General features: G+C 72.0%; 43 protein-coding genes and 1 pseudogene (2 of these 44 running past the window's edge). 18 read left to right on the forward strand and 26 right to left on the reverse strand.

Going from position 1 to position 57671, the window contains the following annotated elements; all coding sequences use genetic code 11:
* A protein-coding gene (gene sthA / locus AC3ETA_RS30000) for a Si-specific NAD(P)(+) transhydrogenase (protein WP_432196013.1) crosses the window boundary here: on the reverse strand, positions 1-1261 show its 5' portion. Its footprint begins 143 nt before the window's first position; only the first 1261 of its 1404 coding nucleotides appear in the window; its start codon is at positions 1259-1261; its stop codon lies off the left edge, out of view.
* A 167-nt stretch (positions 1262-1428) separates the two neighbouring features.
* Here sthA and AC3ETA_RS30005 point away from each other — a divergent pair, with 167 nt between their 5' ends.
* Positions 1429-2577 (forward strand): sulfite oxidase, encoded by a 1149-nt coding sequence (locus AC3ETA_RS30005; RefSeq protein WP_432196014.1) that lies wholly within the window; start codon positions 1429-1431, stop codon positions 2575-2577.
* A 102-nt stretch (positions 2578-2679) separates the two neighbouring features.
* Here AC3ETA_RS30005 and AC3ETA_RS30010 read toward each other — a convergent pair whose 3' ends face one another.
* The gene (locus AC3ETA_RS30010) at positions 2680-2886 is read right to left on the reverse strand and encodes a hypothetical protein (protein WP_030949045.1); all 207 of its coding nucleotides are present in this window, start codon (positions 2884-2886) and stop codon (positions 2680-2682) included.
* 127 nt (positions 2887-3013) lie between these two features.
* Positions 3014-4219: a beta-1,3-glucanase family protein gene (locus AC3ETA_RS30015; RefSeq protein ID WP_432196015.1), complete on the reverse strand. Its 1206-nt coding sequence runs from the start codon at positions 4217-4219 to the stop codon at positions 3014-3016.
* A gap of 502 nt (positions 4220-4721) precedes the next feature.
* Here AC3ETA_RS30015 and AC3ETA_RS30020 point away from each other — a divergent pair.
* Together AC3ETA_RS30020 and AC3ETA_RS30025 are read left to right on the forward strand one after the other, a co-directional pair.
* Positions 4722-5645: a GNAT family N-acetyltransferase gene (locus AC3ETA_RS30020; RefSeq protein ID WP_432196016.1), complete on the forward strand. Its 924-nt coding sequence runs from the start codon at positions 4722-4724 to the stop codon at positions 5643-5645.
* Between the two features lie 103 nt (positions 5646-5748).
* Positions 5749-6078: a hypothetical protein gene (locus tag AC3ETA_RS30025; protein WP_432196061.1), complete on the forward strand. Its 330-nt coding sequence runs from the start codon at positions 5749-5751 to the stop codon at positions 6076-6078.
* A gap of 12 nt (positions 6079-6090) precedes the next feature.
* On the opposite strand, the gene AC3ETA_RS30030 is transcribed toward AC3ETA_RS30025, so the two are convergent.
* A complete protein-coding gene (locus AC3ETA_RS30030; RefSeq protein ID WP_432196017.1) occupies positions 6091-6996 on the reverse strand; it encodes an AraC family transcriptional regulator in 906 nt (301 codons plus the stop codon).
* A gap of 146 nt (positions 6997-7142) precedes the next feature.
* On the opposite strand from AC3ETA_RS30030, the gene AC3ETA_RS30035 reads away from it, so the two are divergent.
* Positions 7143-7904, forward strand: coding sequence for an SDR family NAD(P)-dependent oxidoreductase (locus AC3ETA_RS30035; protein WP_432196018.1), 762 nt, complete (start codon positions 7143-7145; stop codon positions 7902-7904).
* A 385-nt stretch (positions 7905-8289) separates the two neighbouring features.
* Here the strand turns inward: AC3ETA_RS30035 and AC3ETA_RS30040 are convergent, their stop codons facing one another.
* The gene (locus AC3ETA_RS30040) at positions 8290-9174 is read right to left on the reverse strand and encodes a Gfo/Idh/MocA family protein (protein WP_432196019.1); all 885 of its coding nucleotides are present in this window, start codon (positions 9172-9174) and stop codon (positions 8290-8292) included.
* A 305-nt stretch (positions 9175-9479) separates the two neighbouring features.
* Between AC3ETA_RS30040 and AC3ETA_RS30045 the strand changes: the two genes are divergently transcribed.
* The 5 genes from AC3ETA_RS30045 (at position 9480) to AC3ETA_RS30065 (ending at position 15830) form a co-directional block, all read left to right on the forward strand.
* A complete protein-coding gene (locus AC3ETA_RS30045) occupies positions 9480-10337 on the forward strand; it encodes an aldo/keto reductase (protein ID WP_432196020.1) in 858 nt (285 codons plus the stop codon).
* A 117-nt stretch (positions 10338-10454) separates the two neighbouring features.
* Complete coding sequence (locus tag AC3ETA_RS30050; protein ID WP_432196021.1) at positions 10455-12221, forward strand: ABC transporter ATP-binding protein; 1767 nt, start codon at positions 10455-10457, stop codon at positions 12219-12221.
* A 651-nt stretch (positions 12222-12872) separates the two neighbouring features.
* Positions 12873-14138 (forward strand): glycosyltransferase, encoded by a 1266-nt coding sequence (locus AC3ETA_RS30055; protein ID WP_432196022.1) that lies wholly within the window; start codon positions 12873-12875, stop codon positions 14136-14138.
* Complete coding sequence (locus tag AC3ETA_RS30060) at positions 14135-14956, forward strand: transferase (protein ID WP_432196023.1); 822 nt, start codon at positions 14135-14137, stop codon at positions 14954-14956. The genes AC3ETA_RS30055 and AC3ETA_RS30060 overlap by 4 nt, the downstream gene beginning before the upstream one ends.
* A 25-nt stretch (positions 14957-14981) precedes the next feature.
* Positions 14982-15830, forward strand: a complete 849-nt coding sequence (locus AC3ETA_RS30065) for an NmrA family NAD(P)-binding protein (RefSeq protein WP_432196024.1) — start codon at positions 14982-14984, stop codon at positions 15828-15830.
* On the opposite strand, the gene AC3ETA_RS30070 is transcribed toward AC3ETA_RS30065, so the two are convergent.
* Complete coding sequence (locus tag AC3ETA_RS30070; protein ID WP_432196025.1) at positions 15827-16468, reverse strand: TetR/AcrR family transcriptional regulator; 642 nt, start codon at positions 16466-16468, stop codon at positions 15827-15829. The two genes, AC3ETA_RS30065 and AC3ETA_RS30070, sit on opposite strands and share 4 nt — an antisense overlap.
* A gap of 143 nt (positions 16469-16611) precedes the next feature.
* Positions 16612-17262 carry a TetR/AcrR family transcriptional regulator gene (locus AC3ETA_RS30075; RefSeq protein WP_432196026.1) on the reverse strand — a complete coding sequence of 217 codons (651 nt, stop codon included), beginning with the start codon at positions 17260-17262 and terminating at the stop codon, positions 16612-16614.
* A 135-nt stretch (positions 17263-17397) separates the two neighbouring features.
* Here AC3ETA_RS30075 and AC3ETA_RS30080 point away from each other — a divergent pair, with 135 nt between their 5' ends.
* From AC3ETA_RS30080 to AC3ETA_RS30105, 6 genes are all read left to right on the forward strand, one after another.
* Complete coding sequence (locus tag AC3ETA_RS30080) at positions 17398-18525, forward strand: VOC family protein (RefSeq protein WP_432196027.1); 1128 nt, start codon at positions 17398-17400, stop codon at positions 18523-18525.
* Positions 18522-19484, forward strand: a complete 963-nt coding sequence (locus tag AC3ETA_RS30085) for a fumarylacetoacetate hydrolase family protein (protein ID WP_432196028.1) — start codon at positions 18522-18524, stop codon at positions 19482-19484. The genes AC3ETA_RS30080 and AC3ETA_RS30085 overlap by 4 nt, the downstream gene beginning before the upstream one ends.
* Positions 19481-21382: an acyl-CoA synthetase gene (locus AC3ETA_RS30090; RefSeq protein ID WP_432196029.1), complete on the forward strand. Its 1902-nt coding sequence runs from the start codon at positions 19481-19483 to the stop codon at positions 21380-21382. The genes AC3ETA_RS30085 and AC3ETA_RS30090 overlap by 4 nt, the downstream gene beginning before the upstream one ends.
* A 347-nt stretch (positions 21383-21729) precedes the next feature.
* On the forward strand, positions 21730-22986 hold the full coding sequence (locus AC3ETA_RS30095) for an MFS transporter (protein ID WP_432196030.1): 1257 nt from the start codon (positions 21730-21732) through the stop codon (positions 22984-22986).
* Positions 22986-26273 (forward strand): type I polyketide synthase, encoded by a 3288-nt coding sequence (locus AC3ETA_RS30100; protein WP_432196031.1) that lies wholly within the window; start codon positions 22986-22988, stop codon positions 26271-26273. The genes AC3ETA_RS30095 and AC3ETA_RS30100 overlap by 1 nt, the downstream gene beginning before the upstream one ends.
* Positions 26270-33574 carry a MupA/Atu3671 family FMN-dependent luciferase-like monooxygenase gene (locus AC3ETA_RS30105; RefSeq protein WP_432196032.1) on the forward strand — a complete coding sequence of 2435 codons (7305 nt, stop codon included), beginning with the start codon at positions 26270-26272 and terminating at the stop codon, positions 33572-33574. The genes AC3ETA_RS30100 and AC3ETA_RS30105 overlap by 4 nt, the downstream gene beginning before the upstream one ends.
* Before the next feature lie 69 nt (positions 33575-33643).
* Here the strand turns inward: AC3ETA_RS30105 and AC3ETA_RS30110 are convergent, their stop codons facing one another.
* Both AC3ETA_RS30110 and AC3ETA_RS30115 read right to left on the reverse strand, forming a co-directional pair.
* Positions 33644-33994: a hypothetical protein gene (locus AC3ETA_RS30110; protein ID WP_030958996.1), complete on the reverse strand. Its 351-nt coding sequence runs from the start codon at positions 33992-33994 to the stop codon at positions 33644-33646.
* A 73-nt stretch (positions 33995-34067) separates the two neighbouring features.
* Positions 34068-35066 (reverse strand): GlxA family transcriptional regulator, encoded by a 999-nt coding sequence (locus tag AC3ETA_RS30115; protein WP_432196033.1) that lies wholly within the window; start codon positions 35064-35066, stop codon positions 34068-34070.
* 224 nt (positions 35067-35290) lie between these two features.
* Between AC3ETA_RS30115 and AC3ETA_RS30120 the strand changes: the two genes are divergently transcribed.
* Together AC3ETA_RS30120 and AC3ETA_RS30125 are read left to right on the forward strand one after the other, a co-directional pair.
* On the forward strand, positions 35291-35752 hold the full coding sequence (locus AC3ETA_RS30120; RefSeq protein ID WP_269641353.1) for a DUF2269 family protein: 462 nt from the start codon (positions 35291-35293) through the stop codon (positions 35750-35752).
* A gap of 169 nt (positions 35753-35921) precedes the next feature.
* Positions 35922-36137: a hypothetical protein gene (locus AC3ETA_RS30125; protein WP_432196034.1), complete on the forward strand. Its 216-nt coding sequence runs from the start codon at positions 35922-35924 to the stop codon at positions 36135-36137.
* A 6-nt stretch (positions 36138-36143) separates the two neighbouring features.
* On the opposite strand, the gene tgmB is transcribed toward AC3ETA_RS30125, so the two are convergent.
* From tgmB to AC3ETA_RS30175, 10 genes are all read right to left on the reverse strand, one after another.
* Complete coding sequence (gene tgmB, locus AC3ETA_RS30130; protein ID WP_432196035.1) at positions 36144-37118, reverse strand: ATP-grasp ribosomal peptide maturase; 975 nt, start codon at positions 37116-37118, stop codon at positions 36144-36146.
* 16 nt (positions 37119-37134) lie between these two features.
* On the reverse strand, positions 37135-37326 hold the full coding sequence (gene tgmA / locus AC3ETA_RS30135; RefSeq protein ID WP_030967846.1) for a putative ATP-grasp-modified RiPP: 192 nt from the start codon (positions 37324-37326) through the stop codon (positions 37135-37137).
* A 117-nt stretch (positions 37327-37443) separates the two neighbouring features.
* The gene (locus AC3ETA_RS30140) at positions 37444-37740 is read right to left on the reverse strand and encodes a DUF1232 domain-containing protein (RefSeq protein WP_432196036.1); all 297 of its coding nucleotides are present in this window, start codon (positions 37738-37740) and stop codon (positions 37444-37446) included.
* A gap of 269 nt (positions 37741-38009) precedes the next feature.
* Positions 38010-39173, reverse strand: coding sequence for a hypothetical protein (locus tag AC3ETA_RS30145; protein WP_432196037.1), 1164 nt, complete (start codon positions 39171-39173; stop codon positions 38010-38012).
* 218 nt (positions 39174-39391) lie between these two features.
* Positions 39392-39886, reverse strand: coding sequence for a lamin tail domain-containing protein (locus tag AC3ETA_RS30150; protein WP_432196038.1), 495 nt, complete (start codon positions 39884-39886; stop codon positions 39392-39394).
* Positions 39887-39988: 102 nt separating this feature from the next.
* On the reverse strand, positions 39989-40954 hold the full coding sequence (locus AC3ETA_RS30155) for a DUF1152 domain-containing protein (RefSeq protein WP_432196039.1): 966 nt from the start codon (positions 40952-40954) through the stop codon (positions 39989-39991).
* Positions 40955-41054: 100 nt separating this feature from the next.
* Positions 41055-42419 (reverse strand): FAD-dependent oxidoreductase, encoded by a 1365-nt coding sequence (locus AC3ETA_RS30160; protein WP_432196040.1) that lies wholly within the window; start codon positions 42417-42419, stop codon positions 41055-41057.
* Between the two features lie 265 nt (positions 42420-42684).
* Positions 42685-43392, reverse strand: coding sequence for a chitosanase (locus tag AC3ETA_RS30165; protein WP_432196041.1), 708 nt, complete (start codon positions 43390-43392; stop codon positions 42685-42687).
* A gap of 257 nt (positions 43393-43649) precedes the next feature.
* Positions 43650-46346, reverse strand: coding sequence for a SpoIIE family protein phosphatase (locus tag AC3ETA_RS30170; protein ID WP_432196042.1), 2697 nt, complete (start codon positions 46344-46346; stop codon positions 43650-43652).
* Positions 46347-46624: 278 nt separating this feature from the next.
* Entirely contained in the window at positions 46625-49150 is a 2526-nt protein-coding gene (locus AC3ETA_RS30175; RefSeq protein ID WP_432196043.1) for a SpoIIE family protein phosphatase, read from the reverse strand.
* A 341-nt stretch (positions 49151-49491) separates the two neighbouring features.
* On the opposite strand from AC3ETA_RS30175, the gene AC3ETA_RS30180 reads away from it, so the two are divergent.
* Positions 49492-51174: a tetratricopeptide repeat protein gene (locus tag AC3ETA_RS30180; protein WP_432196044.1), complete on the forward strand. Its 1683-nt coding sequence runs from the start codon at positions 49492-49494 to the stop codon at positions 51172-51174.
* A gap of 12 nt (positions 51175-51186) precedes the next feature.
* On the opposite strand, the gene AC3ETA_RS30185 is transcribed toward AC3ETA_RS30180, so the two are convergent.
* From AC3ETA_RS30185 to AC3ETA_RS30215, 7 genes and pseudogenes are all read right to left on the reverse strand, one after another.
* Entirely contained in the window at positions 51187-53055 is a 1869-nt protein-coding gene (locus AC3ETA_RS30185; protein ID WP_432196045.1) for an ATP-binding SpoIIE family protein phosphatase, read from the reverse strand.
* Between the two features lie 64 nt (positions 53056-53119).
* Positions 53120-53821 (reverse strand): class I SAM-dependent DNA methyltransferase, encoded by a 702-nt coding sequence (locus tag AC3ETA_RS30190; RefSeq protein ID WP_432196046.1) that lies wholly within the window; start codon positions 53819-53821, stop codon positions 53120-53122.
* Positions 53822-53947: 126 nt separating this feature from the next.
* A complete protein-coding gene (locus AC3ETA_RS30195; RefSeq protein WP_432196062.1) occupies positions 53948-54532 on the reverse strand; it encodes an MFS transporter in 585 nt (194 codons plus the stop codon).
* 184 nt (positions 54533-54716) lie between these two features.
* A pseudogene (locus tag AC3ETA_RS30200) lies at positions 54717-54999 on the reverse strand (MarR family transcriptional regulator); the annotation flags it as partial.
* Between the two features lie 134 nt (positions 55000-55133).
* Complete coding sequence (locus AC3ETA_RS30205) at positions 55134-56606, reverse strand: FAD-binding protein (protein ID WP_432196047.1); 1473 nt, start codon at positions 56604-56606, stop codon at positions 55134-55136.
* Between the two features lie 99 nt (positions 56607-56705).
* The gene (locus AC3ETA_RS30210) at positions 56706-57011 is read right to left on the reverse strand and encodes a hypothetical protein (protein ID WP_432196048.1); all 306 of its coding nucleotides are present in this window, start codon (positions 57009-57011) and stop codon (positions 56706-56708) included.
* 112 nt (positions 57012-57123) lie between these two features.
* Positions 57124-57671, reverse strand: partial view of an ABC transporter ATP-binding protein gene (locus AC3ETA_RS30215; RefSeq protein WP_432196049.1) — the final stretch only. The gene runs 1267 nt beyond the window's last position; 548 of the gene's 1815 nt are visible here — the last part of the coding sequence; the start codon falls outside the window, past its right edge — the gene reads right to left on this strand; the stop codon is at positions 57124-57126.

Genomic DNA, 57671 nt, shown 5'->3' on the forward strand with positions numbered 1-57671 from the left:
CGATGTGGATGAGCTCCGTCGCGCCGGTGCCGAAGCAGTGCACGCCGAGCAGCGTGCGGTCCTCGGGGGAGACCAGCAGTTTCAGCATGCCGTGGGAGTCGCCGATGATCTGCCCGCGGGCCAGTTCGCGATAGCGGGAGATGCCGACCTCGAACGGCACCCGGTCCTCGGTGAGCTGGTCCTCGGTCCGCCCGACGAAGCTGATCTCCGGGATGGTGTAGATCCCGATCGGCTGGAGGTTGTGCATGCGGCCGACGGGCTCACCGCAGGCGTGGTATGCCGCCGAACGCCCCTGCTCCATCGATGTCGCGGCCAGCGCCGGGAAGCCGATGACGTCGCCGACGGCGTAGATGTGGGGCACCTCGGTGCGGTAGTGCTCGTCGACGGTGATCCGGCCGCGCCGGTCCGCGGTCAGCCCGGCCTTGTCCAGGTCCAGCTCGTCGGTGAGGCCCTGCCGGCCCGCCGAGTACATCACCGCGTCGGCGGGGATCTTCTTGCCGCTCTCCAGGACGGTCAGCGTCCCGCGGGCATGCCGCTCGACGGCGGCGACCGTCTCCCCGAACCGGAACGTCACGGCGAGGTCCCGCAGGTGGTACTTGAGCGACTCGATCACCTCGACGTCGCACATGTCGAGCATCCCGGCGCGCTTCTCCACCACGGTGACCTTGCTGCCGAGCGCGGCGAACATCGAGGCGTACTCCATGCCGATGACCCCGGCGCCCACGATCACCATGGAGCGCGGCACCCGCTCCAGCGCCAGCACGTTGTCCGAGTCCATGATCGTCCGGCCGTCGAACTCGACGCTGTCGGGCCGGGCGGGCCGGGTGCCGGTGGCGATGACGATGTGCTCGGAGCTCAGCAGCCGCTCATGGCCGGTGACCTCGCGCAGGGCGATGGTGTGCGGGTCGACGAAGCGTCCCGTCCCGGCGTACAGGGAGACGTGGTTGCGGGAGAGCTGGCTGCGGATGACGTCCACCTCGCGGCCGACCACGTGCTGGGTGCGCGCGGTGAGGTCGGTGACGGTGATGTCGTCCTTGAGCCGGTAGCTCTGGCCGTACAGGTCGCGCTGGGTGAGACCGGTCAGGTACAGCACCGCCTCGCGCAGGGTCTTGGAGGGGATGGTCCCGGTGTGGATGGAGACACCGCCGACCATGTCGGGGCGGTCGACCACGGCGACGCGGCGGCCCAGCTTGGCCGCGGCTATGGCGGCCTTCTGGCCACCGGGGCCGGATCCGATGACGAGCATGTCGAAGTCGGGCACCCTCCGGAGTCTGTCAGCCGCGCGACCCCTTTCGAAAGGGTGAGCCGTGAACCATCGCCCGGGTGAAGTGCCCGGACGGCGACGGAGGTTGTGCCTCCGCCCGGCGCCCGCCCGAATCGTCCCGCTTCACCGGCGCGATCTCGGGCGTGTGGGTCGATAATGCGGGTATGGGTCACCGACTCGCCGACGCGAGCACGCCGGCCCGGCTGGCCGCCCCGGACGAGGGCATCGGCCGGGACGAACTGGCGCTCGCGACCCGCAACCACGGCCTGCCCCTCGAAGCCCTGCGGCACGACATCACGCCGCCGGGCCTGCACTACGTCCTGACCCACTACGACATCCCGTACGTCCCCGACGGCACCCCCTGGCCCCTGACCCTGGACGGCCGCGTCCGCCGCTCCCTGCGCCTGGACCTCCCCGACCTGCGCGGGTTCCCACAGGTCACCACCCGCGTCACGCTGGAGTGCGCGGGGAACGGCCGGGCCCTGCTGACCCCGCGGCCGGTCAGCCAGCCCTGGCTCGTGGAGGCCGTCGGAACCGCCGAGTGGACCGGTGTGCCGCTGCGTCTGCTGCTCGCCGAGGCCGGCGTCGGGCCCGGCGCGGTGGACGTGGTCTTCACCGGCGCCGACCACGGGGTCGAGCGCGGCATCGAGCAGGACTACCGGCGCGCCCTGCCCGTCGAGGTGGCCACGGGCGGCGAGCCCGAGGTGCTGGTCGCGTACGCGATGAACGGCGCACCGCTGCCCCCGCAGCACGGCCACCCGCTCCGGCTGATCGTGCCCGGCTGGTACGGCATGGCCCACGTGAAATGGCTGCGCTCGATCACCGTCACCGACGAACCGTTCACGGGGTTCCAGCAGGCCGTGGCCTACCGGCTGCGCCGGGACCCCGAGGACGCGGGCGAGCCGGTGACCCGAATCGCCCCGCGCGCCCTGCTCGTGCCACCCGGATTCCCGGACTTCATGTCCCGGGCCCGCGTGGTCCGGCCCGGCCCGGTGGCGCTGGAGGGTCGTGCCTGGTCCGGACGCGCCCCGGTGACACGCGTCGAGGTCAGCACGGACGGGGGACACACCTGGCGGGACGCCGAGCAGGCCCCGGACGACGGGCAGCGGTGGGCATGGCGCCGCTGGCGGTACGAGTGGACGGCGACCCCGGGTGAGTATGTGCTCAGTGCACGCGCCACCGATGCCGGGGGCCACACCCAGCCACTGGAGCAGCCCTGGAACCGCGGGGGCTTCGTCAACAACCTCGTACAGCGCGTGCCCGTGCTGTGCCTGGACGACGAGGACGGGTCACGGGGCGGTGACGGGGAGTAGCCCGGAGGCAGGCCCGGCGTGCCCCGGGCGGCAGGCGTACGAGGCCGCCCCGGGTGCTGACCTGCACCTCAGGGCGACCCGTGCGGATCGTGGCGGGTACGGCTAGGGCAGCAGCTTGTCGAGGGCGGTCGGTCCCTCCGCCGCCAGCTTGCGCTTGGCCCATTCCAGGTTGCGTGGGGTGAGGTCCTTGCCTGAGGCAAGCACGATGTCCTCGGGGGACACCTCGGTGCCGGTGCGGGCGTGGAGCAGGTCGTCCGGGGTGGTGCGGTCCTCGGACGGCCCGGACGCTTCGGGCTGGGACGTCGGCATCATCTCTGCTCCTCGGATCCGGGGTACTTCGGGCCCGGTGCGGTCATCGGGTCTGCTATCACCATTCAACGCCTGAGCGGACCCTGCATCCGGAGGGCTCGCACATCCGCCCCGCACCGGGCCGCCCTCAGCCCTCGAAGGGCGTGAGCGTCAGCGTGATCCCGGCCGGCGCCGTGTCCTGGATGTACGAGGCGAAGTCGGCCACGTCGTCGAAGGCGAAGCCGTACGCCCTGCCGTCCTCGGTGGCCGCGTGCATCGCCCCGGCGTAGTGGTTGGTCAGGTCGGTCCTGTAGAAGGTGGCCGGGTCGGACGTCGGCTGCTCGGGGTGGCTCAGCAGGGTCGAGTGGTTGAAGCCGGCGCCGAGGACGGCGGCGACGGGGCCGGTCGTGCCGTCGTTGGGGGCGGCGAGGTTGCCGTCGCAGAACAGCACGTCCCGCGTCGACGGCTTGCCGAAGGACACCTGGGCGGGCCCGTCGAAGGCGAACCGGTCACCGCGCACCCGACCGGTGAACCTCCCCGCGTTGGTGGTGACGGTCAGATCCCGCCCCGTGTAGGTGCTCCACACCTCGTCGATGTACGGGGCGAGGTAGTCCTTCGAGAACAGCCCGGCGTCCAGGCCGTGACCCGGGGCGATGATGCGGGTGTCGTCCACGACCAGCCGTGCGAAGGCCTCGGCCTCGCGCACCGCGGCGAACGCGGCCGCACGGCCACCGGCCCTCAGCCTGCCCGTGGTCTGATCCTTCGCGCCGGTCAGCCGGATGCTCATCGGCACGCTGAACATGTCGACCATGGTGGTGTTGCAGAACATCCCCGACGCGTTGTACGTGAACTCGGCGCAGTCGTGCAGCACCGGGTAGTTGGGGTCCGACTCGACCCAGCCCGCCGGGTACTGGAGCGCGGCGTTGCCGTTGCTGTCCGCGACCGCCTTGAACCTCAGCTTCTCGCCGAGCGCCACATAGATACGGCCCGACATGTAGGGGAGCGAGAGCCGGGTCTCGCCGCCGGACAGGGAGATGGCGTAGTCGGTGAAGCCGTCGGAACCGTTGTCCGACAGCGCGATCGGCGCGAGGGCGCCCTCGGGCGTGAGGCGGACCTGCTTGCCGTCCTGGTTGCCGACTACGTACAGGTGCACGTTCGCGTTGTCGAAGGAACCGCTGCCGTTGACGATCGTCAGCGGCAGCGAGCCCGCGGCGGCCTTCGCGTCTCCGCCCGCGGGCGTACCCGCGAGTGCGTACGGTGCCACGGTGGCGGCGACGGGAACGGCCACCGCCGCACCGCCGAGCGCGAACAGGAGCCTGCGACGACCGAGGGGGCGCTGATGACGGGAAGTCATGTGGGGGATCTCCCGGAGTGCTTGTGGGGGTACAGGAGCCGCGGCAGCAACCTGTCAGACGATCTGAGAGCGCACGATCTGAGAGCGCTCTCGAAATGCCCTCGCACCGACACGGGCCGCTACCGATGACCCCCGATGCTACGCACGACGCGTGTGTCGGCCAATGGGTCCGTACCAAGCCCAAATCGAGCTGAGCTGCGGGAACTTGAATGGTCACGGAATGACCACAGCCGTTTAACCCTTGCCTAAGGCTCACTTAAGCCCGGTGGACAGTCCGAGAGCGCTCTCACCCCCGGTGCCTGGTCGGCCGCGAGCGGTGCGGAAATCCCTGGACGGGCCCGTCGAAGATCACGTACTGTGTGGCTCCACGCCCTGAGTCGGACGGAAGGAGGCGAGTGCCGTGCAGTTCACCAATGTCCCGCGCTCCCTTTTCCGTTGTCCCGGCGTGCACATCGCGATCTGACCGGGAGCGCTCCAAGCAGCCTGTATCCCGGAGGAATCCGTGACCGATCTGGTCATCCGTACGCTCTCCGCGAGCGACGCCCATCTTTTCGACGCACACCCCGACCCGCTCGGCGCCCGTGAAGGTCATGTGCGCACCAGGTTCCGGCCCGAGTGGAAGCGAGTGGCCCTGCGCGACGGCCAGGTCGTCGCCCGCGGTGCCTGGTGGGGCGGCCCCGACGACTCGGAGCCCCTCAACATCAACTGGTTCGACGTGGCCGAGGGCGAGGAGGAGGCCGGCGCCGAACTCCTGCGCACCGCCCCCTGGCAGGTCGAGCTCGAGATCAACCTGTCCGGCGGCTGGCGGGACGATCCCGCGCTGAAGGCCGCCGCCGAGACCCGGTTCAGCGCCGCGCGCGCCGCCGGGTACGAACTCCTGGTGGAGCGGTACCTGTACCGCTGGACCCCGGACCTCGGCCTGCCCGAGCGGCCCGGACGTCTGACGTTCAGCGCCGAGCCCGACGACGAGGTCTTCCTCGACGCACTGCGGCGCATCCACTCCGTCACCCTGGACGCGCACGCACTGCGCGACATCGAGGCGGGCGGCATCGACAGGGCCGCCCAGGAAGAACTGGACTTCTTCCACTGGTGCCCGTCCCCACGGGAGTGGTGGCAGGTCGCGCACACGCCGGACGGTGACCTGGCCGGCATCCACATCCCGGCACACAACCCCTCCGGGCCGACCGTCGGCTTCATCGGGGTCGTCCCGGAACACCGCGGCCACGGCTACGCCTACGACCTCCTCGCCGAGTGCACGCACTTCCTCGTCGAGCAGGGCGCGGAGTTCGTCACCGGCGCGACGGACCTGGGCAACTTCCCGATGGCCGCGAACTTCACCAAGGCCGGCTTCCCGGTGGTCAAGGAGCGGATCAACTTCCAGGCAAAGAATTCCGCATGGCCGAGTAGCGGCACCTCAGCACGATGAATGACGGACGGCCCGGACCTGACCGCAGGTCCGGGCCGGCTGTCAGTGCCGGGTGGCATGCTGGCCGACGGCGTGATCGACAGCGGGGAGGGGCGGGGTGGGCATGGGCTTCGGCGGCGCGGTGTGGCACGTGAGCGGTGGCGGCGAACCGGTGGGCGAGATCCTGATCGACGAGGCCGACTTCCCGTGGCTGGCGGGGCGCTTCACTCCCGGTCCGGGGTACGAGGCGGTACGCGACCTGTTCGCCCGTGAACTCGCCCTGCTGGAGCGGGATCAGGAAGAGGAGGCCGAGGCGTGGGAGGCGGCGTACGACGAGATCCGCAGCCGCGTTTTCCTGTCGTCGCCGGACGGTCCCGTCGCCGAGTTCCTGCTGCACATCGAGGGGGACAGAGCGTGGTTCCGGTGGAGCGAGGAGCCGTTCGACGACGAGTGACGCGGCACCCGCTCAGGGCAGGACACCCGCGGGGCTGCGCGCGGTGTCGCGCAGGCGTGTGGCGTCCCTGCTCGGGGGTGCGCCGAACTGGCGGCGGTATTCCCGGCTGAACTGTGACGGGTTGTCGTAGCCCACGCGCTGACCGACCCCGGTGACGTCGCCCGGGTGGGTGGCGAGCAGCAGCCGGGCCTCCTGGAGCCGGATCTGCTTCTGGAACTGGATGGGGCTCATCGCGGTCACCGCCTGGAAGTTGCGGTAGAACGCGGAGACGCTCATACCGGACATCCGGGCCACGTCCTCGACCCGGAAGGGATCCGCGTAGTGCTCGCGGATCCACCGCACGGCCCGCGAGACATGGCTGAGGCTGCTGTCGGCCAGGCCCAGTTGCCGTACGGTCGCCCCCTGCTCGCCGGTGATCACACGCCACAGGATCTCGCGCCTGACCAGCGGTGCGAGGACGGCACGGTCGCGGGGCTCGTCGAGCAGGCGCAGCAGCCGGACCACCGCGTCGAGCAGTGCGGCCGGTGCGTCGGTCACGGCGATCCCCGAGGGCGGACCGCCGCCTGGCCGGGGAGTGGTTCCGGGGCCGGCCTGGAGAAGGAGCTCGGCCACGGCGGACGGGTCCAGCGTGAGTCCGAAGCCCAGCGCGGGGTGCTCGGGGTCGGCCCCGGTGAACTGACCGGTGACCGGAAGGTCGACCGACGCCACCAGATACTGCCCGGGGCCGTACTCGAAGACGCGGTCGCCCAGCGCGAGCCGTTTCGCGCCCTGGGCGATGACCGCGAGCACCATGCCGGTCATCGAGGGCGCCGGCGGATCGGACCGGTCGACCTTCGAGATGAGGACACCGTCGACGGGCGTGGTCCAGTCGGGACGTGCGTGCCGGGCCAGCAGCGTGCGGAGCTCTTCCAGTGGCATACGGCCATTGCAGCACGGTTGCGCCCGACGGTCCTCGAAGGCGAGAGGATCGTGCAAGTGTGAGCGAGCATCGTTCTAACGTTTTCGCAGGTCAGGCGGGTTGAATGGAATCAGTTCACCGGTTCCGTCCACCCAGAGGAGAGACCATGAAGATCGCCATCGTCACCGGCGCCAGCTCCGGCATCGGGCAGAGCGCCGCCGTCGAGATCGCCAGGCGCGGGGTCGGCGTGATCCTGACCTACGGCAACAACGCCCGCGGTGGCCTGGAGACGGTCGCCGCCATCGAGGAGGCGGGCGGCACCGCCGTGGCGCTGCCGCTGGACGTCGGCGCGAGCGACACGTTCGACGCCTTCCGCGACACGGTCGCCCGCGTGCTCAAGGAGACCTGGGGACGCGACTCGTTCGACTACCTGGTCAACAATGCCGGGATCGCGCAGACGGCGCTGATCGAGGACATGACGGAGGACATGTTCGACCGGCTGACGCGGGTCCTGCTCAAGGGACCGTACTTCCTGACGCAGAAGCTGCTGCCGCTGATGGCGGACGGCGGCGCCGTCGTCAACACCAGCAGCAGCTCGGCGCGCACCACCACCGGCCTGGAGCCCGGCTACTCGGCGTACGCCAGCATGAAGGGCGGCCTGGACGTGCTGACCCGGTACATGGCCAAGGAGTTCAGCGGCCGGGGCATCCGGGTCAACGCCGTGTCGCCGGGCGCGACCCGCACCCGACTCGCCGACGACGCCTTCACCCGGTTCCCCGAGGTGATCCCGGGCCTCGCCGCGAAGACTGCGTTCGGCCGGGTCGGCGAACCCGATGACATCGGCGCGATGATCGCCACGCTGGTCTCCGACGAGAGCCGCTGGGTGACCGCCCAGAACATCGAGGTCTCCGGCGGCTACGACCTCTAGAGCCGGTCGGCCGCCGGCCAGCCCCTCCTCAAGCAGCCGGTCGGTCGCGGCGCAGTTCTCGTTGACCGGCCGGTCGGTCGCGGGTCAGCCTTCGTTCGGCCGTCGGTCGGTCACTGGTCAGTCCCACCTCAAGCAACCGATCGGGCGCGGGGCAGCCTCCGTCGAGCAGCCGGTCGGCCACGGGGCAGCCCCTCCTCAAGCAGCCGATCGACCACTGGTCAGTCCCACCTCAAGCAGCCGGTCGGTCGCGGGTCAGCCCTCGTCGTGCAGCCGGTCGGTCGCGGGTCAGCCTTCGTTCGGCCGTCGGTCGGTCACTGGTCAGTCCCACCTCAAGCAACCGATCGGCCGCGGGGCAGCCCTCGTCGTGCAGCTGGTCGGTCGCGGGTCAGGTCTCGTCGAGCAACGTCTCGGCCTCGGCCAGGATTTCGGTGACCCGCAGTGCGAACGCCGCGTCGCACGGGTGCGGTTGCCCCGTGCGAACCGCGGTCAGCAGGGCGTCGGCGGCCCGGGTCAGGGCGGACACCGCGGTCTCGGTGCTCTCCGGCAGCAGCGTGACCCCGGCCGTGCCTCGCAGCTCAACAGCCGCCCCCGAGGCGGCGGGCGGGGCCGTGAGGCTCAGGGCCAGCGTGCTGGACGCCCCGCTGACGTGGTCGAGGACGAGGTGGACGGTGTCGCCGGGACCGTGCGCGGCCGCCGTCACCCGCCGCGCGTCCCCCAGGACCGGCAGCAGCACCGACAGCGCGTGCGGGCCCACGTCCCACAGCGCGCCCTTCTCACGCCGCCACGGCGAGTCCGCGAACGGGCTGTCGTCACCGCTGAACACCGCTCCGAGCCACTGCGCCCGTCCGGTGAACCACCCGTCCGCGCCCGCCTGTTCGGCGATCCACGCCGCGGTCTCCGGCTGGAAACGCGTGGTGAAGAAGACGACCGAGGCGACACCGGACTCGGCCACCGCCTCGACGACCGTCCGTCCCTGCTCCACCGTCGGCGCGAGCGGCTTGTCGAGCAGCAGGTGGCGGCCCGCCCGCGCGGCCCGCGCCGCGAGGTCGGCCTGGATCGCCGGCGGCAGGGCGACGGCCACCGCGTCCACATCGGCGAGCAGCGCGTCGACCTCGTCGTAGGCCCGCACGCCGTAGGCGTCGGCCAGTTCCTTCGTGGGTGCCGTACGACGGCCCCACACTCCGACGAAGTCCAGCTCAGGGTGCCCGCTGAGGGCGGGAGCGTGCGCCATCTGTGCCCACGGGCCGGTGCCTAGCAGTCCGATGCGCATGCCGCCGCCTCTCACTTTGCCGGAAGGTCCGGGACCGATGCCTGTCCGGTCGGTCGAGGGTGAGCGTGCCATATCGACCTGGAGGCCGCGCAAGCGGATACCGGACGGGCGGGGCGATCCCGACCTGGCGCGGATTCAGTGGCGCTGTCGCTGAATCCGTTCACCTTCTTCTATTGGACCTCTCGCGTCCGGACGGCGACGCTGGTGCAGTTCGGGTTCGGTCCGTGCTTCACGGTCCGTTCACCACGGTCCGTTCACCGGACGACAACGTTTTCCGCGCGACAGCCGAGAGAGGTCACGAGCCCATGCACACCCGCCGCATCGGGGATGTCGAGGTCAGCGCGATCGGTCTGGGCGGGATGCCCATGTCCATCGAGGGCCGCCCGGACGAGGCGCGTTCCCTCGCCACGATCCACGCCGCGCTCGACGCCGGCGCCACCCTGATCGACACCGCGGATGCCTATCACCGCGACGCCCACGAGGTCGGTCACAACGAGACCCTGATCGCCAAGGCCCTCGCCTCCCACGACCTGGGCAAGGACGTCCTCGTCGCCACGAAGGGCGGCCATCTGCGCCCCGGCGACGGCAGTTGGACCCTGAACGGCAGCCCGCGCCACCTGAAAGAGGCCTGCGAGGCGTCCCTGCGCCGGCTGGGCGTGGAGGCCATCGGGCTCTACCAGTTCCACCGGCCCGACCCGAGGGTGCCGTACGACGAGTCCGTCGGCGCGATCCGCGACCTGCTCGACGAGGGCAAGATCCTCATGGCCGGGATCTCCAACGCCGGCCCCGAGCGCATCAGGCAGGCGAACGACATCCTCGGCGGGCGGCTGGTCTCCGTGCAGAACCAGTTCTCCCCGGCGTTCCGCTCCAGCGAGCCGGAGCTGCGCCTGTGCGACGAGCTCGGCATCGCGTTCCTGCCGTGGAGCCCGCTCGGCGGCATCTCCCGGGCCGGTGAACTGGGCTCGGTCTACGCCCCGTTCGCACGTGTCGCCGAGGCGCACGGGGTCAGCCCGCAGCAGGTGTGCCTGGCCTGGATGCTCGCCAAGTCGCCGGTCGTCGTCCCCATCCCGGGTTCGAGCCGGCCGGAGACCATCCGGGACTCCCTGGGCGCGGTCGACCTCGTGCTCGGCGCCGAGGAGATCGCGGAACTGGACGCCGTCTGAGGCCACTCCGGGAATCCGTCCCGGATCGCGTGTGTACCACCTCCCGGGACGGGAGATGAGAGCGCTTGCTATGCAGGTGTCCGCAATTCATCCGGAACCTCGGGAAGGACAACGCCTATGGCGTCGTCGCAGGAGAGACCGCTCGACCACCGCTACCGGGACGAACACCCCGTCCGCACGCTCGCCTATCTGTTCCGCGCCGACCGTCACCGCCTGGCGGCGGCGGTCGGCGTGTTCACCGTCAAGCACAGCCCGGTCTGGCTGCTGCCGCTGATCACCGCGTCCATCATCGACACCGTCGTCCAGCACCAGCCGATCAGCCGGCTCTGGCTGAGCACCGGCGTGATCATGTTCATCCTGCTGGTCAACTACCCCCTGCACGTGCTCTACGTACGTCTGCTGTACGGCAGCGTCCGCCGCATGGGCACCAGCCTGCGCTCCGCGCTGTGCACCCGCATGCAGCAGCTGTCCATCGGCTACCACTCCCGTGTCAGCGCCGGTGTGCTGCAGGCCAAGGTCGTGCGCGATGTCGAGACCGTCGAGCAGATGGTGCAGCAGACCGCGGAGACGGGGCTCGGCGCGACCACCGTGCTCGTCGGCGGCCTGGTCATCATCGCCGTACGCACACCGGAGTTCGTGCCCGTCTTCCTCGTCGTCGTGCCCGCCGCCGCGCTGGTCGTCGCCCGCCTGAGGGCCCGGCTGCGCACCCACAACGAGAGCTTCCGCCACGAGGTGGAGACCCTCTCCTCCCGCGTCACGGAGATGACCCGCCTCATCCCGGTCACCCGTGCCCACGGCCTGGAGGGCAAGGCGCTGCGCCGCATGGACGGCACCCTGCACCGGCTGCTGACCTCCGGCATGCGCCTCGACCTCGTCAACGGCCGCTTCGGGTCGCTCGCCTGGGTCGTCCTGAACGTGGTCGGTGTGCTGGTCCTCGCCGGCGCGGCACTGATCTCGTACTACGGCGTCTGGGGCGTCACCGCCGGAGACGTCGTCATGCTGAGCGCGTTCCTGACCACCCTCACCAACTCCACGACCACGCTGGCCGGTCTGGCGCCGGTCATCACCAAGGGCCTGGAGTCCGTCCGCTCCGTCGGTGAGGTCCTCCAGGCCCCCGAGCTGGAGGACAACGAGGGCAAGGCCGAACTCGGTTCGCTGCGCGGCGCCGTGACCTTCGAGGGCGTCGGGTACGCCTACGACACCGGCCGCCCCGCGGTGCGTGACGTCACCCTGTCCGTCTCGCCGGGGGAGACGATCGCCCTCGTGGGCGCGTCCGGCGCGGGCAAGTCCACCGTGCTGAACCTCGTCATCGGCTTCATCCGCCCGACCTCCGGTCGACTGCTGCTCGACGGCACGGACATGAACACCCTCGACCTGCGCACCTACCGCCGGTTCCTGTCGGTCGTGCCGCAGGAGTCGATCCTGTTCGACGGCACGATCCGCGAGAACGTCGCCTACGGCATGGACGACGCCGACGAGGAGACGGTGCGTGCGGCGCTGCGTGACGCCAACGCGCTGGAGTTCGTCGACCGGCTGCCGCAGGGCCTGGACACCCTGGTCGGCGAGCGCGGGGCGCGGCTGTCCGGCGGGCAGCGACAGCGGCTGGCCATCGCGCGGGCGCTGATCCGGGATCCGAGAGTGCTGGTCCTGGACGAGGCGACCTCGGCCCTGGACACCCGGTCGGAGGCTCTGGTCCAGCAGGCCCTGGCCCGGCTCCTGCACGGCCGCACCACCTTCGTGGTAGCCCACCGACTGTCCACCGTGCGCGGCGCGGACCGGATCGTGGTGCTGGGCGACGGCCGAGTCCAGGAGATCGGCACCCACGAGGAACTCCTGCGCCAGGGCGGGGCGTACGCGGCGCTGCACAGCGGCCAGGTCGCCTGACGCACCCGTCCCGCCCGCTCCACCCACGAGATCGCGTGGAACGGGCCGGACGGGCCGGACGGGCCGGACGGGTGAGGCTGCAGCAGGCCGACCACTCGGCCCGGTTCGATCCGACCGGTGCGTGGCGCCCACGCGGTCGCGTTGCCGAACGTCACCTTGTCGGCGCCCTCCTTCGGCTCCACGGGGACGCTCACCGTCCAGTGGTCGTCGGGGCTCCGGGTGTTCTCGACGGTGACCCGCACCGGCTCGGCGTCGCCCACGGCGATGTCCGCCGAGACGATCCGCCGCGACCTGGCGCGGGCCGTGCCGTTCTGGCCACCGGGGCTGCCCGGGTGGACGGACGAGTGGCCGGCGCTGGGCATACGGTCGCCCCACGACCGTACGACCTGCCTCACCGACTTGTGCGTGGCCGGCCGAACGAACTCCGGCTGCCCATGGCCCACTTGGCGGACAGGGAGGCGCGTGTGGAGATCCTCCTCCCGTCCTCGGCGCCGGCCGGCTCGGCGGTCCGGGACGGGGACGGGAGACTGCGGGTGACGCTGCCACGTACGCCCGGCGTTCTGCCGGTGCGTCTGTCCAGAACCTGAGCTGCAAGGCAACGGAGCGGTAACAGCAGGCAACGGAACAGGGTTCGGCACGGTCTAGTCCGCCATGAAGATCTCTTTCCTGCTCCACAACGCCTACGGGATCGGAGGCACGATCACCACCACGTTCAACCTGGCCCAGGCGCTGGCCGACCGGCACGAGGTGGAGATCGTGTCCGTGCTGAGGCACCGCGAACACCCGAACTTCGTCCTGGACCCACGAGTGTCGTTAAGGCCACTGGTCGACCTGAGACAGGAGAAGGAACATCCTCTGCATCTCAGAGCGGCGCGGGTGTTCCCCGCCGCCGAATACCGCTACGGGCAGTACAGCGAACTGACCGACCTGCGGATCGGCGAATGTCTGGCGCAGACCGACGCCGACGTCGTCATCGGCACCCGGCCGGGGCTCAACGTGCACCTCGCGCGCCAGGCGCCGGAGCATGTCGTCCGCATGGGGCAGGAGCACCTCACCCTCGACAACCACTCGCCCAGGCTGCGCACCGCGCTGCGTCGCGCCTACCGGCGGCTCGACGTGCTGACCACGGTCACCGAGGCGGACGCCGCCGCCTACCGGCGCAAGATGCGCCTGCCCGGAGTCCGGGTGGAGGCACTCCCGAACAGCGTCCCCGACCCGGTGCTGCCCCCGGCGGACGGCACCGCGAAGGTGATCGTCGCCGCCGGCCGACTGGTTCCGGTCAAGCGCTACGACCTCCTCATCGAGGCCTTCGCCCCGGTCGCCGCCGCCCACCCGGACTGGCAGCTGCGCATCTACGGCAGGGGCGAGGAACAGGCGCGGCTGCGGCAGCTCATCGAGGACCGCGGCCTGAGTGACCACGCCTTGCTGATGGGAGCGGCGGCCCCCATGGAAGCCGAGTGGGTCAAGGGCTCCATCGGCGCGAGCGCGGCCGACTTCGAACCGTTCGGCATGACCATCGTGGAGGCGATGCGCTGCGGCCTGCCGGTCGTCAGCACCGACTGCCCGTACGGACCCGGCGAGATCATCGAGGACGGCACCGACGGCCGGCTCGTCCCCGTCGGTGACCGTGCGGCGTTGAGCGCGGCACTGCTGGAACTCGTACGCGACGACGAGCGGCGCCGGCGCATGGGGCGCAGGGCACGGGAGAACGCGCGACGGTTCGGCCCGGTCCCGGTCGTGGAGCAGGCCGAGCGCCTGATCGACGAGGCGACGACCGCACGGGGAACCGGGCGACGGGCGGCACCGGAACCCGGCCGAATACAACGCGCCCTGGTCAGCCAGGGCTTCGCCGCACGCGACGCCGCGTACGCCCTGGCGTCCGGCGCGCTGCACACGGTACGGAGGGGAAACCGATGACCACCGGACAAGGCACGACGACCACGGCCGGCCTCCGTACCGACTGCACGGCCGACACGGACGGCCGCCTCACCTTCGCGCTGCGGGCACCGTCGGCCACGAGCCGCCTGCTGCTGCGACTGCGCCCCAAGAAAGGGCAGTCCGAAAAGGACCTCCACACCCTCGACCTGGAACCGGCGGAGGACGGCCGGCCGCGTGCCGTCCTTCAGCCCGAGCTCGCGCTCGCCGAAGGCCGGTGGGACGTCTATCTGATCCCCGAACCCGGCGCGCCGCGGCAGCGACTGCGCCCCGGCCTGCGGGACCTCCGGACCCTCGTCGACGGCAACCTGCGCGACTGGCCGTCACCGGTCGCCGTACGCGTCCCGTACGTCACCAAGGACGGCTACCTCGCGCTGCGGGCGTGGCTGCGCACCGCCCACGCGGAGGTCGAGGGCATCGATGTCGCGGACCGCTCGATGACCGTCAGGGCGCGGCTGCACGGCGCCACCCTCGGCGCGGGACCGGACGTGCGGCTGCGCCTGCGGGGCGGGGGCGGCAGCGAACGGACGGTCGTGCCGGTGGCCGAGAAGGACGGCCGGGGGTTCTCCTTCACCGTGGACTACGGGGAGTTGGCCGGTCCAGCCGGTACCGGCGACCGGGTCTGGGACCTGTCCGTCCGGGTCGACGGTGAGACCTCGGTCCGGATCGGCCGTCTCTTCGACGACGTCGCGGACCGCAAGGGCATCTTCGTTCTCCCGGCGGCCGTGATCGACGGCGCGGTCGTGCGGCCCTACTACACGGTCGACAACGATCTCTCCGTACTTGCGGACAGAACCTGACCGCAAGTCCTCCTACGGTCGTTCCATGACGCAGACACAGCAGGCGCAGAAGATCCTTGTCACCGGCGCCACCGGAACCGTCGGCCGCCAGGTCGTCACCGAACTGCTCGCCCGCGGCCACGCGGTCCGGGCCCTCACCCGGGACCCGGCGAAGGCCGTCTTCCCGGCCGGCGTCGAGGTGGTCCGGGGCGACCTGACCGACCCCGACAGCCTGGTCCCGGCCCTGGAGGGCGTCGCCGGCGTCCACCTGATCACCTTCGGCGGGGCCTACTTCGCCCCGCTGGAGACGGGCCCGCGGATGCTGGAGCTGGCCCGGGCGGCGGGCGTACGCCGGGTCACCGTGCTGCACGGCGGCGAGGCGACGCCGCTGGAGCAGGCGGTGCGGGCGGCCGACGGGGTGGACTGGACGGTTCTGATGCCGGTCGAGTTCATGGGCAACGCCCTGGAGTGGGCGGACGGCATCGTGACCGCCGGCGAGGTGCGCGAGCCGTTCGTCTCCCGGCTGAGCGCCATGGTCCACGAGGGCGACATCGGCGCCGTCGCGGCCGTCGCACTGACCGAGGAGGGGCATGGGAGGCAGGAGTACGTCATCACCGGCCCCGAACTGCTCACCGTCGGCGACAAGGTGGCGGCCATCGCCGCCGCCCGCGGCCGGGAGATCGCCCTGGTGGAACTCAGCGAGGACCAGGCCGTCGCACAGTGGCGGGCCGCGGGGCACCCGGAGGACGTGATCGGGTTCCTGCTGGAGGCGTACGGCAACACGCCGGAGGTCGGCCGCACGGTCGCCGACACCGTCGAGAAGGTCACCGGCCGGCCGGCGCGCACCTTCGGGCAGTGGGCCGCGGAACACGCGGACACGTTCAGGGCGGGCTAGCCCTCCCGCCCCCCGACGCCCTTCGCCAGCCGCGCCGCCGCGTCGTGGACGACCTGTGCGTGCAGTTCGAACAACGCCACGAGGTCGACGGTGTCGCCCTTGACCTCGCGGTGCACGAACAGGCCGTCCGCGCCGGCGACGGCGTAGGTGGTGAGGGTGTCCACGGCGGCCTCGTCCAGGGCCGGGAACAGGGCGGCGGCCACCTCGGCGATCTTCCGGTGGGTGATGTCGCGGACCTGGAGGAACACCGTGCGGCCCCGGGGTTCGGTGGGCCGCCGCTCCAGGGCCAGCATGAGTCCGAGGCGCAGGAAGTCGGGGGCGTCGACGAGGGACCTCGCCACGTTCGCGGCCATGGCGGTGACCCGCTCCTCAGGCGTACCCGTCTCCTCGCCCGGCAGCTCGACCGCGGTGAGCCAGGCCTCGAAGCTGCGCTCGATGACCGCGGCGATCAGGTCGTCCTTGTCCTTGAAGTGCCAGTAGATGGAGCTGGCGGGCAGCCCGCACTTGGCGCTGACGGCCGCGATCGAGGTGCCGTCGTAGCCGCGCTCACCGGCGATCTCCACGGCGGCGTCGAGAATGCGCTGACGCGACTCCACCCCGTTCGCGCGCTTCTTGCGCGTCGTCGGCGCACTGGTCATGGGGTGCCTCCCCGGTCGTACCGGTCCGTCGGTCCCGGTGGTCGTACCGGGCCTTCGGTCTCTGGTGATCGCTCGCTTGCTGAAGCGTCCACTCTAATTGGAGCAGCCCCTACAACAGCAAGCAGCGGCGTCCGGCCCGGTGCTCAGCCGACGAGGGTGTCGACCACGTCGAGGTCCGGCAGGTCGAGCGCGCAGATCCGGGCGGCCTCGTCGGCCGGGAGGCCGAACTGCCGGAGCAGGCCGAGGGCGACCAGGTCCGCGGACTTCGCGTCGTCACGGTCGGGCTGGGCGTGCAGCAGCGAGCCGAGCGCCAGCACGGCGGCCGCCGTCATCGTGAGAGCGAGGTCCGGGTCCTCCACCTCGAAGCGCCCCGCGGCCACCGCGGCGCGGATGTCCTGGAAGGCCCGGGGCGCCAGACCCTGCTCGGATCGCGCCAGTTCCAGGCCCTGGTTCAGCAGGACGCGGCTCAGCTCCGGGTGGCGGCGGTGCAGCCGACCGGTCATGCGGAAGCTCTGCGTGAACGCCACCGCCGGGTCGTCGATGTCCGCGGTGAGGCGGTCCATCAGCGAGCCCCACCACTCCAGCGCCTCCGCCACCGCGACGCGGAAGAGCTCTTCCTTGCTGTCGAAGTGGTTGTAGAACGAGCCGACCCCGATGTCGGCCAGCTCGGTGATCTCCAGGATCGGGACGTCGGTACGTCCTTCGGCCAGCAGGCGCTGGGCCGCCTCCACCAGCGCGGTGCGCGTGCGCGCCCTTCGCCGGTCGACGCGCCCGGGTGCGGTCCGCTCGGCCATCACACCATCCTCCATCCCGCCCGTACTGCCTTCACCTCGCACTCTAGCCGCACTCTTCTGTTTCCTGAAGATTTCTTCAGTTCTCTTGACTGACGTCTGATTCGGAAGTGAATATTTCGTCAGGAGGTGGTGGCCGTGGGTGGCACGCACAACGACCTGCATTCCGAGCAGGGCGCACTCCCCGGGGAGCATCCGGGCCGGGCGACGAACCCGGTGATCAAGGTCCACGACATCGCGTGGCTGGAGTTCCGCAAGCCCGACCTGGACCGGGCCGAGGTCTTCGCCCGGGCGTTCGGCTTCGGCACGTCGTACCGTGACGGCCGCGAGCTGCACCTGAGGGGAACGCAGGCCGGCGCACCGTGCGTGATCATCAGGAAGGGGCGCGGGTCGCGGTTCCTCGGCCCCGCCTTCCGCGCCGCCGACACCCGCGATCTGCTGCGGCTGGCCGGGACCGCCGGCACCAGGGTCCGGTCGCTCCCGCAGCAGCTGGGCGGCTCGGTGGTCGAACTGCTCGATCCGAGCGGACTGCCGGTGCGCGTCGTCGCCGACACCGACGAACTGCCGGCCCAGGCAGCGCAGGGCACGCAGACGTTCAACTTCGGCGGCGGCCTCGACCGCGTCAACGCCACCCAGCGGCCGCCACGCGAACCGGCGGGCGTCCGGCGCCTCGGCCACGTCGTCCTCCAGACGACCACCTACACGCGCACGCTCAACTGGTACCTGGAGCAACTCGGCCTGATCGTCAGCGACTTCCTCTACTACGCGGGTCAGCGCGAGCGCGGCCCCACCATGAGCTTCATCCGCTGCGACCGCGGCCGGACCCTGACCGACCACCACACGCTGGCCCTCACCCTCGGCCCCTCCAACCGGTACGTGCACTCGGCCTACGAGGTCACCGATCTCGACGCGCTGGCCGCCGGCGGCCAGCACCTGCTCAGCGAGGGCTACCGGCGGTCCTGGGGGATCGGCCGGCACATCCAGGGCAGCCAGATCTTCGACTACTGGCGCGACCCCGACGGCTTCCTGGTCGAGCACTTCACCGACAGCGACATGTTCGACTCCACCCTGGAGCCGGGCTGGGCGCCCATGACCGCCTCCGGCCTGGCGCAGTGGGGCCCGCCGGCCACCAAGGACTTCCTGGGCATCGCCCCGGGACGCGAGTCGCTCGCCGAACTGCGCTCGATCATCACAGCCCTGAAGTCCGACGACAACGAATTCGACCTCCAGCGCCTGCGTGGCCTGATGAAAGTGGCGACCTCATGACCGTCTCCGTCCTCCGTACCGCCGAGGGAGCGTGGTGGGTCGCGCTCGACGCGCACCGTGCCGTCCCGGTCGGGACAGCCGCGACTACGACCGCCGAACTCCTCGACGACGTCGTCACGGTCCACATGGCCCTCGCCGAGGCCCGCGCCGGCACCTCGGCGGCGCAGCCACGCCGCATCGCCGAACTCCCGGTCGTCTCCCCGGTCACCGCGCCCTGCCGGGTGGTCGCGCAGATGACCAACTACGTCTCCCATGTGCGCGACTCGGGCATGAACCCCGGGACCGTCCCGCTGACGTTCTTCCGCAAGACCTCCGGCTCCATCAGCGGCCCCTTCGACGAGATCGTGAAGCCGGCCCACGTCCGCTTCCTCGACCACGAGATCGAACTCGGCCTGGTCGTCGGACGTCCCCTCGACGTCGGCACCACCGTGACCGCAGCGAACTGGCGGGACCACATCGCCGGCCTGGTCGTCACCAACGACGTCTCCGCACGCGACGTACAGCTGCCCAAGACCCAGTTCTACGAGGCCAAGTCCTACCCGACCTTCACCCCGGTCGGCCCCACGCTGGTCCTGCCGGCCGCCGACGAGCTGGACCGCCTCCCCGAGCTCCGGCTCGTCCTCAAGGTCAACGGCGAGATCCGCCAGGACAGCGACCTCACCGACATGATCTACAGCCCGCTCCAGGCCCTTCAGGAACTCTCCCGCTTCCAGGCCCTCGCACCGGGCGACCTGATCCTCACCGGCACACCGGGCGGAACGGCCCTGAAGGCGCCGCCCAAGCCGGTGGAGACGATCGGCGCCCTCCTGCCGCCGGCGATGAAGTGGAAGGCGTTCTTCAACTCCCAGGCGAAGAACGACAAGTACCTCCGTGACGGCGACGTCCTGGAGCTGTCCATCCGCACTCCCGACGGAGCCATCGACCTCGGCACCCAGCAGACCAAGGTGAGGTACGCGTGACCACCGAGACCCCCATGACGTGGCCGCGCTACGACCACCCCGACGACCTGGCCGCCATCGAGGCCACCCCGCTCGCCGCGCGCGGCCTGCCCGCCACCTCCTACGACCTGCTGCGCCGGGCCGCGGACCAGTGGCCGGAGCGGACCGCACTCACCGTCCTCCCCGACGCCGCGTCCTGGCGCACGCCCAGGAACCGCACCCACGCGGACCTCCTCGCCGACGTCCACCGGGCGGCCAACGCCTTCCACCGCCTCGGCGTCCGCCGCCACGACACCGTCGCCCTGCTCGCCCCGAACTGCGACGAACTCCTCACCGCGCTCCTCGCCGCCCAGCTCGCCGGGATCGCGACGCCCGTCAACCCGGCGCTCGCCCCTGACCATGTCGCCGAGCTGGTCCGCCGCGCCGGCGCCCGCGTCATCGTCACCGCCTCCCCGGAGCTGGACCCCGAGGCGTTCGACACCGCCGCCGCACTCGCCCGGCGGGGCCTGGTGGACCATGTGCTCCTGCTCGACCCCACCGCAGGCCCGACCGAGCCGCCGCCGTCGGTCGAGAACGCCACCGTGGCCCGCCTCGCCGACGCCGCCGCCGACTGCCCGCCCGGTCGCTTCCTCGGCGAGCCGCCCACGAGCGCCGACCTCGCCGCGTTCTTCCACACGGGCGGGACCACCGGAGCGCCGAAACTCGCCGCCCACACGCATGCCAACGAGGTGGCCGACGCGTGGATGATCGCGGCCAACTCCGTACTGGACGACGACTCGGTCGTGTTCGCCGCGCTGCCGCTCTTCCACGTCAACGCACTCGTCGTCACGCTGCTCGCCCCGCTGTTCCGAGGGCAACGAGTGGTGTGGGCGGGACCGTTGGGCTACCGCGACATCAACCTCTACGCCGAGTTCTGGCGCATCGTCGAGCACTACCGGATCGCCACGATGAGTGCCGTGCCCACGGTGTACGCGGTCCTGGCCGCGTGCCCCGTCGACGGGACCGACATCGGCTCGATGCGGTGCGCGATGGTCGGCGCCTCCGCCCTGCCCGACGGAGTGCGCGCCGGCTTCGAGACGGCGACCGGGATACCGCTCCTCGAGGGGTACGGACTGACCGAGGCGACCTGTGCCAGCGTCCGCGGCTTCCTCGACGTCCGCAGGCCCGGATCGGTCGGCCGGCGGCTGCCGTACCAGAGGGTCAGGATCGCCGACCCGGACACCGGCGTCGAGCGGCCGGCCGGTGCGGTCGGCACCATCCTCATCAGCGGCCCGACCGTCTTCCCCGGCTACGTCCAGGGCCGTGCCGGGGACGGCCATCTGATCAGCGGTCAGGGAAAGGTGACCGACGGCTGGCTCGACACCGGTGACCTCGGATATCTCGACGAGGACGGCTTCCTGTACCTCACCGGCCGGGTGAAGGACCTCATCATCCGCGGCGGACACAACATCGACCCCCGCGTCATCGAGGACGCCCTGCTCACGCACCCCGCGGTCACCGGGGCGCAGGCCGTCGGGCAGCCGGACCACCGGGCCGGGGAGGTGCCGGTCGCGTACGTGACGCTCTCCGACGGCACGGTCGGCGAGGCCGAACTGCGGGCCTGGGCCGCCACCCACGTCAGTGAGGCGGCCGCCGCGCCCAAGGCCGTCCGCGTCCTCGACGCCCTCCCCGTAACCGCGGTCGGCAAGCCGTACAAGCTGCCCCTGCGCGCCGACGCCGCACGCCGCGTACTCACCGACGTCCTCGCCGGCATCGAGCATGTGGCGGAGATCGACGCCCACGCCGACTCCGGTTCGGTCAGCGTCACCGTGACCCTGCGACCGTTGACACCGCCGGACACGGCGGCGGAAGTGGAACGCCGGGTCGGCAGATTCGCCGTGACCTGCCGAGTTGTCGGACAGCACCGAGGTGACGACTGACGTACTTCCACAGGTGATGCCGGGTCCGACGGCCGACACGCGGTCGGAGAGCGCACCGATATCGCCAAATCCGGACCGGAAGACGTCCAGACCTCTCTGGAGTCTTGAACACGCCTGTCCGGGTCTGCTTGGGTGACGAACCGATGGCCGCTGTCCGGCGGCGTATGGGGGGAATGGTTTCTGTGCTGGGCCGGCCATGGGGGCTTGAACACGCCGTGCGTGAGCGGTGGGCGGGGCCGCGTCGGCGTCCGCCGTCCGCTTGGGTTCCGACTCGCGACTGAACGGGCGGGCAGCGGCATTCCGGCCGCACACCACTCACACCCTTCATGCAGACCAGGGGAAGGTGCATGAGGTACTTCCGTCTGCTCGTCCTGGGCAACGGCATCTCGGCGTACGGCAGTTACCTGAACATGGTGGCGCTGAACGTCTTCGTCTACGACGCCACCGGCAGCGCGCTGGCCGCCGGGCTCTTCATGGCCGTACGCCTCGCGACGAGCGTCGTCTCCGGCTGGGTCAGCGGCAGGCTCGTCTCGGTCCACGACCGCAAGCGGCTGATGGTCGGCGCCGACCTGTGCCAGGCGCTGGCGCTGCTGTCACTGCTGCTGGCACCGGACGGCATGCGGGTGGGGCTGCTCTACGCCCTCGCCGTGATCACCGGCGGCTGCTCGACACTGTCCCAGGTGTCCCTGCGCAGCAGCATCCCGGAGATCGTCGGGGCCGAGCACCGGGTACGGGCCAACGGGCTGCTGGTGACGGGGCGTTCGCTGGCGATGATCGCCGGGTTCGCCTCGTCGGGACTGGTGGTGGCGGAACTCGGGTACTCCGCCGCGTTCGCGCTGGACGCCGCGACCTTCGTGGTCTCGGCGACGGTGCTGTTCCTGCTTCCCGTGCGCACCAAGGCCGCCGCGACCGGCACAGGGGCCGCGGACTCCTCCGACGCCGCCCGCTGGACCGCGCGGATGCTGCTCGGCACGGCGCCGGTGCTGATGGCGATGATCGCCGTCCGGGCGGTGGACGGACTCGGCTCCTCGTCCCACAACGTCGCCCTGCCGATCTACTCCAGCGCTCTGGACCCGGATCATCCGGCCACGTTCATCAGCCAGTTCTGGGCCACCTGGGCCATCGGCAACATCGTCGCCCAGCAGGTCATCGGCCGTGTCACCAAGAAGAGCGGGCGGACGCCGGGGGAGCGGGCCTTCGCGCTGGGTGCCTGTGTGATGTCGGCCGGGTTCATCGTGGTGTTCTGCGGACTGCCCACCGTGCCCGCCGTCATCGCCGCGCTCGTCGCCGGAGCCGCCGACGGATTCACCGAGATCGTCTACGTGTCGAGGCTCCAGACCGCGCCCGACGAGCAGCGCGGTCGCCTCTTCGGCCTGTCCGCCTCGGCCGAGAACACCGGTTTCGGCCTCGGCATGCTCGTGAGCGGCGCCCTGCTGGAGACCTTCTCACCGCTCCAGGTGGTCGCAGCCTTCCACGGCCTCGCGATCGCCCTGTGCCTCGCCCTGCTGCTGGTACTGCTCGGACGGGGCGGCACCCGCGACCCCGGCGTCGAGGACAAGAAGGTCGACCGTGACGCGTCGACGGTGACGGAAGGACGCGGCTGATGCCCCCGAACGATCCGGACCCCCGGATGTCCGCTCCGGACCCCCGGTTGGCCGTCATCGGCATGGCCTTCCGCCTGCCCGGCGCCGACACGCCCGAGGACCTCTGGCGCATCGTCCACGACGGCACGGACCGCATCACCCGCTTCACGGACGAGGAACTGGCCGCCGCCGGCGTCCCCGCCGAGGAGTACGGCGCGGAAGACTTCGTCGGCGCCTCCGGCGTGGTGGACGACATCGCCGGCTTCGACGCCCAGCACTTCGGGATGAGCGCCCGCGAGGCCCGGATCACGGACCCCCAGCACCGCATGTTCCTGGAATGCGCCCAGCACGCCCTGGAGAACGCCGGTTACCCGGACGAACGCGACGGCAGCCGCATCGGCGTCTACGCCAGCACCGGCTACCACCTCTACACGCTCCAGAACTACCTCCTCAACAACGTCCTGCCCAGCGAGCCCGTCACCGACTGGATGGCCGGCATCCAGATCACGGTCGGCAACTACGCGGACTTCACGGCCAACCGCGTCGCCCACCGGCTGGGCCTGACCGGCCCCGCCGTCAACGTCCAGACCGGCTGCTCCAGTTCACTCGTCGGCGTGCAGTCGGCCGCCCAGTCCCTGCTCATGGACGACTGCGACCTCGCCCTCGTCGGCGCCACCGCCGTCCATGTGCCGCAGATCCTCGGCTACCGGTACGTCAAGGGCTCGATCCTCTCCAGGTCCGGCCGTCTGAGGGCCTTCGACGCGGGCGCCGACGGCACCGTCGGCGGGACCGGCGTCCTGGCCGTCGTACTGAAACGCCTGGCCGGGGCCGTCGCCGACGGCGACACGATCCACGGCGTCATCAGCGGCTGGGGCATCAGCAACGACGGAGCGGACAAGAAGGCGTTCACCGCCCCCAGCGCACACGGCCAGCGCGTCGCCATCCGGCAGGCCCTGCGGCGGGCCGGCGTCGGCGCGGACTCCATCGGCTACCTGGAGACCCACGGCACCGGCACCCTCAAGGGCGACCCGATCGAGTTCGACGGGGCCGCCGGCGCCTACCGCGAGGACACCGCCCGCACCGGCTACTGCGCCCTCGGCTCGACCAAGGCCAACATCGGCCACCTCGACGCCGCTTCGGGCCTTGCCGGGCTGGTGAAGACCCTGCTGGTCCTCAAGCACGGCGTCATCCCGCCGATGGCCAACTTCGAGGAACCCAACCCCGCCCTCGACCTCGACCACAGCCCCTTCTACATCCCGCGCGCCGCCCGCCCCTGGCCGCGGGGCGACGGGCCCCGCCGCGCCGGCCTCACGTCACTCGGGGTCGGCGGCACCAACGTCCACCTGATCCTGGAGCAGGCCCCGGACCCCACGCCCCGTACCGAAGGCGCCGCACCACCGGATGTGCTCCTGGTCTCCGCGAGCAGCCCGGACGCCCTCGCGGACAACGCCCGCGCCCTGAGCGAGCGGTTACGGCGGCCGCCCGCACCGCAGTTGGCGGACCTCGTCACCACCGCCGCACTCGGCCGCAGACACGGCCGCCACCGGCTCGCGGTCCGTGGCACCACCCCGGCCGCCCTCGCCGACGCCCTCGACGGCTGGCTCGCCGGGAACGCGGGAGCGTCGGTCCACACCGGGACGGCGCCGCACGACGGGCCCGCGCGCGTGGCGTTCCAGTTCACCGGGCAGGGCAGCGGACACCCGGGACCGGCCACGGCCCTCCACGACCGCTTCCCCGTCGCCCGCGAGGTGCTCGACGCCTGCGAGCACCGCCACCGCGAACTCACCGGCGCCCCGCTGTTCACCGGCCGCGTTCTGGACGAAGACGCCGTCCAGGACACCGACACCGCGCAACCCGCGCTGTTCGCCCTGCAATGCGCCCTCGTCCGGCTGTGGCGCGCCGGCGGCATCGAGCCGTACGCCGTCACCGGGCACAGCGTCGGCGAGTACGCCGCCCTGTACGCGGCCGGAGCCCTCTCGCTCGACGACGGACTGCGCCTCACCGTCGAACGCGGCAGGCTGATGCAACACCGGTGCGCCCCCGGCGCGATGGTGGCGGCACCGCTCGACCGGGCGGCCGCCCTCGCTCTGACCGCCGAAGTGCCCGGCCTGGAGACGGCCGTGACCAACGGAGCGCGCGCCCATGTCCTCGCCGGAACCGCGGAGGCCGTCGACCGGGCGTGCGCCCTGCTGGCGGAACGCGGCACACCGGGACAGCGGCTGCCGGTCAACCGCGCCTTCCACACCGCCCTGATGGAACCGATGCTGGAGGAGTTCCGGAAGGTCCTCGCCGACGTGTCCCTGCGGCCGGTGGGCATCCCGTTCGTCAGCGCGCTCGACGGCGTGACCCACCCGCCCGGCTGGATCCCGGACGCGGACCATCTCGTACGGCACACCCGCGAGCCCGTCCGCTACGACCTGGCGCTGCACGCCATCGGGGCCCGGCAGCCCGATGCACTGCTGGAGATCGGGCCGCACACCACCCTCAGCGGTCTGGCCCGCCGGGCACTGCCCGGCGTCGCGTCCCTGCCGTCCCTGCGCCGGGGCGCGGGGCTCGGCGCGCTGTGGGGTGCCGCGGCGGGGCTGCACTGCGCGGGCGCGGACGTCGACTGGCGGGTGCCGCTGGCCGGCAGCGGGGGCCGGCGCGTCCCGCTGCCCGGCTACCGGTTCCAGCACAAGGACCACTGGACAGGGCCGCGGTTGACGGCTCCGAGCACCAGAACAGCAGCGAGAGAGGGAGCCGAAGTGGTTCAGCAAGACGCAGCGGTCTCGCACGTACTCCACAGCATCGTCCGGACCACCGCCCGGCATCTCGGCGAGGAGCCGTCGGCGATCCCCGGTGACGCGACCTTCTTCGACCTCGGCGCCGACTCGCTGCAGATGATCAGCGTGCTGCGGGAGCTGGAGCAGGAGCACCAGGTCAAGGTGACGATGCGGCAGCTCTTCGAGGAGACGGGTACGCCGCGGCGCCTGGCGGAGTTCATGGTCGCGCGGATGCCGGCGCCGGCGGGGCAGCAGCGGCAGCAGCCACCTGCCGCTGTGCGCGAGCCGGTGTCCGTGCCGGAGCCTGCGCCTGTGTCCCTGCCGACGGTCGCCGCGTCCGCACCCGTGCCCCCGCCCGCTGCCGGACCCGCCCCCCTGGCGCCCGCCACCCCCGAGTACGCCACCCGCGAGGAGCTGGAGGACCTCGCCCGCAAGATCCAGCAGATCTCGCAGATACAGCTCCAGATGATGTCCCAGCTCTCCCAGCTGCTGGCGCTCCAGACCGCCGCCGTCTCCGACCGGCTCGACGGCACGGTGGCCAAGTGACCACGCTGAACGGCATATCCGCCGCCCTGGACCGCGACCTCGCGGCGATGACCGAACTCTCGCAGCGCATCGCCGAGCAGATGGGCGGCGGCGCTCCGGCGCCGGAGCAGCAGTCCCCGGAACCGCCGCGCGTGCACGGTCCCCGGGTCACGGTCGCCAGAAGCTCCGGCATGGTGCGGGACGCCTCCCCGCAGACCCAGCAGGAGCACCTGGCCGATCTCGTGCGCCGCTACACCGCGAGGACCCCGGCCTCCAAGCGGATCGCCCAGCGCTACCGCCGGGTCCTGGCCGACAGCCGCGCGGTGGTCGGTTTCCGCAGCGGCACCAAGGAGATGCTGTACCCCATCGCGGGCCGCCGGGCGAGCGGGGCGCGTCTGGAGGACGTCGACGGCAACGAGTACGTCGACATCACCATGGGCTTCGGCGTCCTCCTCTTCGGCCATGAGCCGGAGTTCGTGACGCAGGCCGTGCGCGAGCACCTGTCCCGCGGCATCCAGCTCGGCCCGCGCAACGTCGAGACCGGCGAGGCCGCCGAACTCCTCGCCGAACTCACCGGCCTGGAGCGGGTCGCCTTCGCCAACTCCGGCACCGAGGCCAACTCGGCCGCGATCCGCCTGGCCCGCGCGGCGACCGGCCGCGACAAGATCGTCACCTTCCTGGGCGCGTACCACGGGCACGCCGACAACGTCCTCGGCCGGGCCCCCGCGGCGGGCACCGGCGCCGACCCGGTCACCGTGCCCGTCTCCCGCGGCATCCCGCAGTCCGCCGTCGCCGACCTGCTGGTCCTCGACTACGGCAGCGACAGCGCACTGGAAGCCATCGAACGGCACGCCGGTGAGATCGCCGCGGTCGTCGTGGAGCCGGTGCAGAGCAGACACCCCGCGCTCCAACCCGTGGAGTTCGTGCGCAAGCTGCGGGACCTGACCCGCCGCCACGGCATCGTCCTGCTCTTCGACGAGATGCTGACCGGCTTCCGCCCCGCCCTGCGCGGCGCACAGGAGCTGTACGGCGTCACCCCGGACCTCGCCACCTACGGCAAGCTCCTCGGCGGTGGCTTCCCCATCGGGGCCATCGCCGGCCGCGCCGACATCATGGACGGCGTCGACGGCGGCCACTGGTCGTACGGCGACGACAGCTACCCGCCCGCCGACACCACCTTCTTCGGCGGTACGTACATCCAGCACCCGGTCTCGATGGTCGCCGCGCGCGCCGTGCTCACCCACCTCAAGGAGCACAGCCCGAGCCTCCAGGAACGGCTCACCGCCCGTACCGCCGAACTCGCCGCGACGCTCAACGGCTTCTTCGAGGCCGAGGAGTATCCCCTGCGCATGACGCACTTCGGCTCCCAGTTCCGCTTCGAGCACCGAGCCGACATGGAACTCCTCTACCACCACCTGATGCTGCGCGGCGTGCACGTCTGGGAGTGGCGCAACTTCTTCCTGTCCACCGCCCACTCGGACGGTGACATCGAGTTCGTGGCGGACGCCGTACGCGATGCGCTGCGCGAGCTGCGCTCGGCGGGCTTCTTCCCGGGCCGTCGGCTCGTGGCGCCGAAGCCGGCACCGCCGAAGCCGGCGCCACCGAAACCGGTGCCGGCACCGGCGGCTCCCGCCTCGACGCCCGCTCCGGTCGCCGCCATGGCCTGGAACGCGGCGGCCGTCACCGGCTCCCGCACCGCCCCCACGAGCGAACCCGCCCCGCGCCCCCCCGACTTCAGCGTCTACTTCTTCGGTGACTACCCGCAGGACACCGCCGAGCCCCGGAAGGGCCAGTACGAACTCCTCATGGACGTGGCCCGGTTCGCCGACCGCCACGGATTCCACGCGCTGTGGATGCCCGAGCGCCACTTCCACTCCTTCGGCGGCCTCTTCCCCAACCCGGCCGTGCTCGCCGCCGCGCTGTCCCGCGAGACCGAACGCATCCGGCTCAACGCGGGCTCCGTCGTGCTGCCGCTCCACGACCCCATCCGGGTCGCCGAGGAGTGGTCGATGGTCGACAACCTCTCCGGCGGGCGCGTCGGCATCGGCGTCGCCGGCGGCTGGAGCGCCAAGGACTTCGTCTTCTTCCCCGACCGCTTCGGCCGGCACAAGGAGCTGATGTACGAACAGCTCGAAGAGGTACGGCGGTTCTGGCGCGGCGAACCCCTGCTCCGGACCGGCGGGGACGGTGAGGCCGAGGTACGGCTCTTTCCGAGCCCGGTGCAGGACGCTCCGCCCATGTACACGGCGGTGGTCGGCAACCCCGCCTCGTACGAACTCGCCGCCCGGCACGACCTCGGCATCGTCACCAACCTGATGACCCAGAGCGTGGAGCAGCTGCGGGAGAACATCGCCCTGTACCGCCGCACCCGGGCCCGGCACGGCCTGGACCCGGACGCCGGTCGCGTGGCCGTCCTGCTGCACACCTATCTCGCGGACGACCACGACACCGCGCGCACCGAGGCGTTCGAGCCGCTGTCCCGCTACATGCGCGCATCGTTGTCCGTCTTCAGCGGCGTCACCAACAGCCTCGGACACAACATCGACCTGGCCGAACTCAGCGAGGACGACCTGGACGCGGTGTTCCGCCGCGCCTACGGCCGCTACTGCGACCAGCGCGCCCTGATCGGCACCGCGGACAGCGTCCGGCCGGTCGTGGACGCGGTCACCTCGGCCGGCGCCGACGAGATCGTCGCCCTCGTCGACTTCGGCGTCGCGCAGGGCCCGCTGCGCGAGAGCCTGCCGCGGCTGGACGCCCTGCGCCGCCGCTACGAGAGCCGACGCACCGAGACCGGCCCGGCACCCGCGAACGCCGTCTCCGCCCGAACGGCTCCCGCCGACGCGCCCTTGGCGCCCGGACAGGAACGGATCTGGTTCCTGGAACGCCTGCTCCCGGGCCGTACCGCGTACAACGAGATCAAGGCGATCCGCCTCGACGGCCCGCTCGACGTGACCGCCCTGCATGCCGCGCTGCGCGGACTGGTCGCCCGCCACGAGGGCCTGCGCACCGTCTTCCGGGAGATCGGAGGCGAACCGCGCCAGGTCGTGCGGCCGTCCGCCGACCCGGACTTCGAGGTCCTGGACGGCACCGGCAGCCGGGGAACCGTGCTCCGGGACGCCCTGGCCGCCGAGAGCGCACGCCGTTTCGACCTGGCGGACGGCCCGCTGTTCGTCACCCGGCTCGTCAGGCTCGCCGACGCGGAGCACGTCCTCGTGCTGTCCCTGCACCACATCGTGGTCGACGCCGCCTCCGCCACCGTCCTCGCCCGCGACCTCTCGGCCCTCTACCGAGCCGAGCGGGACGGAGCGGTCGCCGACCTCCCCGCCCTGACCTGGACGTACACCGACCACGCCAGGGAACAGGCCACGTCGGTGCACAGCCCGGAGGCGGACGAGGACCTGGCCCACTGGCGACGCACCCTCGGCGGAGAGCTGCCCGTCCTCGCGCTGCCCACGGACCGGCCGCGCCCGGCGACGATGACGTCCAACGGCCGTGCCGACTTCCACACCCTCGACCCCGAACTCTCCCGGCGGCTGCGCGAGTTGAGCTGCACCCGCCGCAGCACCCTGTTCATGACGCTGCTCGCCGGGTACGCGGCGATGCTGCACCGGGTCACCGGGCAGACGGACCTCGTCGTCGGCACCCCGATCTCGGACCGGCCCGAGCGGGCCGAGGATCTGCTCGGGTTCTTCGTGAACACCCTCGCGCTGCGCCTGGACCTGTCCGGGGACCCCGCGTTCGGCACACTGCTCGACCGCGTGCGCACAGTCGCGCTCGACGCCTACGACCACGCCCGCGTGCCGTTCGAGAGGGTGGTGCGCGAACTGGCCCCGCCCAGGGCGGTGGACCGGACGCCGGTGTTCCAGGCGTTCGCCGAGTTCCAGCGTGCCGAGCCGTTCCGCTTCGAGCTGCCCGGCATCGAGGCCACCCCCCTGGACGCCGGGCCGGACAAGTCCCTGACGGACCTGACCGTGTACTTCACCGACCAGCCGCAGGGCGTTCGCTGCCATCTGGAGTACAACACCGATCTGTTCGACCCGCAGACCGTCGACGGGTTCTTCACCACCTTCCGTGATCTGCTCACCGCCGCCGTCGAGGCACCGGAGCTGCCGCTGTCCCGGCTCGCCCCGGCCGCCGGCGACGGAGACCCCGTGCCGCTCGCCTGGCAGCACGGCCCGTCCCGTCCGGTCCCGGACACCACCGTCCACGGCCTGGTCGCCCGGCGGGCGGCCGAGCTGCCCGGCAGCGTCGCTGTGATCAGCGGCGACACCCGACTCACGTACCGCCAACTCGACGACAGGGCGGAGCGGCTGGCGTGCGCACTCCGCGCACCGCACCCCGAGGGCGGCGCCGAAATCGCACTCTGGCTGACCCGCTCCGCCGACCTCGTCGTCGCCATGCTGGCCGTGCTCAAGGCCGGCTGCTCCTATGTGCCGCTCGACCCGTCCCTGGGGCGGGCGCGTGCCGAGCAGATCGTCGCCGAGTGCGGGGCCCGGGTCGTGGTGTCGACGCGCGAGGGGGCCGACGCCCTCGAACTGCCCGCGGGCGTCACGGTCGTACCGCCCGACGCGACGGGGCCCCTTGCACCCAGTGCTCCCGGCACGGGCCACGAACCCTGTTGCGTGCTCTACACCTCGGGCAGCACCGGCACGCCCAAGGGTGTCGTCGTGCCCCACCGGGCCGTCGTCGACCTGTGCGAGTGGCAGCGTGCACGCTTCGCCTTCACCTCGGCCGACCGAAGCGCTGTCGTGTGCAGCCAGAGCTTCGACGCCTCGCTCCTGGAGATCTGGCCCGCGCTGACCGCGGGTGCGTCGGTCACGATCGCCGACGAGGAGGTCCGCAGGGACCCGCCGGCCCTTGCCCGCTGGTACGGCGAGCAGCACGTCACCTTCTCCATCCTGCCCACCGCCCTCGGCGAACAGGTGCTGCGGCTGCCCCCATGCGATCAGCCGCCGCTGCGTCATCTGCTGCTGGGCGGCGACGTACTGCGCACCCGGCCGCGCCCCGAGGCACCGTACGAGACGGTGAACGTGTACGGCCCCACCGAGATCACCGTCCTGTGCACCATGGAGACCGTCGCCCCGCAGGACTCCACGGCACCGATCCCGATCGGCCGCCCCGTCGACAACGTACGGCTGAGCGTGCTGGACGAGTCGGGAGGCCCCGTCCCGGTGGGCACGGTGGGGGAGTTGTACGTCGGCGGCCCGGGCGTGGCCCTCGGCTATCTGCACCGTCCCGAGCTCGGCGCGGAGCGGTTCCTGCCGGATCCGGGCGCAGGCCCTGAGGCCCGCCGGTACCGCACCGGCGATCTGGTCCGCTGGACCCGCGAGGGGAAACTGGAGTTCTGCGGCCGGGCCGACGACCAGGTCAAGGTCCGGGGCTTCCGGGTCGAGCCGGAAGAGGTCTCACGCGTGCTCAACGCCCTCGACGGCGTGCGTGCTGCGGCCGTGCTGGCGCGGCGCAACCACCGGGGCGAGGCGTACCTCGCCGCCTATGCAGTCCCGGCCGAGCCGATCGGCACGACGGCCGACGACCGGCAGGCCCAAGCCGACCTGCTGACCGCGGAACTGGCGGCCCGGCTGCCGGAGTACCTCGTGCCGCGCGCCTGGCGCGTGCTGCCCGCCCTGCCCGTCTCGGGCAACGGCAAGCTGGACCGGTCCGCGCTGCCGGCCCCCGACCTCGTCTCCACGGCACCCGCACGCGGGGCCGGCGGCTCGGATCCGGCCGCAGCCCGCGGAACCGGCGTCGAGCGGCGGATGCGGGAGCTGTGGGCGGAGGAGTTCGGGATCGACGCCGACGGCATCGCGGACGACGTCTCGTTCTTCGACCTGGGCGGCCACTCGATCACCGCGATGCGGTTGGTCAACCGGGTCCGCGAGGAGTTCGGCACCGAGTACCCGATGCTGAGCTTCTACCAGGACCCGACACCCCGAGCCATGACGGCCCGGCTGGCGGGCGGAACGGAGGCGGAGAGCCAGACCGTGCCGAGCCGGTCGTCCGGGGGCGGGGGCGGGCCGGGCACCGTGGAACGGCGTGCCCCGGCGACCGCGCAGCAGTCGCGCTTCGCCACGGTCCACGCCGAACACCTCCTGCCGCAGGTGTTCAACGTCGCCCTGCGGATCACCCTCTCCGGCGAGCTGGACGTGGGGGCCCTGCGGACCGCCCTGACCCGGCTGATCGAGCGGCACGAGGGACTGCGGACCCGGCTGGCCCGCGACGGGGACGGCTGGGAACAGCAGGTGCTGCGGCCCGCCCCGGTCGAGCTGCCGGTCGAGGACCTCACCGCGCGGCGGACGCAGGAGCGGCAGGCCGTCGTGGAGCGGGCCAGTGCCGAGGCCGCCGAGACACCACTGGATCCCACCGACGGCACCCCGATTTCGGCGCGTGTCCTGCGGACCGGCGGGAGCACCTGGGTCCTGCTTCTCGTCCTGCACCACTCCGCCTGCGACGGCTGGTCCGTCAGTCTGCTGCTGAAGGAGCTGGCCGCGCTGTACGGGGCCGCCGCGAGGGGCGGACCCGACGGCCTCCCGCCCGTGGGGTGCCAGCCCGTGGCCTACGCCCGGTGGCAGCAGGAGCAGGCCGACGCCGCCGACGACGGGCCCGAGCTGGAGTTCTGGCTGCGCGAGCTCGACGGGGTCCCGTTCGTCGTCGACCTGCCGCTGGACCGGCCCCGGCCGGAGAGGGCGAGCGGGCGCGGCGGTGCCGTGGTGTTCACCGTGCCCGCCGAGGTGCGCTCCGGCATCGACCGGCTGGCGAGACAGCGCGGGACGACGCCCTTCGTGGTCACCGCGGCGGCCCTCGGCCGGATGCTCGCGCGCAAGGCCGCCCAGTCCGACGTCGTGTTCAACGTGTCCTACGCCAACCGGGAACGACGGGAGTTCGAGTCCATGCTGGCCTGCACGATCACCGGTTTCGCGCTGCCGGTCCGCGACGGCGCGGCCGATTCCTTCGCCGCCCTGACGGACCGGGTCGCCCGGACCGCGGTGGAGTGCATGGACCGTGCGATGCCGGTGCGCCGGATCGCCCCGGCGATGCGGGAGCGGCACGGCGTCGACGTACCGGACAAGCTGGACGTCGGCTTCGCGTACCAGAGTTCACTCCAGGCGGAGGTCGAACTGCCCGGACTGACCACGGCCATCGAGGATCTGGCGCCCGCCGCGGCCCGGACCGAGCTGACGTTCGGACTCGTCCCGGCCGGGACCGAACTGCGGGGCTTCGTGGAGTACTCGTCCGATCTGTGGGACCACGCCACGATCGAGGGCTGGGCCAGCGACTACGTCGCCCTGCTCCGCGAGGAGGTCGACCGGGCGCTGCGGAGCTGAGGTCCGTCCGCGACGCCGTCCCTCCGCGCGCCGATGCCGGCGCGCCGCACGGGACGGCGTCGGGGAGGCTCACGCCGCGCTGCTGCTGTGCGGCATCCAGTGCCGGCACGTCATCTCGTGCTCCGTGCCGAGGCTGGTCCACCAGCGCTCGCAGCACGCCGAGTCGAGTTCCGCCCGCACGATCGCCTCCGCGGCATCCCCGCCGCCGCGCGAGGCCCGCGCGATCAGATCGAGCAGAATCCGTCGCTGCTCACCGATCACCGTCTCCCGTACGACGGCGATGACCGGCACGAGACTGGCGGCCGCGAACAGACACGCGGCCCACATCGGGCCGTACCTCACTTCCAGGATCGAGGTCCAGGCGAGCCCCCCGCTCGTGGCGACGTAGAGGAGACACAGCAGGCGGCTGGAGCAGTTCATGGGCGTACACCGTCCTCGGGGCGGATGGAATCGCCCTGTCCAACTGCTCACGGCCCTCGTGGATTCGGGTGAATTATCCCACCGTGACGGAACGGGCGTGGTCCGCCGGATTCGCCGGGGCGATCGCCGCGGTCTTCCCCTTGAACGCGGACCGGTAGGAGTGCGGCGTCGTGCCCACCACCCGGCGGAAGCGCTCGCGGAACGCCGTCGGTGAACCGAACCCCGCCTGGCGTGCGATCCGCTCGACCGGATGGTCGCTGTTCTCCAGCAGATACTGCGCCCGCCGCACCCGCGCCCGCAGCAGCCACTGCAACGGAGTGGTGCCCGTCTGCTCGCGGAACCGGCGGCTGAAGGTGCGCTCGCTCATCCCCGAGCGCTCGGCCAGCGCCCCGAGGGTGATCTCCCCGGCGAGGTTGTCCTCGATCCACTCCAGCATCGGTTCGAGCGCCGAGCCGCGCGGCACGGGCGGGTGCTCGTGCACGATGAACTGCGCCTGCCCGCCCTCGCGTTCGAGGGGTACGACGGACATGCGGGCGGTGTGCGCGGCCACCGCCGAACCGAGGTCCCGCCGGATCATGTGCAGGCACATGTCCAGTCCCGCGGCGGCTCCGGCCGAGGTGAGGATCTGCCCGTTGTCGACGTACAGCACGTCCGGCTCCACCTGCACTCCGGGGAAACGCCGTGCCAGCTCGCCGGCCGCCATCCAGTGGGTGGTGGCGCGCAGCCCGTCCAGCAGTCCGGCCTCGGCGAGGACGAAGGCGCCCACGCACACGGACGCGATGCGCGTGCCGGACTCGGCGGCCTCGCGCAGGGCCGCCGCCACGTCGGCGGAGGGCGGCCCGGTCCCGTCGCAGCCCGGCACGATGATCGTGTCCGCGTCCGCCAGCCCGTCGAGCCCCCGGTCGATGCGCAGGGCGAAGCCCTCGGTGCGCACCTCCGGCGACTCGGCGCACAGCCGGACCCGGTAGGGGCGGCGGCCGTCCGGCAGCCGGGTCCAGCCGAACATCTGAAAGGGCGTCGCCATGTCGAACGGCACCACGTTGTCGAGAACCAGGATCGCCACGGTGTGCATGTCCGCAACCTTAGACAGAATCCCGCCACGACCAGAAGCCCAGGCCGGGGCAGTGATGCCGGGCACCGGCCTGGATAGCGGTGATGGCGGGAACCCGTTGGTTCCTGTCATTTCAGCCCCTGTGCGAGGTGCGGGAAGATCCCTAACGTGGGCGGGGCCGCCGCCCCGCGCAAGCCGGGCCAGCGGTCCTGATGCCACGCCGACCCGGAGACCGACAGCACCCGATGACCAAGATCCTGCTCATCCTTCACGTCCTTGCGGCCATCGTCGCCGTCGGCCCCGTCACCGTCGCGGCCAGCATGTTCCCGCCGGCCGCACGCCGCGTCCCGGCGACGGACGGCGCGGTGGCGGTGGGCACCGTCCGCCTCCTGCACCGCATCTGCCGCGTCTACGCGACCATCGGGCTGTCGGTCCCCGTCCTCGGCCTCGCCACCGCGCTCGCCATGGGCGTCCTGGGCAGCGGATGGCTCATCACGTCCATCGCCCTGACCGCCGCGGCCGCCGGCCTGCTGATCGCGTTCGTCCTGCCCCGCCAGGAGGAGGTACTGGAGCAACTGGACGCCGAGAAGCCCGTCGACCGCTCGGCCACTGTGCAACTGGCCATGGTCACCGGCATCTTCAACCTCCTGTGGGCGACCGTGACCATCCTGATGATCGTCCGGCCCGGTTCGACGACCGGCGCCTGAACCGGGCAGGTCGGCGGCCCGCGACCATGCGCCGGGGGCCGCCATAGCATCCGTTCGTCGCCCGCGAAGCGCTCTGGCAGAATTCGCACTTCAGTGTGCGTCGGCGCCTAGACTCGACAGCCGTGCCCATATGCACACAAGGGCCACGACATGAAAGGCGCGTTGACGGGTGTTTCAGGATTCCCCCATTTACGACCGGCTGATCGCGGAACGCGGCGACATCCCCACCCAGGTGCGCAGGGAGGCCGAACGCGTCAGCCGGGACCTGGAGTTCGTGATGCAGCCGGGGCCGTCCCTCGGCCACGCGCCGACTCCGCTACGTCAGACGCCCCCGGCCCCGACCTGGCAGCGCAGCGCCCTGCCGCCCGGTCAGCACTCCGGCTGAGCCCGGTCAGACAACTCTCGCGCGCCCGCCGTTGACGTGCGACTCCGGCCCGGCCACCGGCCGGGCCAGCCACTCGGCGATGGTGCGGGCGATCGGCTGGCCGGTGTCGACCTCGACGAAACCGAACTGGCCCGACTGATTGCACTCCAGGAACCACCACACTCCGTCGGCGTCCTCGACGAAGTCGAAGGCGCCGTAGGCCAGTTCGGCACCCTCCATGTAGGCGAGGACCGCCTCGGCGACGCGCGGCGCGACATCGACGGCCTCCCACGGCGCGTCCGACGCCGCGAAGCGGACGTCCACCTCGGCTTCCGTACCGGTCGCCTTGCGGGCGGCCAGCAGCTGGTCGCCTATCACGGTGAGGCGGATGTCGGCCCGCTTGGCGACGCGCCGTTGCAGCAGGGTCGGTCCGAACGCGACGGCGGAGAAGTCCGTGTCCGGGGCGACCCTGCTGGTCGGCACCGTGCGGGGCGGGTCCTGGGGATGCGCGCCCGACACCGGCTTGACCACCAGATCCGGATAGCGGGCGGCGAACTCGCGGGCGGCCCGCGGGAATGTCGTTATCAAGGTCGCGGGGACGGGCAGTCCGCACCGCTGGGCCAGCCGCAGCTGCCAGGGTTTGTGACGGGCCCGGCGGGCCGCGTCCGGATGGTTCATCCAGCGGGCCTCACTGCCGCGCAGCATGCCGTAGAGCGCCTGCCCGGCCTCCTCCGTCAACCAGGTCGAGGGGCTGGCCGCCCGCTGCGCCGCGGCCCCCGGTCTGCGCAGCCAGACCGAGCGCAGCCCGGCGATGCTCACCAGGCGCCCCGCGGCCCAGAGATGGCCGCGGAACGCGCCGTGCACGAACTCGCCCGACAGGGACACTCCGTCGGTCAGGTCGGCGGGGTCGAGCCGGAACACCGGAACGCCGGACGCGTTCAGATGCACCACCACCATGTCCGCCGTCACGTCTTCTTCGCTCGTCAGAATCAAGACGGTCATCTCGGCCGACCTGTGTTCAGTCGTCGAAGTGAGTCTTGGAGCCCGCTGTGGACGTCGTGGTGCCCAACTCCCGCATCAAGGCGTGATCACGGGCGGCTATGCGGCCGTCACGGAGCACGTTCAACTGCATACCGGAGTCGTAGACGTACGGAGTGGTGACCTCCAACTCCGCGGCCGGCCGTGCATAGTTGAGCGCGAACGGTTGCATCGTCTCTCCCTCACAGGTGCTGCTCCGATCGAGCCTGGCCACCCGGCGGCGGCCCTCGGTCACCGACGCCTTTTGCTTTCCACTTACTTAAACGAATCGAACGAGTGATTGGTTTCCTTACTTTCTGTAATCAACGGCGTCCGGCGGTCCCGCTTCGGGAGAACGGCGCAGGGTACGCAGTGCCAGCAAGAGCACGCCGATGTCGTCCAGATACACCGGATCGGGCATCAGATCGGCCGGCAGCACGAAGTAGAGGACGGCACCCCAGAACACCCACCGCGGCCCGGTCGGCAGCCCGGAGCGCCGCATCAGGCGCCGTGTCCGCACGAGCCGCACCAGCACCCCGACGGCCACGGCGAGCACGACGCCCGCGAGAATCACGGCGGCGATGATCAACCCGGTGGTCGACTCCACTGACCCTCCTCCTGCCGGTGCCGCACGTCACACGCACTGCTCATCGGATGCCCGCTGCGGTCGCGCACATTGCATGACGACGGTCACCCGGCCGCATCGCATCACCCGTCAGGACGAAAGACGCACAAACGAGGCGGTCACCTGCCTCCCCCGCCCCACCCGCGCACCGAATGCCACCCGCCCGACGCAGTAGCCGGCCCCCACGAAAGCGCCGCATCCCCGGTACGTCGCAGCGCCCTTCTTGCGGCCGACGCAGGGGCGGGTCGTCCCTATCGGTCCGACGTCTCCCGCTGGGCCACGACGGTCTCCGGCCCCTGCTCGACGGCCGGGGCAGGAGTCGCCTTGCGGGTCCGGGTCGAGCTCTTGAGGCGTTCGAAGGTGCGGGTCAGCTGTTGGAGGGGTGACGGTGCCGCGACGGCGGCGGGCTGCGGCTGCCGCTCGGGTGCGGCGTCGGCGGACTCCCGGAACGCGGCCAGCGCCGCGTGCGCCTGCTCGGCGGCCTCGCGGTACAGGTCCCGGGACTTCGTCATCGCGTCCAGGGCCTCCGCGTACATCGCCACGAGCTTGCGCTCGCGTGTGAGCTCCTCCTCCAGGGTCAGCAGCCGCCAGTCGTCCCGCAGGGCGGTGAGGGCATCCGGGGCGCCCTCCGGCAGCGGTCGCGGCAGCGCGGCGAAGCGCGTCACGGCGTGGAGGAGTTCGGCCGGCTCCGAACCGTCGAGGAAGACGCTGCGCACGGCGAAGGCGTCGGCCTCGTAGCCGTCCGGCGCCGGAGCGCCGGGCAGCACCACGGCGCCGCCGCGCGGCACCTGCAGACCGAGGTCCCGCAGGGCCCAGTTCACGACGCGCAGCTGGCTGGGCGCGGCGCGGTGTTCGACCACCCGGTGCCGCAGGCTCGGCGGCAGCATCCCGGCGAGCGGTGCCTGTCCGCGCTGGTCGGTGGTCATGGCCTCGTGGACGACCACATGGATGCTCCAGCCGTCCCGGGCGGCGTCCCGCAGTATGCGCCGTACGGCCCTGTCGTCCGGCGCGAGGGGGTTGATCTCGCGAAGTCGCAGGCCCGTGCCGGTGTCGTGGTCCCAGGCCGCGTCCGGTTCCTGAGGCCAGAACATCGCGGCCGGAGAGGGCCACCGGGGATCCCACGGAGCCTCGGCCTCGGCGACCAGCACCCACTCCTGGCCGCTGCCGGAGTCACGCCGGACGGTCAGCCGGGCGCGTACGGTCACGGATCCGGCGACTCGCCATCGGGCCTCGAAGACCGAGTCCTGGGCGGCCTCGTCCTCGGGCACTTCCAGGAAGTCGTCGATGGTGCGGTTGTCCTTGAGCTGCCGCAGTGCGGTGCGGACCGCGTCCTGAGCTGCGGGGCCCGGGTGGCGGCCGCGGGCCGACCACACCGTGGGAGGAGTCGTGGGGCGGGTGCTGGAGGAGCTGGGCATGGGTCCATCTAAGGGCGGGGGCACGTGCTTCTTACAAGTATCGTCGTCGCAGATGACTGCCCACTCGCCGGGGTCCGCACACGGGGTGTGCGTGATCCGCACCCGCCGGTGGGCGTTCACCCGTGGCCCGTGCCGCGTCCCGTCATGACAATGACTCTTCGAGCGGGACCCGCCCACCATCCGCATTGGGGCGGGTCCCGCTCATCCTCCACGCCCGCTCAGTTGTGGTACGTGATGTAGCCGTTGCCGTCCCGGTCGTTCTGGGACTTGGTGTAGGCGTGCGAGTCCGCTCCGGCGCCCGAGGGCTTGTAGAGGTAGATCGTGTCCTTGTCGTTGTTCCACATGAAGTTGCAGTTGTCGCGGTAGACGACGTTCTTCGTGTCGGAGTCGGTGCCGTTTCCGCCCCGCAGCCTCACGTAGTCGCCGGGCTGGAGGTAGTGGTTCGCCGTGAACGTGAACCTGTTGCCGGCCTTGTCCTTCACGACGTAGCCCTTGAGGTTGACCGTCGTGCCCGACGAGTAGTTCTTGATCGTCAGGTATTCCTCGTCGGTGTTGCCGGTGCGGCAGTTGTTGGAGTCGCTGCCGGGCGCGTCGTACTGGATGCCGCGGATCTTCAGCGCGGACGAGTACTCGGTGGCCTGGGCGGGCGCGGCGGCGAGTGCGGCGAGGGTGCCGGTGGCGAGCGCGGTCGTGACGAACATGCGTATACGCATGGAGAAACATCCCCCCTGTGTGGAGCTTCTGTGAAGATCAGGATTTTAACCAGGCGATACAGGTGCTGTGCCGACTTCACCGAAATGCGGGACGCGGGTGGGTCAGTGCGGGTAGGCCCGCGGTGGCCGCTGACGGGGGAGCTCGTCGCGGAAGTCCGAGATGACCGAACTGATCTGACGCATGAGCGCGGTGTTCTCCAGCCGGTCGAGATACAGGTTGTGCCGGGCCAGGGCGGGCGCGTCGACGCAGAAGTACAGGGCCATGAGCGGATTGACGAACAGTTCGCCGTCCTTGGTCCGCTCGGTGAAGCGGACATCGCCGAAGTCGCCGCGCACCGCGGCGGCGACGGACCCCTGCACGATGCTCGGGTGGTCCGGCGTGCACCGCTGCGCGTGCGCCACCGCGTCGAGGTACAGGCGCCCCTCGCGGCTGTCGCGAGGCAGCGAGAACGCGCCGAGGTAGCCGCCCTCGCGGTCGAGGGCTGCGAGATTCTCCAGCACCAGCGAGTGGTTGACCCCGTGATGGGCGTCCACCCCGAACCCGAGGCACGCCACCAGCCGTACGGCGACCTCGTCGAGCCCGGCCACGGCCGCCAGGCTCGCCATGTCCTCCTCCGGCGTGCCCAGCCCGTTCTCGTCGCCGCGCATGAGGATGTCGGTGCCGCCGTCCACCAGTACGACGGCGTCCACCCCGCCCAGCTGCGCCAGAAGCGTGCGGTAGGCGTCCCGCAGCGGTCGCACTCCGGTGCGCGGGAAGGCGTACACCGTGTCGGGCAGGTCCTGCTCGGCGAGCCAGCGGGCGAGCGTCCGCTCGGGGAAGTAGTCGCCGCGTGCGGCGGTGTCCGGGCGGATCGCCGCGACGTCGTGGTCCACCCATACATCGAGGTCCAGCCCGTACAGGTCGGAGAAGGACAGGCTGGCCAGGTGGACGTCCTTGCCGGCCGCGCGCAGGGCGAGGGCCAGGGGCAGTCCGGCGTACACGTCGAAACCGCCGCCCGCGCCGGCGACCAGTACCCGCCGCGCGTCGCGCAGCCGGGTCAGGAAAGGGGGCTCCAGGAGTGAGAACACCGGGGGACGCTAACAGGCGGAGATCGCCAGGGAGAGGGAATTACCGGGAGGGCCGCAGGCATGAGCCTCCGGCCCCCCCCGGTCGATGCCGCTCGGCGGGTTACGCGCCGCTCTCGCGGAGCATGTCCTCGCGCTCGACGAGCTTCACGCGCTCACGGCCCTGCGGCTCGCCCAGCGCCTTCTCGGCGGCGTCGAGCCTGTACCAGCCCTCCCACGTGGTGAATCGCACGTTCCGCTCGGCCAGGAAGGCGTCCACGGCCTCCGGCTCGGGCGAGGACGGCGTCTGGAGACGGCCGCCCGCGAAGTCGTCCAGCAGGTTCGACACCGTCTCGTTGGCGTCGCCCTTGGTGTGGCCGATGAGGCCCACCGGACCGCGCCGGATCCAGCCGGTGACGTACGTCGACTGAAGGTGCTCGCCGGACTCCTGTATCACCCGGCCGCCCTCGTCCGGGACCGTGCCCGACTCGATGTCCCAGGGCAGCTTGGGGAGCTTGTCGGAGAGGTAGCCGACGGCGCGGTAGATCGCGGTGACGTCCCAGTCCTTGAACTCGCCGGTGCCCTTGACGTTGCCGGTGCCGTCGAGGGCGGTGCGCTCGGTGCGCAGGCCGACGACCTTGCCGTCCTCGCCGAGGACCTCGGAGGGCGACTCGAAGAAGTGCAGGAACAGCTTGTGCGGGCGGTCGCCGACGTCCCGGATCGCCCAGTTCTCCAAGGTCTTGGCGACCATGTCGGCCTGCTTGTTGCCGCGCCGGGTCTCGATCGAGCCGGCGTCGTAGTCGATGTCCTCGGGGTCGACGATGACCTCGATGTTGGGGGAGTGGTCCAGCTCCCGCAGCTCCATCGGGGAGAACTTCGCCTGCGCCGGGCCGCGGCGGCCGAACACGTGGATCTCCAGCGCCTTGTTCGCCTTCAGCCCCTCGTGGACGTTCGGCGGGATCTCCGTCGGGAGCAGCTCGTCCGCCGTCTTGGCCAGGATGCGGGCCACGTCCAGCGCGACGTTGCCGACGCCGAGCACGGCGACCTTCTCCGCCTCCAGCGGCCAGGTGCGCGGCACGTCCGGGTGGCCGTCGTACCAGGAGACGAAGTCCGCCGCGCCGTACGAGCCGTCGAGGTCGATGCCCGGGATCGGCAGCGCACGGTCGGCCGTCGCGCCGGTCGAGAAGATCACGGCGTCGTAGAACGCTCGCAGGTCGTCCAGGCTCAGGTCCCCCGGGTAGTCGACGTTGCCGAAGAGACGGATCTGCGGCTTGTCGAGCACCTGGTGGAGGGCCGTGATGATGCCCTTGATGCGGGGGTGGTCGGGGGCGACGCCGTAACGGATCAGTCCGAACGGCGCGGGCATGCGCTCGAACAGGTCGATGGAAACGCCGGGCTCGGCGGCCACCTCGGACTTGAGCAACGCGTCGGCGGCGTAGATCCCGGCGGGGCCGGCTCCGACGATGGCTACCCGCAGGGGGCGGGGCATGATCAGGTTCCCTTCGAGAGGCGATAGATCGTCTCGAACGGGAAGCCTAAACTAAGGCAAGCCTAAGTCGGTACGCGGGTCCGGCCTATGAGCTCATAAATCAATTCTATGACCCGTGCACGTGGAACTCGAACACGGGGAAAGTTCATCGTCGACTTCAGGACCTACGCCTGCCTGGGCCTGCGGCTGACGGGCGGCAACGGGGCCGCGGCGGGGCGGGTGGGTTGCCGTAGGGGCGGGGGGCGTACGGCAACCCGGGTCCCGGTCAGTCGATGTGGAAGCTGTCTCCGTACACCTTCCAGCTCAGCGGTGTGTTCAGGTCGAGGTTGCCCGCTCGCAGGAAGACCCGCTGGGCCGTGTCGACCCGGCTGGTGTCGCTGTGGGCCTCCTCCTGCTTCATGGCCCACACCCGCGCGTCCAGGAAGGCGTGGAGGTACGTGACCTCGTCACCGCCCTGCGCCGGCGGCCGGGCCCGGTTCAGGGCGCGCTTGCGGATGTTGCGGAAGCTGGTCGGGTCGGTGCCGTCGCCGTGCATGACGAGGGCGTCGTAGTACGCGAACTGGCCGAGCACGCGCAGTCCGTCGGTCCTGCCCTGCTGCACGGCCGGGTTGAAGTACACCCGGTCGCGCTCGTCGTTCTGCGCCTGCTTGAACACCTGGTCCCGCGCGGCCCGGCCCCAGTCGCGGGGGTAGTTCGGGTCGAGCCCGTCGTGGGAGTCGGTGCCGTCGACCCGGCGCAGGGCCGGCAGGTACGGGGCGAGGACGTTGCCGGGGCGGCGGGCGGTGTACAGCTCCACGAGGTCGAGCATGTCGCCCGTGCCGGAGCAGAAGCCGATGATGCCGGCGGTGTAGCCGCGGCCGTCGCCGATGTCCTCGATGTACTTGTACTGCGCCTTCCAGTCGAGCGAGGAGTTCTCCGCGCTCGACACCAGCTTCATGGCGATCTCCTTCTTCGCCGGGTCGTCGAGTCCCACCGCGGCGCTCCGCGCGGCGGCACGGGGGGAGGCGAGGAGTGGGGCTGACGCCAGTGACGCGCCGATCAGGGTGAGAAGCGTGCGACGCGACGTGTGCGGGGGGTGCTTCACGGCGGCTCCAGGGGGAGGTGGGGGGTGGGGAGTTGGCCGTTCCTGTCACTGATAGGAAGGTTTCCTATCAGAAGCCGAGCGCGCAGGACACCGGTCGCGTCGAAGGTTCGTAGCTATCTACAAGCCGCCGCGGCGGGCCGGGCCGGTCACGGGAGGAGCTGCGACCCCGGCTGCGGCAGCGACTGCTCCGCCCAGATCACCTTGCCCGACGGCAGATACCGCGTGCCCCAGCGCTCGGCGAGCTGCGCGACCAGGAACAGGCCGCGCCCGCCCTCGTCCGTCATGGCGGCATAGCGCAGATGCGGCGAGGTGCTGCTGGCGTCGAAGACCTCGCAGATCAGACTCCGGTCGCGCAGCATGCGCACCCGGATCGGGTCACCGCCGTACCGGATGGCGTTGGTGACCAGCTCGCTCAGCATCAGCTCCGTGGCGAACGACAGCTCGTCGAGACCCCAGCGCTCCAGCGTCTGCGTCACGGCGGAGCGGACCTGGCCCACGGCCGCCGGGTCCGGCGGCACGTCCCACTCGGCGACCATGTCGGATCCGAGCGCGCGCGTGCGCGCCACGATCAGCGCGATGTCGTCGCTCTGGCGGCCCGCGAGGCGGGCCTCCAGGACGGCCTGGCAGGTCTCCTCCGGCGTGCGGCCGGTCCCGGTCAGCGCCACGCGCAGCTGCTCCAGGCCCTCGTCGATGTCGTGGTCCCGGTCCTCCACCAGCCCGTCCGTGTACAGCACGAGGCGGCTGTCCTCCGCGAGCTCGAGCTCGGTCATCTCGAACGGCAGCCCACCCAGACCCAGCGGGGGACCGGCGGGTACGTCCGGGAACTCCACGGTGCCGTCCGGCCGGACCAGGGCGGGCGGGGGGTGCCCTGCGCGGGCGATCGTGCACCGCCGGGACACCGGGTCGTAGATCGCGTACAGGCAGGTCGCGCCGGTCACCGCGGCGGTGTCGCCCTCCTGGGCCTCGTCCTGGTCGATCCGCGCGACCAGCTCGTCCAGGAGCGCGAGCAGCTCGTCGGGCGGCAGGTCCAGGGCGGAGAAGTTGTGCACGGCCGTGCGCAGCCGTCCCATGGTGGCCGCCGCGTGCAGCCCGTGGCCCACGACGTCCCCGACCACCAGCGCGACCCGGGCGCCGGACAGCGGCAGTACGTCGAACCAGTCACCGCCCACGCCGGCCTGCGCCGGCAGATACCGGTAGGCGATCTCCAGGGCGTTCTGCTCGGGCAGGCTGCGGGGCAGCAGACTGCGCTGGAGCGTGACCGCCATGCTGTGCTCGCGCGTGTAGCGGCGGGCGTTGTCGATGGACACCGCCGCCCGCGCGACCAGCTCCTCGGCCAGCGCCACCTCGTCGGTGTCGAACGGCTCGCCCTTCTGTGACCGCCAGAAACTCACCACGCCCAGCAGCAGCGAACCCGCCCGCAGCGGCACCGCGATCAGCGAGTGGATGCCGAACTCCACCACCTGCGCCGAGCGCTCCAGATCCTGGGCCCGCCAGCCCGGCGCCTCGTGCAGCAGCGGCTCGACGACGGCCTGCCCGCCGTTCAGGGCCCGGGCCTGCGGCGAGGAGTCGACGAACCGGATCTGCTGGCCCACCGGGTAGAGCGGTGCGTCCTTGCGTACCCCGCTGCACGCCGTGCGGCGCAGCCGGGTCACCGCCTCCGGCTGCCCGCCGCCCAGCACCGCGTCGAACAGGTCGACGGTGGCGAAGTCCGCGAAGCGGGGCACCGCCAGCTCCGCGAGCTCCTCGGCGGTGCGGGTGACGTCCAGGCTGGTGCCGATGCCCACGCCGGCGTCGTACAGCATGTTCAGGCGCTCGCGGGCCTCCTCGGCGCGGCCGGACAGGGCCCGCAGCTCGGTCGAGTCGCGCAGCGTGGCGACGCTGCCGGAGGGGCGGCCCCTGAGGTGGGTGGCGCGCTGGTTGACCGCGAGGAGCCGGTCCTTGACCAGGTGCACCTCGTCCGTGGCCATCCGGCCGGAGTCCAGCAGTTCGGCGGTTGCGGGGGCGAGGCCGAGGTCGAGCACCTTGCGTCCCTCGGCGTCCTCGGGCAGGTCGAGCAGGCGGTGCGCCTCGTCGTTGGCGAGGAGCAGCCGGCCCTCGTCGCCGACGATGATCACGCCCTCGCGCACGGCGTGCAGAACCGCGTCGTGATGCTCGTACATCCGGGTCATCTCGTCCGGCCCGAGGCCGTGCGTCTGCCGCAGCAGCCGTTTGCTGACCAGGGCCGTGCCGGCCGTGGACAGGGCGAGCGCGGCCGCCGCGGCGATCAGGACGACCGGCAGCTGCCGGTCCGCCGTACCGCCCACCGTGTCCGTCGTGATCCCCGCCGACACCAGGCCGACGACCTTCCCGTCGGGATCCTTGATCGGGACGACGGCCTGCACCAGCGGCCCGATGGTGCCGGTGATCTGCTCGGTCACCACCTTGCCCTCGAGCGCGGGCTCCAGGTTCCCGACGAAGTGCTTGCCGATCCGGTCGGGCTTGGGGTGGGTGTAGCGGATGCCGTCGGTGTTCATGACGACGATGAAGTCCACGGCGGTGGCCTTGCGGGCCGCCTCGGCCTTCGGCTGGAGCACGGCCGTGGGGTCGGGGCTGTTCAGCGCCTCCCGGGTGCCCGGCGCGTTCGCGAACGCCTCGGCCACCGCGACGGAGCGGTTGCGGGCCTCCTGGGTGCTGTCGTACCGCACCTGCAGCACCAGGGCCACGACCGCGGCGACGACCAGCAGCAGCACGATCACGACCTGGAGCAGGAACACCTGTCCGGCGACGCTGCGCCCGCCGACCGCGGACCGCAGCCGCCCGAACGGGCCCTTGCGCTGCTCCTGGCCGCCGGGGCCGAACGGCATTCCCCGTTCGGGCACCACCGTGCCGCGGTCCGGCGCACCCCGGGTGCGCGGACCGCTGGGACGACGTGCCGACCGGGGCCCGGATCGACCCGATAGTCGGACCATGTGCCCATGTCTACACTGCATGGCCTTCCGAGGCGAGAGACGTCACGGACCGTGACAGTCGCTGTTTGCCGCTCCGCCCCGCGATCATCGTGATGATCCACTGAAACCGGACAACTCCCGCCCCCGCCGCAGCAGTACGCCGTGCACGGCACCGGAATCCGGAGGCCTGTTTGTCACTTCCGGCGCAGTGGCGTGGCGCGCCGGGTGGCGAGCAGCAGCGCGATGTCGTCGGGGCGGTCCGTCATGTGCCGGGCCGTCGCGGTGAGCCGGTCGGCCAGGCTCGCCAGGGTGCGGCCGCCCGGGCGGGCCCCGGGACCGCCGGCCCTGGCCAGGGCGACCCGCAGCGCGCTGATGCCGTCGTCGATGTCGATGCCGGGCCGCTCGACCAGCCCGTCGGTGTACAGCGCCAGCACCGCACCGGGGTCCATCCGCAGCTCCGCCACCGGGTACTGGGCCTGCGGGTCCACGCCGAGGACCACCCCGCCCGGCAGGTCCAGGAGATGGGTGCGGCCGTCGGAGCGGCGCAGCAGCGGGCGCGGGTGCCCGGCGACGGCCGCCTGGGCGACACCGGTCGCCGGGTCCAGCCGGATGTAGCAGCAGCTCGCGAACAGTCCGGCGTCCAGATCGATGAGCAGGCGATTGGTACCGCTCATGACCTCGTCCGGCGGCCGGTCGCCGAGGGCGAACGCCCGCACGGCGCTGCGCAGCTGGCCCATGGTGGCCGCCGCCTGCACGCCGTGCCCCTGCACATCGCCGATGACCAGCGCGATCCCGTCCCCGGCGGACACGACGTCGTACCAGTCGCCGCCCACCTCCATGCCCTGGGTGCCCGGCAGATAGCGACCGGCGGTCTCCAGCAGCGGGTGCTCCGACAGCCGCCGCGGGAGCAGCGCCTGCTGGAGCCCGCGGGCCAGCGCGGCCTCGCTCTCGTAGCGCTGTGCCTTCTCCAGGGCGTGCGCGATCAGCCCGGCCATGGCGGTCAGCACCGAGCGCTCCTCGCTGCTGAAGCTGCGCGGCCGGTCGAAGCCGAGAATGCAGGAGCCGACGGGACGGCCTGACGCGATCAGCGGCAGGAACGCGCGGGCGCCCTCGGTCGCGTCCAGTGCGATACCCGGGTACGCGTCGGCGAGCTGCTGCATGGAGTCGAAGAACAACGGGCGCCCCGTGGTCAGCGTCTCCACGCCCGGCAGCCCCTTGTCCAGCCCCACACCGTCGAACGGGGCGAGGAACCCCTTGGGGAAGCCCGTCTCCCAGGCCAGGTACAGATGCCGCTCCTGGAGCAGGTAGATGGCCAGCCGGCGGCCGCCGAACACGGGCAGCAGCTCCCGCATCACCACGGCGGACACCTGACGGGGGGTGACGGCCTCCGTCAGCGCGATGGCGAGGACGATCGGGCGGTACAGGGGAGCGAGCGAGGTCGCTCCGGCGGGCTCCTGCGTGCCGTGCACGTCCAAGAGGTCGGAGGTGGTGTCCGTCATGCCGTGCCCCGGGCGGATCGTGCAGGTCAACAGGTCGGGGCCGGGGTACAGCGACAGGGCGAGGAGCTCCTCGCTGAAGGTGCGGGCAGCGGTCTCGTGCTCGGGGTCGGGCGGTCTGCGGACGTGGAAGTGCACCGGGTCCGGAGCCAGCAGGGCGACCCGCAGATGGTCTTCCACGGCGGGCTGGTTCAGCCACGGCACGCTCTCCCACAGGGTCCGGCCCAGCAGCTCGCCGCGCGGCCGGCGCAGCAGCCTGGCCGCGTGCGGATTGGCGTAGACGACCGAGCCCAGCCGGTCCAGGCAGAACACCCCGTCCGGCAGCTGATCGGCCGCCACGTCCGCCACCGCGCTCGCCCCGGGGTCGAGGACGACGCCGCGTACGGGCGCCGCGGAGACGGGAGTCGAATCTTCGTACGGTCCCCAGATCTCGACCAGCCGCAGCGCGCCGTTGGCCGCGCGCACGTACAGCGGCAGAGCCGGTGGCCGCCCGCCGGCCGCCTCCCGCAGCGCGGCCAGGATCCTGTCCGTGTCACCCGGGGCGACAGCCTCCGCGAACTCCTCCACGGTGGCGTGCGACTCCCCGGGAGCGGCGCCGAGGACGACGTTGAGCCGCTCCTCCGCCGTCACGACGTTCGTCGCCGGATCCCAGGCGAACCGGCCCAGATAGCCGGAGGGCCGGCGCCTGGCCGGCGGCCGCACGCACAGCGGCCCGCCGTCCCAGTTCACCGCCGCGGCATCGCCGTTCTCCAGGGTCCGCAGCGCCGAGCCCAGCTCCTTCGCCAGCTGGGACATGCGCTCGCGCACGGGCAGCAGCTCGGTGGCGTCGCCCGCCGAGGGCCGCAGCACGGTCAGCACGCCGAAGACCGACGATCCGCCGGTGACGGGGACGTACAGCGATCCGAACTGGAACGGCAGTCCGGCGGCGAACTGCGGATAGCGGCGCATCGTCTCCGTCGCGTTCGGCAGGACCACCTCGACGCCGAGGCGGTAGGCGTCCGCGACGGGGAACGGCCGGTCCACGTGCAACCGCCACCACGGCCGGAACAGCGGGCCCGGCAGCCCCTCCAGCACCGCCAGTCTGAGCAGTCCCGGCGTGCCGGAGCGCAGGTAGACCCCTCCCGCGTGCCCACCGGCTGCGCTGATCGCCTCCGCCGAGGCATCGATCAGCAGTGCCGCCAGCTCGCCGGGCGTCCGCTCTGCGCCCTCGGCGCTCCCAGTCATCGACCTACCTCGTCCGTACGCCGTCACGCGCGCGACACAGCAAGAATGCGCCACGAGGGCCCCGGCTCGCACCTGGGGCGACAGAATCCGTCGCACTCGACCCCCGGGTCGGACGAGCGCCGATGCCACCGGATCCAGCGCCCACGGGCCGGAAGCGGGTGCCGGACCGGTGCCTGCGCCGACGGCCGCAGGACGGTCGGCTTCCGGCCACGCGGTCCCGTCGCGGAGGCGGCGGCCGAAACCGTGCGACGGACCCTGCCGTTGTCCGTGCGAGACCCGGGGCTGTCCGGAAGACTCGGGAACGGGCTCGGCGGGCTCGGTACAGGCAGGAGAGCAGACGCATGGAGTACTACGACCTCGGTACGCACACCCGCTCCGTCACCACGTCCTCCCCTCAGGCCCAGCTCTGGTTCGACCGCGGGCTGGTCTGGACGTACGCCTTCCACCACGAGGAGGCCGTCGCCTGCTTCGAGGCCGCCGCCGCGGCCGACCCCGACTGCGCCATGGCCCACTGGGGCATCGCCTACGCCCTGGGGCCGAACTACAACAAACCCTGGGAGTTCTTCGACGGCGAGGACCTCGCGCGCACCGTCGACCGCACCCATGCCGCCGTCGAGCTGGCCCACGGGAAGGCGGTCGACGCAACGCCCGTCGAGCGGGCCCTGATCGCCGCGCTGCGCGCCCGCTATCCGCAGGCCAAGGCGGTCGAGGACTGCTCGGTCTGGAACGCCCCGTACGCCGACAGCATGCGTGCGGTGTACGAGCTGGCCCCCGACGACCTCGACGTCGCCACGCTGTACGCCGACGCCCTGATGAACCTCACGCCCTGGCAGCTGTGGGACCTGAGGACCGGCGAACCGGCCGAGGGGGCCCGCACCCGGGAGGCCAGGGCGGTGCTCGACCGGGCTCTCGCCACCACCGCCGGGCGCGACCACCCGGGCGTGGTCCACCTGTACATCCACCTCATGGAGATGTCCCCGACCCCGGAGGCGGCCCTGACGGTCGCCGACCGGCTGCGTGGACTGGTGCCCGACGCCGGCCACCTCAAGCACATGCCCTCGCACCTGGAGGTGCTGTGCGGCGACTACCGCCGGGTGGTCTCCGACAACACCGCCGCGATCACGGTCGACGAGAAGTACCACGCGCGGGCCGGGGCGATGAACTTCTACACCCTGTACCGCTCGCACAACTACCACTTCAAGATCTACGGCGCGATGTTCCTCGGCCAGTGCGAGGTCGCCCTTGAGACCGCCGCGCAGCTGGAGGCGTCCATCCCGGAGGACCTGCTGCGGGTGCCGAGCCCGCCGATGGCCGACTGGCTGGAGGGCTTCCTCGCCATGCGCGTCCATGTACTGATCCGCTTCGGCCGCTGGGACGACATCCTGGCCCAGCCGCTGCCCGCCGACCCGGAGCTGTACTGCACCACCACCGCGATGCTGCACTACGCCCGCGGCGTCGCCCTCTCCGCCACGCACCGCGTACAGGAGGCGGAGGCGGAACGCGACCTCTTCAGGGCGGCGGTCGCCCGGGTCCCCGAGACCCGCATGCTGTTCAACAACACCTGCCACGACATCCTCGCCATCGCCTCGGCGATGCTCGACGGCGAGCTGGAGTACCGCAAAGGTCACCACGACGCCGCCTTCGCCGCGCTGGAACGCTCCATCGAGCTGGACGACAACCTTCCCTACGACGAACCCTGGGGCTGGATGCAGCCCACCCGGCACGCCTACGGCGCCCTCCTGCTCGAACAGGGCCGCGTCGAGGAGGCCGAGGCGGTCTACCGGGCCGACCTCGGTCTGGACGGCACTCTCCCGCGCCCCCTCCAGCACCCCGGCAATGTCTGGTCCCTGCACGGCCTGCACGAGTGCCTGCTGCGTCTGGGCCGGACCGGGGAGGCACAGATGATGGCCCAGCAGCTGCGTCTGGCCGCCGCGCTGGCGGACGTCCCCATCGAGGCGTCCTGCTTCTGCCGTCTCGACACGACCGCCCGAGAAGTCGCGGAGGACGGCTGCTGCGCGCAGTGAGGGTGCGTGAAGTCAGGGCACTCCGGGAGTGCGGGGCAGCGGTTGTTCGAACCAGACCACCTTGCCCGTGCTCAGCCTCGTCGCGCCCCAGCGCTGGGCGAGCTGGTCGACCAGGAACAGCCCTCGGCCGCCCTCGTCGCTCAGCCGGGCGTGCTGCATCCTCGGCACCACCGTGGAGTCGTCACCCACCTCGCAGCGCAGCACGTCGGTGTGGAGCAGTCTCAGGGTGATCGGCCGGGTGGCGAACCGCACCGCGTTCGCCACCACCTCGCTGACCAGCAGCTCGGTGGTCTCCACCAGGGAGTCCAGACCCCAGTCGGTCAGCGTGCGGCGGGTCAGCCGGCGCGCCTGACCGGCGGTCTGCGGGCGAGGCGCCATGTACCAGTAGGCGACGGTCTCCGGCAGGATGCCCTCGAACCGGGCGGCCAGCAGCGCGATGTCGTCGTCGCGTTCCCCGGAGCCCAGCGCGCCGAGGGCCGCGTCACACAGATCCTCCAGCGCCGGTGCGGCGGGACCGCGGGCGGCCGTGCCCAGCCGGGCGCACAGCCGCTCCACCCCGGTCACGACGTCCGAGTCACGGGACTCGACCAGGCCGTCGGTGTACAGCAGCAGCGTCGCCCCGGCCGGCGCGTGCGTCTCGACGGACTCGAAGCCGCCGCTGCCGACGCCGATCGGCGCTCCCGGCGGGGCTTCGAGGACCTCGACGCCGCCGTCGGGACGCAGCAGCACCGGCGGCAGATGGCCGGCATTGGACACGAGCAGCCGGTGCAGCACCGGGTCGTACAGGGCGTACAGGCAGGTCGCCGTGTGCTCGCTGCCCAGCCGGCCCGCCTGGTCGTCGAGGTGGTGCAGCACCTCGTCCGGGGGCAGGTCCAGCCCGGCCAGGGTCTGCACACTGGTGCGCAGCTGGCCCATGATCGCGGCCGAGGTCATGGAGTGGCCCATCACATCGCCGATGACCAGGGCGACCCGGTTTCCCGGCAGTGGGATGGCGTCGTACCAGTCGCCGCCGACCTGCGCGGTGCGCGAGGACGGCAGATAGCGGCTGGCCAGCCGGATGCCGGACGGTTTCGGCAGCGACGGCGGGAGCATCGTGCGCTGCAGGGTGTTCGCGACGGACGCCTCACGCTCGTACAGCATCGCCTTCTCCAGTCCGAGCGCGGTGTGCGTGGCGAGCTGGGAGGCCACGAGGAGATCGTCGGCGGTGAAGTCCTCCCGGCCGGCTTCGCGGGTGAGCAGGACGCTGCCCAGGGCGTGGCTGCGGCCGTGCAGCGGGGCGAGGATCAGCCGTTGCCCCGGAGGGAGCGCCGGGGGAGCGTCCGTCGTACCGAGCAGCTCTGCCGCGGCGGAGGCCACACCCGGGGTCTCGCCCAGGGCCGGCCGCCCGTCCCGGAGCAGTGCGGCGAGCGGGCTGCCGGGGACCGGGCGCACGGTCTTCGCGGCCTGGAGGTCGTGCGGGTCGGCCGGGGCCGGCCCGGCGTCCGGAGCGTCCGGGTCCCGGCGTTCGGAGCGGTCGGTGCAGTGCAGTTGCAGGACGCCCGGATCGGCGGCGGTCTCGTCGCCGACCGGTAGCGGGGCGTAGAGGTGGACGTACGCCCGGTCGGCGAAGGCCGGGACAGCTGCCCGGCACAGTTCCCAAAGGGTCTCGTCCAGGTTCATGCCGCGGGCGATCCGCCGGGTCGCGGCGTCCAGGTAGCGCAACCGGTCGGTCAGCGGCCCGGCGAGGTCCGGTCCCGGTGCCTCGCCTGGCGGGGCCGGGGGAGGAGGCGGCGCGGACGCGGGCGCCGGATCGGGGCGCTGCGGGCGGTGCGGCGCAGCACCGTCACGCATGCCGGGTGTCTGCTCCCGGATGCCGTCACCGCCTCCGAGCTGCTTCGCCATGCCCGTCCTCGTGCCTCCCCTTCCGGCTGTGCGGCCCGCCTCGGAGCGGGCGGACCAGAAGTCGTCACGCCCGCCGTGCGCAGCGCAGGAAGATCTGCACCTCGGGCTGGATGTCGGCGGCCGCCGGCGCGTAGGTGTACGAGGACTCGCCGGCGATCTCGAAGCCCGCCCCCTGGACGACCTCGCGCAGTTCGTCGCCGAGGTAGCCGGAGACGCGGATGTTGCTTCCGATGAAGGGGATCGTGAAGTCGTCCACATCGGCCTCCACCATCGACAGCGCGAACAGGCCCCCGGGAACGAGCAGGTGGTGGACGGTCCGCAGAGCGAGCGGGATCTCGCCGCGCGGCAGCATGAGCAGGGAGAAGAAGGCGGTCACCGCGTGGAAGCGGCCGAGGTCCAGGGGGCCGCCGGGCCGCAGATCCGCGATGTCCGCCCGGTGGAACACCCCGCCGGGCACATGGCCGCGGGCCAGCGCGACCATGCGCTCCGACAGATCCACCCCTACGACGTCGAAGCCCGCCAGAGCCAGCTGGCGCGCGGTCGGGAGCCCGGTGCCGCAGCCCAGGTCCAGGACCCGGGATCCGGTCCGCAGGGACCCGATGAGCCAGTCGGCGGCGGAGATCTGGCCCTCCTTGTGCGGGAAGGCCTCGTCGTAGCGGTCGCCGATCACGTCGAAGGCCTCGGCCTGACCTGTGCGGTCGAGCCGTAGAGTCCCGTAGTCGAGCCCGTCGGCAGGGTCGCTCACAAGGAATCCCCTCGCAGGCATGATGGTCGATGTTTCTTACTTCACACAGGTGTGAGGTTGTTCATGTCGATGTGACCAATGATGCCCGACTTTGACGACAGTTCTCATGCCGAGATCCCCTGAATCCCGGCGTGAGAGATCCGTCGGCTACGGCGCCACCTCCTCCAGCTGCCCGCCGCTCGTCTCCTCCGTTGCCACGCCCGCCGTGAGCGACCCGACGAGGGCCACCGCGGCGAGCGTCACGAAGACGGCGCCGAGCGCGCCGCCCGCGCACACCGCGCCGACGACGATCGGCCCGTGGAAGCGGGAGCCGTAGACGGTGGGCAGCCAGGACGAGATGCCGTAGTTGACGAAGCAGCCGCAGAACCACAGGTCGCGGACCACCAGGGTGCGCCTGCGGTAGCGGCCGGTGAGGAGCTCGCGCGGGCCGCTCCTGGCCTGGGACTCGTGTGCGACGGGTGCCGTGGGCGCCGGCTGCGGCAGCGGCTCGCCCGTGATCTTCTCCACCTTCGCCTCGATCGAGGCCATCGTCGCGAGCGCCTCCTCGTGCCGGCCGTGGTCCGCGACCCGGCGCGGCGACTCGGGCACACAGCGCACGACCAGCACGCACAGCACGCCCGGGATCGCGGCGAGGCCGAACCTCCAGCGCCAGCCGAGCAGCGGCTCCCCGATGCCCACGTCCAGACAGACTCGGACGCCGCAGCGCTCGGCCGGGTCTACCCTGCGCGCCACGCCCTGCACGGCGAGGCCGCCGCCGTCCTGCCCGCGCTGACCGGGGCCGCCGTCCGCGCCGACGCCGACTGGCCGGCCCGGGGCACCGCCGTGCGCGAGGAGGTCCGGGCCGCCCTCCACGACGACATCGGACCGAGGCCGCCCTCTGCGACGCCCTCGCCGCAGCGCTGCCGCGTGGTGCCGTGGTCACACCCGCTGAGGAGATCGGACCGGAGGCTGGCCAGCTGACCGGCCGTGAGCCGATACGGCGCGCCCGCCCTGCGCAGCGCCGTGAGGACGTCGAACCCGGCCACGGACCGCCCGTGCTGCTCGATCTGCGCCGTGAGCCGCGACTGGTACCGGAGGTTGGCACGGTGCAGCCGCGCCGGCACCTCCAGCGGCGAGGTGTCCAGCCCGGGGCGCTCGCGCGCCCAGTCCTCCACGAGGCGCGCCACGGCGCCCGGCCGCCCCGCCCTGCGCTGAGCCATGTCGTCCCCTCACGGCTGGTCCTGTCGTGAAACGCGGGCTCAGTGGCCCCGCGCACCTCCTGAGAAATCTGAGCCCTGAGACAACCGCGGCGAACATCCACGGTCGTCCACCGCTGCGGGGGCGCCGCGTGGGCTCAGAAGATGCCCTGGCCGGGGACGAGGATCCCCCGCGGGTCGTAGGTGCGCCTGGCCCGCGCCAGCCGTGGCCAGGCCGGGCCGAAGTGGTCGCGCCAGTCCGCGCGGGTGAACGGGATGCTGCCGACCGGGTACTGGGTGCCGCCGGCCGAGGCGGCGAGGTCGTAGGCGGACCGGTTGGCCGCCAGCAGCCGGTCGACGGTGGCCGTGTCGTCGGGCGGCGTCGTGCGCAGGACGGCGAAGAGGTACGGCGTCGCGTCGTCGGGCGCCCGCAGCAGCGGCGTGGTGAGGCGGTCGCGCCGGACCGGATAGACGAGGACGACGCCGGGCCCCAGATCGGCCGGGGTCAGGGCGTCCAGCATCCGGGAGACCAGGGCGGCGGCCGACCTGCCGGGAAGCAGCAGGTTGAGCCAGGGGTGCGCCCAGTCCCAGAGGCCGGCCTCCTTCAGTGCGGCGACGGAAGGGGCCAGTCGGTCCAGGAAGTCGTAGTAGGAGAGGTCGGCGATCTGGACGCCGGAGGAGTTGTGGCGCAGGCCGCGCAGCAGGACCGCGTCGTCCGGTGCGGGGCCGGCGGGCGGGCCGTAGGCCACCGCCTCCAGGGTGTGCACCCGGAACGCGCCCTCGGGGTCCGCCGAGACCTGGCCCTCGACGTAGTCGAAGCGTCCCTCGCGCACCAGGGCCCGCTGGTCCTCCAGGAAGGTGTCCAGGTCGTCGTACGGCAGCAGGTAGTGGCGTACGGTCCGCGGGGCGCGCACCAGGCGGACGGTGGCGGCGACGATGACGGCGCACTGCCCGAGTCCGGCCAGGACGGCGTGGAAGAGGTCGGGGCGCCGGGACCGGGAGCAGCGCACGAACTCGCCGGCGCCGGTGACGACCTGGAGCTCGGTGACGTTGTCGACCTGGGCGCCCCACCGATGGGTCTGGCCGCCGATGCCGCCGGCGGAGAGGGTGCCGCCGACGGACAGTTCGAGATAGTCGGTGAACACCGGCGGGGTGAGACCGTGCGCGATGGTGGCCTTGGCCAGCTCGCTCCATCTGATGCCGGCGCCGACGGTGACGGTTGAGCTGTGCGGCCCGAGGGGGCCGATGCGGGTGAGGGGCGCGGTCTCGATGACCAGGCCGCCCTGGACCTGCGCCTGCCCCTGGGTGGTGTGCCCCTGCCCGCGCGGGGCCACCGGCAGCCGGTGCGTGTTGCAGAACCGGACCATGGTCACGACGTCGCGGACCGACCCGGGGCGCAGCACGGCCACCGGGCGGCGGTGCACGATATGGCCGAAGTCGTCGGACGCGGCCGCCAGGGACGCCTCGTCCGTGCTCAGTGTGCCGTCGAGCGGCGGGATCCCCACCAGGTCCGATGCGTCCGCCGTGGCGGTCGTGGCCCAGGTGCGGGTGGTTGGGGCGAAGCCGATCACGGCCGCGCCGGTGACCGTGAGTCCGCGCAGAACGGTACGTCGCGACGGCGTGTGGGACATGCGGGGCCACCTCACGAACTATCGGGAATCACCAAGTCCGGGTCATCCTAGGTGAGTTGGCTCGGCGTCGCGGGAACGAAACGCGCACCTCCCGCCGCGTCAGCCGGATGCGCCCCCGCGCGCCTCCAGCGTGCGCCGCGCGTGCGCGAGGAAGCCCTCCAGGGCGAGGTCGAAGGACAGGTCCGTACGGCTCTCGCCGAGTGCGGCGAGCGCCTCGGCGAGCCGTGGGGTCGCCGAGACGTCGGCGATCTCCCCCATGGCCTCGGGGCCGGCGAGACGTCCCTCGGCGGCCGTGTCGCCGAGGGGTTCCGCGCCGACCCGTCCGCGCTGGGTGCCGATCCCGTCGGCGCGGGCGCCGACGAGGTCGCCGAGGCGCCGGTGCGCCGGTGCGCCGGTGCGTCTCACCGTGACGGGCGGACACGTCGTGCACCGCGTGGTCCCAGCGGTTCGACGTGCGGCGCCGCCTGCGTCCCGGCCGGGGCCGCACGTCTTCAAGGGCCGGACTCGCGCGCGGACTTCAGGGCAGTTCGGCCCGCTCCGGGCTCTCGTCGAGGAAGCCGCCCGACTGGTGCTGCCACAGCTTGGCGTAGGCGCCGTCCCTCGCGAGCAGTTCGTCGTGGCTGCCCTGCTCGACGATCTGTCCGCGGTCGAGCACGACGAGCCGGTCCATGGTGGCGACCGTGCTCAACCGGTGCGCCACCACGAGCGCCGTCCGCCCCTCCATGAGCCGCCACAGCGCCTCCTGAACGAGGATCTCGCTTTCCGAGTCCAGGGCGCTGGTGGCTTCGTCGAGCAGCAGGATCGGTGCGTCGCGCAGGATCGCCCGGGCCAGCGCCACCCGCTGGCGCTGACCGCCCGACAGCTTGATGCCGCGCTCGCCCACCATGGTGTCGAATCCCAGCGGCAGCGCGTCGGCGAACTCCGTGACATGTGCCGCCTCGGCCGCGCTCCGGATCTCGGCGTCGTCCGCGTCCGGCCGGCCGAAGGCGATGTTGTCCCGCAGCGTGCGGTGGAACATCGCCGGGTCCTGCGGGACGTAGGCGATCTGACCGCGCAGGTCGGTCT

This window comes from Streptomyces sp. bgisy027 (assembly GCF_057710365.1).

Coding starts and splice junctions, on each gene's coding strand:
- AC3ETA_RS30005 (WP_432196014.1), top strand. CDS start 1,429: ATGGGTCACCGACTCGCCGACGCGAGCACGCCGGCCCGGCTGGCCGCC.
- AC3ETA_RS30010 (WP_030949045.1), bottom strand. CDS start 2,886: ATGCCGACGTCCCAGCCCGAAGCGTCCGGGCCGTCCGAGGACCGCACC.
- AC3ETA_RS30015 (WP_432196015.1), bottom strand. CDS start 4,219: ATGACTTCCCGTCATCAGCGCCCCCTCGGTCGTCGCAGGCTCCTGTTC.
- AC3ETA_RS30025 (WP_432196061.1), top strand. CDS start 5,749: ATGGGCTTCGGCGGCGCGGTGTGGCACGTGAGCGGTGGCGGCGAACCG.
- AC3ETA_RS30030 (WP_432196017.1), bottom strand. CDS start 6,996: ATGCCACTGGAAGAGCTCCGCACGCTGCTGGCCCGGCACGCACGTCCC.
- AC3ETA_RS30035 (WP_432196018.1), top strand. CDS start 7,143: ATGAAGATCGCCATCGTCACCGGCGCCAGCTCCGGCATCGGGCAGAGC.
- AC3ETA_RS30040 (WP_432196019.1), bottom strand. CDS start 9,174: ATGCGCATCGGACTGCTAGGCACCGGCCCGTGGGCACAGATGGCGCAC.
- AC3ETA_RS30045 (WP_432196020.1), top strand. CDS start 9,480: ATGCACACCCGCCGCATCGGGGATGTCGAGGTCAGCGCGATCGGTCTG.
- AC3ETA_RS30050 (WP_432196021.1), top strand. CDS start 10,455: ATGGCGTCGTCGCAGGAGAGACCGCTCGACCACCGCTACCGGGACGAA.
- AC3ETA_RS30055 (WP_432196022.1), top strand. CDS start 12,873: ATGAAGATCTCTTTCCTGCTCCACAACGCCTACGGGATCGGAGGCACG.
- AC3ETA_RS30060 (WP_432196023.1), top strand. CDS start 14,135: ATGACCACCGGACAAGGCACGACGACCACGGCCGGCCTCCGTACCGAC.
- AC3ETA_RS30065 (WP_432196024.1), top strand. CDS start 14,982: ATGACGCAGACACAGCAGGCGCAGAAGATCCTTGTCACCGGCGCCACC.
- AC3ETA_RS30070 (WP_432196025.1), bottom strand. CDS start 16,468: ATGACCAGTGCGCCGACGACGCGCAAGAAGCGCGCGAACGGGGTGGAG.
- AC3ETA_RS30075 (WP_432196026.1), bottom strand. CDS start 17,262: ATGGCCGAGCGGACCGCACCCGGGCGCGTCGACCGGCGAAGGGCGCGC.
- AC3ETA_RS30085 (WP_432196028.1), top strand. CDS start 18,522: ATGACCGTCTCCGTCCTCCGTACCGCCGAGGGAGCGTGGTGGGTCGCG.
- AC3ETA_RS30095 (WP_432196030.1), top strand. CDS start 21,730: ATGAGGTACTTCCGTCTGCTCGTCCTGGGCAACGGCATCTCGGCGTAC.
- AC3ETA_RS30100 (WP_432196031.1), top strand. CDS start 22,986: ATGCCCCCGAACGATCCGGACCCCCGGATGTCCGCTCCGGACCCCCGG.
- AC3ETA_RS30110 (WP_030958996.1), bottom strand. CDS start 33,994: ATGAACTGCTCCAGCCGCCTGCTGTGTCTCCTCTACGTCGCCACGAGC.
- AC3ETA_RS30115 (WP_432196033.1), bottom strand. CDS start 35,066: ATGCACACCGTGGCGATCCTGGTTCTCGACAACGTGGTGCCGTTCGAC.
- AC3ETA_RS30120 (WP_269641353.1), top strand. CDS start 35,291: ATGACCAAGATCCTGCTCATCCTTCACGTCCTTGCGGCCATCGTCGCC.
- tgmB (WP_432196035.1), bottom strand. CDS start 37,118: ATGACCGTCTTGATTCTGACGAGCGAAGAAGACGTGACGGCGGACATG.
- tgmA (WP_030967846.1), bottom strand. CDS start 37,326: ATGCAACCGTTCGCGCTCAACTATGCACGGCCGGCCGCGGAGTTGGAG.
- AC3ETA_RS30145 (WP_432196037.1), bottom strand. CDS start 39,173: ATGCCCAGCTCCTCCAGCACCCGCCCCACGACTCCTCCCACGGTGTGG.
- AC3ETA_RS30150 (WP_432196038.1), bottom strand. CDS start 39,886: ATGCGTATACGCATGTTCGTCACGACCGCGCTCGCCACCGGCACCCTC.
- AC3ETA_RS30160 (WP_432196040.1), bottom strand. CDS start 42,419: ATGCCCCGCCCCCTGCGGGTAGCCATCGTCGGAGCCGGCCCCGCCGGG.
- AC3ETA_RS30170 (WP_432196042.1), bottom strand. CDS start 46,346: ATGCCGTTCGGCCCCGGCGGCCAGGAGCAGCGCAAGGGCCCGTTCGGG.
- AC3ETA_RS30175 (WP_432196043.1), bottom strand. CDS start 49,150: ATGACTGGGAGCGCCGAGGGCGCAGAGCGGACGCCCGGCGAGCTGGCG.
- AC3ETA_RS30180 (WP_432196044.1), top strand. CDS start 49,492: ATGGAGTACTACGACCTCGGTACGCACACCCGCTCCGTCACCACGTCC.
- AC3ETA_RS30185 (WP_432196045.1), bottom strand. CDS start 53,055: ATGGCGAAGCAGCTCGGAGGCGGTGACGGCATCCGGGAGCAGACACCC.
- AC3ETA_RS30190 (WP_432196046.1), bottom strand. CDS start 53,821: ATGCCTGCGAGGGGATTCCTTGTGAGCGACCCTGCCGACGGGCTCGAC.
- AC3ETA_RS30205 (WP_432196047.1), bottom strand. CDS start 56,606: ATGTCCCACACGCCGTCGCGACGTACCGTTCTGCGCGGACTCACGGTC.